Annotated in this window: 56 protein-coding genes (2 of these 56 cut by a window edge); 29 read left to right on the top strand and 27 right to left on the bottom strand. The window is 65.6% G+C overall.

All coding sequences use genetic code 11. The features are described from left to right. Positions 1-809, bottom strand: the 5' portion of a protein-coding gene (gene ribA, locus KUV65_RS18225) for a GTP cyclohydrolase II (protein WP_222191829.1). It extends 283 nt beyond the left edge of the window; only the first 809 of its 1,092 coding nucleotides appear in the window; the start codon lies at positions 807-809; the stop codon falls past the left edge of the window. A 165-nt stretch (positions 810-974) separates the two neighbouring features. Between ribA and KUV65_RS16485 the strand changes: the two genes are divergently transcribed. The 5 genes from KUV65_RS16485 to KUV65_RS16505 all read left to right on the top strand — a co-directional run bounded on the left by KUV65_RS16485 (position 975) and on the right by KUV65_RS16505 (position 4,503). Beyond that, positions 975-1,661 (top strand): response regulator transcription factor, encoded by a 687-nt coding sequence (locus tag KUV65_RS16485; RefSeq protein WP_222191830.1) that lies wholly within the window; start codon positions 975-977, stop codon positions 1,659-1,661. Positions 1,662-1,857: 196 nt separating this feature from the next. Next, positions 1,858-2,646, top strand: coding sequence for an exodeoxyribonuclease III (locus tag KUV65_RS16490; protein ID WP_222191831.1), 789 nt, complete (start codon positions 1,858-1,860; stop codon positions 2,644-2,646). Positions 2,647-2,713: 67 nt separating this feature from the next. After that, a complete protein-coding gene (gene trxA / locus KUV65_RS16495; protein WP_222191832.1) occupies positions 2,714-3,622 on the top strand; it encodes a thioredoxin in 909 nt (302 codons plus the stop codon). Positions 3,623-3,649: 27 nt separating this feature from the next. Then, positions 3,650-4,294, top strand: a complete 645-nt coding sequence (locus KUV65_RS16500; RefSeq protein WP_222191833.1) for an LON peptidase substrate-binding domain-containing protein — start codon at positions 3,650-3,652, stop codon at positions 4,292-4,294. Beyond that, positions 4,291-4,503, top strand: coding sequence for a Trm112 family protein (locus tag KUV65_RS16505; RefSeq protein ID WP_222191834.1), 213 nt, complete (start codon positions 4,291-4,293; stop codon positions 4,501-4,503). The genes KUV65_RS16500 and KUV65_RS16505 overlap by 4 nt, the downstream gene beginning before the upstream one ends. Positions 4,504-4,518: 15 nt before the next feature. On the opposite strand, the gene KUV65_RS16510 is transcribed toward KUV65_RS16505, so the two are convergent. Next, positions 4,519-5,745: an FAD-dependent monooxygenase gene (locus KUV65_RS16510; RefSeq protein WP_222191835.1), complete on the bottom strand. Its 1,227-nt coding sequence runs from the start codon at positions 5,743-5,745 to the stop codon at positions 4,519-4,521. 93 nt (positions 5,746-5,838) lie between these two features. Between KUV65_RS16510 and KUV65_RS16515 the strand changes: the two genes are divergently transcribed. The 4 genes from KUV65_RS16515 (at position 5,839) to KUV65_RS16530 (ending at position 12,046) form a co-directional block, all read left to right on the top strand. Further along, complete coding sequence (locus tag KUV65_RS16515) at positions 5,839-7,182, top strand: amidase (RefSeq protein ID WP_222191836.1); 1,344 nt, start codon at positions 5,839-5,841, stop codon at positions 7,180-7,182. 108 nt (positions 7,183-7,290) lie between these two features. Next, positions 7,291-8,472, top strand: coding sequence for an aminotransferase class I/II-fold pyridoxal phosphate-dependent enzyme (locus tag KUV65_RS16520; RefSeq protein ID WP_222191837.1), 1,182 nt, complete (start codon positions 7,291-7,293; stop codon positions 8,470-8,472). A 12-nt stretch (positions 8,473-8,484) separates the two neighbouring features. Continuing rightward, entirely contained in the window at positions 8,485-11,373 is a 2,889-nt protein-coding gene (locus tag KUV65_RS16525; RefSeq protein ID WP_261331849.1) for a DNA translocase FtsK, read from the top strand. Positions 11,374-11,449: 76 nt separating this feature from the next. Then, entirely contained in the window at positions 11,450-12,046 is a 597-nt protein-coding gene (locus KUV65_RS16530) for a LolA family protein (RefSeq protein WP_222191838.1), read from the top strand. A 6-nt stretch (positions 12,047-12,052) separates the two neighbouring features. On the opposite strand, the gene KUV65_RS16535 is transcribed toward KUV65_RS16530, so the two are convergent. Continuing rightward, positions 12,053-12,631, bottom strand: coding sequence for a transglycosylase SLT domain-containing protein (locus KUV65_RS16535; protein WP_222191839.1), 579 nt, complete (start codon positions 12,629-12,631; stop codon positions 12,053-12,055). Positions 12,632-12,725: 94 nt separating this feature from the next. Next, complete coding sequence (locus tag KUV65_RS16540) at positions 12,726-13,607, bottom strand: AEC family transporter (RefSeq protein WP_222191840.1); 882 nt, start codon at positions 13,605-13,607, stop codon at positions 12,726-12,728. Positions 13,608-13,689: 82 nt separating this feature from the next. Between KUV65_RS16540 and hspQ the strand changes: the two genes are divergently transcribed. Continuing rightward, complete coding sequence (hspQ, locus tag KUV65_RS16545; RefSeq protein WP_222191841.1) at positions 13,690-14,016, top strand: heat shock protein HspQ; 327 nt, start codon at positions 13,690-13,692, stop codon at positions 14,014-14,016. A 36-nt stretch (positions 14,017-14,052) separates the two neighbouring features. Here the strand turns inward: hspQ and KUV65_RS16550 are convergent, their stop codons facing one another. From KUV65_RS16550 to KUV65_RS16560, 3 genes are all read right to left on the bottom strand, one after another. Then, positions 14,053-15,636 carry a gamma-glutamyltransferase family protein gene (locus KUV65_RS16550; RefSeq protein WP_222191842.1) on the bottom strand — a complete coding sequence of 528 codons (1,584 nt, stop codon included), beginning with the start codon at positions 15,634-15,636 and terminating at the stop codon, positions 14,053-14,055. A 256-nt stretch (positions 15,637-15,892) separates the two neighbouring features. After that, positions 15,893-16,417, bottom strand: coding sequence for an ATP-binding protein (locus KUV65_RS16555; protein WP_222191843.1), 525 nt, complete (start codon positions 16,415-16,417; stop codon positions 15,893-15,895). Further along, on the bottom strand, positions 16,368-16,715 hold the full coding sequence (locus KUV65_RS16560) for an STAS domain-containing protein (RefSeq protein ID WP_222191844.1): 348 nt from the start codon (positions 16,713-16,715) through the stop codon (positions 16,368-16,370). The genes KUV65_RS16555 and KUV65_RS16560 overlap by 50 nt, the downstream gene beginning before the upstream one ends. Positions 16,716-16,794: 79 nt before the next feature. On the opposite strand from KUV65_RS16560, the gene KUV65_RS16565 reads away from it, so the two are divergent. Continuing rightward, positions 16,795-17,973 carry a thiolase family protein gene (locus KUV65_RS16565; RefSeq protein ID WP_222191845.1) on the top strand — a complete coding sequence of 393 codons (1,179 nt, stop codon included), beginning with the start codon at positions 16,795-16,797 and terminating at the stop codon, positions 17,971-17,973. Between the two features lie 81 nt (positions 17,974-18,054). Next, the gene (locus KUV65_RS16570; RefSeq protein ID WP_222191846.1) at positions 18,055-18,510 is read left to right on the top strand and encodes a GAF domain-containing protein; all 456 of its coding nucleotides are present in this window, start codon (positions 18,055-18,057) and stop codon (positions 18,508-18,510) included. A gap of 35 nt (positions 18,511-18,545) precedes the next feature. Here KUV65_RS16570 and KUV65_RS16575 read toward each other — a convergent pair whose 3' ends face one another. The 9 genes from KUV65_RS16575 to KUV65_RS16615 form a co-directional block, all read right to left on the bottom strand. Continuing rightward, positions 18,546-19,877 (bottom strand): DNA recombination protein RmuC, encoded by a 1,332-nt coding sequence (locus KUV65_RS16575; RefSeq protein WP_222191847.1) that lies wholly within the window; start codon positions 19,875-19,877, stop codon positions 18,546-18,548. Next, a complete protein-coding gene (gene mutL / locus KUV65_RS16580; protein ID WP_222191848.1) occupies positions 19,874-21,742 on the bottom strand; it encodes a DNA mismatch repair endonuclease MutL in 1,869 nt (622 codons plus the stop codon). Before mutL ends, KUV65_RS16575 begins: the two co-directional genes overlap by 4 nt. Before the next feature lie 66 nt (positions 21,743-21,808). After that, positions 21,809-23,131, bottom strand: a complete 1,323-nt coding sequence (locus KUV65_RS16585; RefSeq protein ID WP_222191849.1) for a M16 family metallopeptidase — start codon at positions 23,129-23,131, stop codon at positions 21,809-21,811. Beyond that, a complete protein-coding gene (locus tag KUV65_RS16590) occupies positions 23,128-24,480 on the bottom strand; it encodes a M16 family metallopeptidase (RefSeq protein WP_222191850.1) in 1,353 nt (450 codons plus the stop codon). Before KUV65_RS16590 ends, KUV65_RS16585 begins: the two co-directional genes overlap by 4 nt. A 105-nt stretch (positions 24,481-24,585) precedes the next feature. Beyond that, the gene (locus tag KUV65_RS16595) at positions 24,586-25,092 is read right to left on the bottom strand and encodes a DUF3035 domain-containing protein (RefSeq protein WP_222191851.1); all 507 of its coding nucleotides are present in this window, start codon (positions 25,090-25,092) and stop codon (positions 24,586-24,588) included. A 49-nt stretch (positions 25,093-25,141) separates the two neighbouring features. Continuing rightward, positions 25,142-25,615 carry a signal peptidase II gene (gene lspA / locus KUV65_RS16600; protein WP_222191852.1) on the bottom strand — a complete coding sequence of 158 codons (474 nt, stop codon included), beginning with the start codon at positions 25,613-25,615 and terminating at the stop codon, positions 25,142-25,144. A gap of 24 nt (positions 25,616-25,639) precedes the next feature. Further along, positions 25,640-27,226 carry a bifunctional phosphoribosylaminoimidazolecarboxamide formyltransferase/IMP cyclohydrolase gene (gene purH, locus KUV65_RS16605; RefSeq protein ID WP_222191853.1) on the bottom strand — a complete coding sequence of 529 codons (1,587 nt, stop codon included), beginning with the start codon at positions 27,224-27,226 and terminating at the stop codon, positions 25,640-25,642. A 38-nt stretch (positions 27,227-27,264) separates the two neighbouring features. Next, positions 27,265-29,031, bottom strand: a complete 1,767-nt coding sequence (locus KUV65_RS16610) for a heparinase II/III family protein (RefSeq protein WP_222191854.1) — start codon at positions 29,029-29,031, stop codon at positions 27,265-27,267. 62 nt (positions 29,032-29,093) lie between these two features. Then, positions 29,094-30,464 carry an RsmB/NOP family class I SAM-dependent RNA methyltransferase gene (locus tag KUV65_RS16615; protein ID WP_222191855.1) on the bottom strand — a complete coding sequence of 457 codons (1,371 nt, stop codon included), beginning with the start codon at positions 30,462-30,464 and terminating at the stop codon, positions 29,094-29,096. A gap of 77 nt (positions 30,465-30,541) precedes the next feature. Here KUV65_RS16615 and KUV65_RS16620 point away from each other — a divergent pair, with 77 nt between their 5' ends. Then, positions 30,542-30,727 (top strand): DUF1674 domain-containing protein, encoded by a 186-nt coding sequence (locus KUV65_RS16620; RefSeq protein WP_222191856.1) that lies wholly within the window; start codon positions 30,542-30,544, stop codon positions 30,725-30,727. A gap of 7 nt (positions 30,728-30,734) precedes the next feature. On the opposite strand, the gene KUV65_RS16625 is transcribed toward KUV65_RS16620, so the two are convergent. Together KUV65_RS16625 and dapB are read right to left on the bottom strand one after the other, a co-directional pair. Further along, complete coding sequence (locus KUV65_RS16625) at positions 30,735-31,115, bottom strand: hypothetical protein (protein ID WP_222191857.1); 381 nt, start codon at positions 31,113-31,115, stop codon at positions 30,735-30,737. A 63-nt stretch (positions 31,116-31,178) separates the two neighbouring features. Continuing rightward, positions 31,179-31,991: a 4-hydroxy-tetrahydrodipicolinate reductase gene (gene dapB, locus KUV65_RS16630; protein ID WP_222191858.1), complete on the bottom strand. Its 813-nt coding sequence runs from the start codon at positions 31,989-31,991 to the stop codon at positions 31,179-31,181. Between the two features lie 109 nt (positions 31,992-32,100). On the opposite strand from dapB, the gene rbfA reads away from it, so the two are divergent. Genes rbfA through KUV65_RS16655 form a run of 5 tightly spaced genes read left to right on the top strand, consistent with a single transcriptional unit; the run spans position 32,101 to position 35,685 of the window. Further along, complete coding sequence (rbfA, locus tag KUV65_RS16635; RefSeq protein ID WP_222191859.1) at positions 32,101-32,532, top strand: 30S ribosome-binding factor RbfA; 432 nt, start codon at positions 32,101-32,103, stop codon at positions 32,530-32,532. After that, on the top strand, positions 32,529-33,284 hold the full coding sequence (locus KUV65_RS16640; RefSeq protein WP_222191860.1) for a phosphodiester glycosidase family protein: 756 nt from the start codon (positions 32,529-32,531) through the stop codon (positions 33,282-33,284). Before rbfA ends, KUV65_RS16640 begins: the two co-directional genes overlap by 4 nt. A gap of 36 nt (positions 33,285-33,320) precedes the next feature. After that, entirely contained in the window at positions 33,321-34,226 is a 906-nt protein-coding gene (truB, locus tag KUV65_RS16645; protein WP_222191861.1) for a tRNA pseudouridine(55) synthase TruB, read from the top strand. Positions 34,227-34,274: 48 nt separating this feature from the next. Then, on the top strand, positions 34,275-34,799 hold the full coding sequence (locus tag KUV65_RS16650) for a DUF1643 domain-containing protein (RefSeq protein WP_222191862.1): 525 nt from the start codon (positions 34,275-34,277) through the stop codon (positions 34,797-34,799). Next, positions 34,789-35,685 carry an alpha/beta fold hydrolase gene (locus tag KUV65_RS16655; RefSeq protein ID WP_222191863.1) on the top strand — a complete coding sequence of 299 codons (897 nt, stop codon included), beginning with the start codon at positions 34,789-34,791 and terminating at the stop codon, positions 35,683-35,685. Before KUV65_RS16650 ends, KUV65_RS16655 begins: the two co-directional genes overlap by 11 nt. On the opposite strand, the gene KUV65_RS16660 is transcribed toward KUV65_RS16655, so the two are convergent. Continuing rightward, the gene (locus KUV65_RS16660; protein ID WP_222191864.1) at positions 35,682-37,226 is read right to left on the bottom strand and encodes a calcium-binding protein; all 1,545 of its coding nucleotides are present in this window, start codon (positions 37,224-37,226) and stop codon (positions 35,682-35,684) included. The two genes, KUV65_RS16655 and KUV65_RS16660, sit on opposite strands and share 4 nt — an antisense overlap. Before the next feature lie 392 nt (positions 37,227-37,618). On the opposite strand from KUV65_RS16660, the gene rpsO reads away from it, so the two are divergent. The 4 genes from rpsO (at position 37,619) to KUV65_RS16680 (ending at position 42,242) form a co-directional block, all read left to right on the top strand. Then, positions 37,619-37,888 carry a 30S ribosomal protein S15 gene (gene rpsO, locus KUV65_RS16665; protein WP_222191865.1) on the top strand — a complete coding sequence of 90 codons (270 nt, stop codon included), beginning with the start codon at positions 37,619-37,621 and terminating at the stop codon, positions 37,886-37,888. A 117-nt stretch (positions 37,889-38,005) separates the two neighbouring features. After that, positions 38,006-38,980, top strand: a complete 975-nt coding sequence (locus KUV65_RS16670; RefSeq protein ID WP_222191866.1) for an NAD(P)H-binding protein — start codon at positions 38,006-38,008, stop codon at positions 38,978-38,980. Between the two features lie 183 nt (positions 38,981-39,163). Beyond that, the gene (gene pnp, locus KUV65_RS16675) at positions 39,164-41,299 is read left to right on the top strand and encodes a polyribonucleotide nucleotidyltransferase (RefSeq protein WP_222191867.1); all 2,136 of its coding nucleotides are present in this window, start codon (positions 39,164-39,166) and stop codon (positions 41,297-41,299) included. Positions 41,300-41,615: 316 nt separating this feature from the next. Continuing rightward, entirely contained in the window at positions 41,616-42,242 is a 627-nt protein-coding gene (locus KUV65_RS16680) for a L,D-transpeptidase (protein ID WP_259553386.1), read from the top strand. A 69-nt stretch (positions 42,243-42,311) separates the two neighbouring features. Here the strand turns inward: KUV65_RS16680 and KUV65_RS16685 are convergent, their stop codons facing one another. Next, positions 42,312-42,965 (bottom strand): peroxiredoxin, encoded by a 654-nt coding sequence (locus KUV65_RS16685; protein WP_222191868.1) that lies wholly within the window; start codon positions 42,963-42,965, stop codon positions 42,312-42,314. Between the two features lie 236 nt (positions 42,966-43,201). On the opposite strand from KUV65_RS16685, the gene KUV65_RS16690 reads away from it, so the two are divergent. Further along, positions 43,202-44,635 (top strand): aldehyde dehydrogenase family protein, encoded by a 1,434-nt coding sequence (locus KUV65_RS16690; RefSeq protein ID WP_222191869.1) that lies wholly within the window; start codon positions 43,202-43,204, stop codon positions 44,633-44,635. Positions 44,636-44,704: 69 nt separating this feature from the next. Here the strand turns inward: KUV65_RS16690 and KUV65_RS16695 are convergent, their stop codons facing one another. The 5 genes from KUV65_RS16695 to KUV65_RS16715 form a co-directional block, all read right to left on the bottom strand. After that, on the bottom strand, positions 44,705-45,355 hold the full coding sequence (locus tag KUV65_RS16695; RefSeq protein WP_222191870.1) for an RluA family pseudouridine synthase: 651 nt from the start codon (positions 45,353-45,355) through the stop codon (positions 44,705-44,707). A gap of 81 nt (positions 45,356-45,436) precedes the next feature. Beyond that, the gene (locus KUV65_RS16700) at positions 45,437-45,724 is read right to left on the bottom strand and encodes a hypothetical protein (protein ID WP_222191871.1); all 288 of its coding nucleotides are present in this window, start codon (positions 45,722-45,724) and stop codon (positions 45,437-45,439) included. A gap of 10 nt (positions 45,725-45,734) precedes the next feature. Further along, complete coding sequence (locus KUV65_RS16705; RefSeq protein ID WP_222191872.1) at positions 45,735-45,938, bottom strand: hypothetical protein; 204 nt, start codon at positions 45,936-45,938, stop codon at positions 45,735-45,737. Next, complete coding sequence (locus tag KUV65_RS16710; RefSeq protein WP_222191873.1) at positions 45,935-46,462, bottom strand: DinB family protein; 528 nt, start codon at positions 46,460-46,462, stop codon at positions 45,935-45,937. Before KUV65_RS16710 ends, KUV65_RS16705 begins: the two co-directional genes overlap by 4 nt. 97 nt (positions 46,463-46,559) lie before the next feature. Further along, positions 46,560-47,414 (bottom strand): MBL fold metallo-hydrolase, encoded by an 855-nt coding sequence (locus KUV65_RS16715; protein WP_222191919.1) that lies wholly within the window; start codon positions 47,412-47,414, stop codon positions 46,560-46,562. 169 nt (positions 47,415-47,583) lie between these two features. Between KUV65_RS16715 and KUV65_RS16720 the strand changes: the two genes are divergently transcribed. Genes KUV65_RS16720 through KUV65_RS16730 form a run of 3 tightly spaced genes read left to right on the top strand, consistent with a single transcriptional unit; the run spans position 47,584 to position 50,502 of the window. Beyond that, positions 47,584-48,645: a pyridoxal-phosphate dependent enzyme gene (locus tag KUV65_RS16720; RefSeq protein ID WP_222191874.1), complete on the top strand. Its 1,062-nt coding sequence runs from the start codon at positions 47,584-47,586 to the stop codon at positions 48,643-48,645. Next, positions 48,638-49,765, top strand: a complete 1,128-nt coding sequence (locus tag KUV65_RS16725; RefSeq protein WP_222191875.1) for a M24 family metallopeptidase — start codon at positions 48,638-48,640, stop codon at positions 49,763-49,765. Before KUV65_RS16720 ends, KUV65_RS16725 begins: the two co-directional genes overlap by 8 nt. Then, positions 49,762-50,502, top strand: a complete 741-nt coding sequence (locus KUV65_RS16730; protein ID WP_222191876.1) for a maleate cis-trans isomerase family protein — start codon at positions 49,762-49,764, stop codon at positions 50,500-50,502. Before KUV65_RS16725 ends, KUV65_RS16730 begins: the two co-directional genes overlap by 4 nt. Before the next feature lie 6 nt (positions 50,503-50,508). Here the strand turns inward: KUV65_RS16730 and KUV65_RS16735 are convergent, their stop codons facing one another. Both KUV65_RS16735 and KUV65_RS16740 read right to left on the bottom strand, forming a co-directional pair. Beyond that, positions 50,509-51,156, bottom strand: coding sequence for a ChrR family anti-sigma-E factor (locus tag KUV65_RS16735; protein ID WP_222191877.1), 648 nt, complete (start codon positions 51,154-51,156; stop codon positions 50,509-50,511). Between the two features lie 6 nt (positions 51,157-51,162). Further along, positions 51,163-51,696, bottom strand: coding sequence for a sigma-70 family RNA polymerase sigma factor (locus KUV65_RS16740; RefSeq protein WP_308124710.1), 534 nt, complete (start codon positions 51,694-51,696; stop codon positions 51,163-51,165). A 293-nt stretch (positions 51,697-51,989) separates the two neighbouring features. On the opposite strand from KUV65_RS16740, the gene KUV65_RS16745 reads away from it, so the two are divergent. The 3 genes in view from KUV65_RS16745 to KUV65_RS16755 are tightly spaced (each overlapping or abutting the next) and all read left to right on the top strand, a layout consistent with a single transcriptional unit that may run on beyond the window. Continuing rightward, positions 51,990-53,282 carry an NAD(P)/FAD-dependent oxidoreductase gene (locus tag KUV65_RS16745; protein WP_222191879.1) on the top strand — a complete coding sequence of 431 codons (1,293 nt, stop codon included), beginning with the start codon at positions 51,990-51,992 and terminating at the stop codon, positions 53,280-53,282. Beyond that, a complete protein-coding gene (locus tag KUV65_RS16750; protein ID WP_222191880.1) occupies positions 53,279-54,040 on the top strand; it encodes a DUF1365 domain-containing protein in 762 nt (253 codons plus the stop codon). Before KUV65_RS16745 ends, KUV65_RS16750 begins: the two co-directional genes overlap by 4 nt. Further along, on the top strand, positions 54,037-55,129 hold the 5' portion of the coding sequence (locus tag KUV65_RS16755) for an MFS transporter (RefSeq protein WP_222191881.1). It continues 152 nt past the right edge of the window; only the first 1,093 of its 1,245 coding nucleotides appear in the window; its start codon is at positions 54,037-54,039; the stop codon falls past the right edge of the window. Before KUV65_RS16750 ends, KUV65_RS16755 begins: the two co-directional genes overlap by 4 nt.

Raw genomic sequence — 55,129 nt, forward strand, 5'->3', positions numbered from 1 at the left:
TTGTTCGCCAGGCCGATGCCGCGCCCTTCCTGGTTGAGATAGAGCAGCACGCCTGCGCCTTGCCGCCCCATCTCGGCCAGCGCTGTGCGGAGTTGCGGGCCGCAATCGCATTTCAAGCTGCCCAGCACGTCGCCGGTGAAGCAGGCGGAGTGCAACCGGGCGAGAACGGGCGCATCGCGGTCGGGTTGCCCGATCTCGATCGCGTAATGCTCGACCCCGCCGTTGTCGGGGCGAAAAATGTGCAGGCGCCCGGCCTCGCTTGCCTCCATCGGCAGGCGCGCGGCGGCGACCGGCAAAAGCGGGTGGTGCCGCGCCAGGTCCTCGGCGGCCATTTCAGCGGTCAGACGGGTCAGGTCATGGGCGGCGGCGAAGCCCGCGGGGTCGGCAATCGGGGCCGTGACCACGGCGGGCAGAAGCTGCGCCGATTTCGCCAGCAATATGGCGAGGCGATAGGGGCCCGCGTCGCCTTCGCGCTCGGTCATCAGCGGGCCTTTCATCGGCGCGATCAGGTCGCGGGCCGGGTCGGCCAGGTCGCGCAGCCAGTGCGCGTCGGCCTCGGTCGGCATGATGACGCGGGCAAGATCACCGTCATAGGCGCGCGCCCTGAGGGTCGCGGCGCGGCGTTCGGTGATGGCCACGGTGATGCGGTCGGACAGCTCGCGCAGGGCGGCGAGGCGATCGGCACGCGCGGTTTCGGCGGCCAGCACCAGCAGCCCGCCTTGCCCCTCTCCCAAAACGATAGGCAGGCCCACGCGCAGGTCAGAGCGTGCGCGCGCCATCCGTTCGGCCTGGGTGGGGATCAGGGTCATGGTTTCGCCGGTTGTTGCCCGTCTCACTTAGCGCGGCGTGACAGGATTTGAAACATTCCCCCGTTTCCCGACACGCCTGCGTGAGATTTGATTGCGATTTCTTGTCTTTGGCGCGAGCGCTACGCATTTCGGCTGGCAAGACAAGCAAATACGGGAGGTGCCAAGATGGCCACGTTGCGAAAGATCCTGCTGGTCGACGACGATGACGACCTGCGCGAGGCCTTGTCCGAACAGCTGGTGATGACCGAGGATTTCGACGTGTTCGAGGCCGACTCGGGCAGTTCGGCGATGGAAAAGGCCAAGGAGGGTATCTACGACCTCGTGATCCTCGACGTGGGTCTGCCGGATACCGATGGCCGTGAATTGTGCCGCCTGATGCGCAAGCAGGGCGTGAAATGCCCGATCCTGATGCTGACGGGCCATGACAGCGACGCCGATACGATCCTCGGGCTGGATGCCGGCGCGAACGACTATGTCACCAAGCCGTTCCGCTTCCCGGTTCTCCTGGCCCGCATCCGCGCGCAACTGCGTCAGCACGAGCAGTCGGAAGATGCCGTCTTCCAGCTGGGGCCATACACGTTCAAGCCTGCGATGAAGATGCTGGAGACCGAGGACAACAGGAAGGTTCGCCTGACCGAGAAAGAGACGAACATCCTGAAATTCCTGTACCGCGCGCAGTCCGGCGTGGTGCCCCGTGACGTGCTGCTGCACGAGGTCTGGGGCTACAACGCCGGTGTGACCACGCACACGCTGGAGACCCACATTTACCGTCTGCGCCAGAAGATCGAGCCCGATCCGTCGAACGCGCGCCTGCTGGTGACGGAATCGGGGGGCTATCGCCTCGTGGCATGAATGCCCGCGAAACGGGTTTGATCTGGGTCAACGTGCAACCTTGGGTTGTGGCTTAGATTCATTCCATTACCTCCCTGTTGGACTTGGCCCGGACATCGCGTTCGGGCCTTTCTTTTTTTCCATGCCGCCCGTGTTGAGGATGGCACGGCGCGCGGATAGGGTCGCGCCCTGATCCAGACGCCATCGGAGCCTGCCCATGCCCTTCACCCTTGCCACGTGGAACATCAACTCGGTCCGGCTGCGGGCCGATCTCGTGTGCAAGCTCCTGCGCGAGGAAGGGCCGGACGTGCTGTGCCTGCAGGAATGCAAAAGCCCGGTGGACAAGATCCCCGCCGAGGTGTTCGCCGCGCAGGGCTACACCCACATGGTTGCGCGCGGGCAGAAGGGATATAACGGCGTGGCGATCCTGTCGCGCTTGCCGCTTGAGGATGTGGGCCATCGCGATTTCGTCGGCAAGGGCGACGCGCGGCACGTGGCGGCGCGGCTGGAAAACGGCGTGACCATCCATAATTTCTACGTGCCCGCGGGCGGTGACGTCGCCGACCGCGAGGTGAACGAGAAATTTGGCCACAAGCTGGATTTCCTGACCGAGATGCGGGACTGGTTCGGCGAAGACCGGCCCGAGAAGGCGATCTTGGTGGGGGATCTGAACATCGCCCCGCGCGAGGATGACGTGTGGTCGCACAAGCAGTTGCTGAAGGTGGTCAGCCACACCCCCATCGAGGTCGAGCACATGGCCGAGGTGCAGGAGGCCGCCAACTGGGTCGACGTCACACGCCAAGACATTCCCGAGGGGCTGCTCTATAGCTGGTGGTCCTACCGGGCGCGCGATTGGGATGCGGCGGACAAGGGGCGTCGGCTGGATCACGTCTGGGCTACGCCCGATATTTCGAATGCGGCGCATTCCAGCCGCGTGTTGCGCGAGGCGCGCGGATGGGAGAAACCCAGCGACCACGCCCCGGTTTTCGCGACATTCGACCTGTAACCAACCCTTGGCGCGGGCGCTGCCCGGACGCATATAAGGGCAAACGCATATTTGACGGAGACAAGCGATGATCGAGCTTGGGCAATCCAACCCGCAACCCGCCGCCGGTGACCTGGTCAAGGACGGCACCGACCAGACCTTCATGGCCGACGTGGTCGAAGCCTCGAAAGAGGTGCCGGTGATCGTCGATTTCTGGGCGCCGTGGTGCGGCCCCTGCAAGACGCTGGGACCGCAGCTTGAGGCCGCGGTGCAGGCCGCGGGCGGCAAGGTGCGCATGGTCAAGGTCAATGTCGACGAGAACCAGGCGGTCGCCGGCCAGTTGCGGGTGCAGTCGATCCCGACGGTCTATGCCTTCTGGCAGGGCCAGCCGGTCGACGGGTTCCAGGGCGCCGTGCCGCAAAGCCAGATCACCGAATTCGTGACCAAGCTGGCCGCGATGGCCGGGGACGGGGGCCTGTCCGAAGCGCTGGAGGCCGCCGAAGAAATGCTGGGCCAAGGTGCCGTGGCGGATGCCGCGCAGACCTTTGCCGCGATCCTGGGCGAAGACCCGGCCAATGCCGCTGCGATGGGCGGACTGGCTCGCGCGCATATCGCCATGGGTCAACTGGACCAGGCCGAGGCGCTGCTGAACAACGCCCCCGCCGAGATCGCCAAAGCCCCCGAGATCGAGGCCGCGCGCGCCCAACTCGATCTGGCGCATCAGGCCGAGAACGCAGGCCCGCTGACGGAACTGGCTGCCGCGGTCGAGGCCAACCCGGACGATCACCAGGCGCGGTTCGACTACGCCAAGGCGCTCCATGCGGCAGGCGAGGTCGAACAGGCGGTCGAGCAGTTGCTGGAGCTGTTCCGGCGTGATCGCGAGTGGAATGACGGGGCCGCGAAGACGCAGCTCTTCACCATTTTCGACGCGCTCAAGCCGCAGGATCCGATCGCGCTGCATGGCCGTCGCAAATTGAGCTCGATGATATTTGCCTGAGGCCCGCAAAAGGCTAGGTGGCGCGGTATGATCAAACCCGCCGATCTGCCCCAGACCATTCCGGTCTTTCCCCTGCCCGGTGCGCTGCTTCTGCCGCGCACCCGGTTGCCCTTGCATATCTTCGAGCCGCGATACCTCGCGATGCTGGATGATACGCTGAAAACCTCGCACCGGCTGATCGGCATGGTACAGCCGCGCGAGGTGCCGGGCAGCACGGAAAAGCGCCTGCATTCGATTGGCTGCGCCGGGCGTGTGACGCAATTCTCGGAAACCGAGGATGGGCGCTACATGATCACGCTGGCGGGAATGTCGCGGTTCCGTGTCAACGAAGAGGTCGCGGGATTCACGCCCTATCGCCGCTGTGACGTATCCTGGGACGGGTTCGACGCCGATCTCGGCCCGACCGAGCATGATCCGAACTTCCAGCGCGAGGCCTTCCTCGACCTGCTGGGCCGGTATTTCGACGCGATGAACCTGTCGACCGATTGGGACAGCCTGAAAGAGGCCGAGGACGAGTTGCTGATCAATTCGCTGTCGATGCTGTGCCCCTTCGACCCCGAGGAAAAGCAGGCGCTGTTGGAGGCGCCATCGCTGTCCACGCGTCGCGAAACGCTGGTGACCTTGATCGAGTTCGCCCTGCGCGGCGGCTCGGACGAGGAGACGATGCAATGAGGGACACGGAGCCGAACGATCAGGGCCAAAAGGCCGACACGCCGCTGGATCGCCGGATGCTGGAGGCGCTGGTCTGCCCGTTGACCCATGCCACGCTCAGCTACGATGCCGAACGCAACGAGTTGGTGTCGAAGGCGGCGCATCTGGCCTACCCGATCCGCGGCGGCATCCCGATCATGCTGGAAGAAGAAGCGCGCAAGCTGGACTGACCTGCGCCCGCCATGTCAGAGCGGGCGGCCCTGCAACAGGCGCGGCACGTCGCCGGTCAGGCCGGCGGCCTCGCGGATAAAGCGGCGGCGCAGGCCCGGCATGGATTGCACGGCCCCCATCCCGATATCGCGCGCAACCCGCAGGATCGGATTGTCGTTCGAGAACAGCTTGTTGAACGCATCGGTCGCCACGGCCATCGCCGCCGTGTCGAAGCGCCGCCAGGATTGGTAGCGTTCCAGCACGTCCAGGCGCGCGAAATCCTCGCCCCGGCGCTTGGCGTCGGCCAGCACCTCGGCCAGTGCGCCCACGTCGCGCAGCCCGAGGTTCAGGCCCTGCCCGGCGATGGGGTGTACCCCGTGCGCGGCATCCCCAATCAGGGCGAGGCGCTCGGCCACGAAGGCGTTGGCGATGGTCAGGTTCAGCGGGTAGGTGAAGCGCTTGCCGGCAAGGTGGATATCTCCAAGGAAATCGCCGAAGCGGGGGCGCAGCACGTCGAGATAGGCCGCGTCATCCAGCGCCTGGATCTCGGCCGCGCGGGCGTGGGTTTCCGACCAGACGATGGAACAGCGATTGCCGGGCAGGGGCAGGATGGCCAGCGGCCCGGCCGGCATGAAGAACTGATGCGCGATGCCGTTGTGGGGCAGCTCGTGCCCGATGGCGCAGACCAGCGCGGTTTGCCCGTAATCCCAGCCGGTGCGCTTGATGCCCGCGCGTTCGGCGGTGCCGCTGCGCCGCCCGTCCGCGCCGACGATGATCTGGCCGGACAGGGCGCGGCCATCGGCCAGCGTCAGGCGCGCGCCGGTCGTGTCGACCTCTTGCGCGGTGACCATGCTGTCCGGCATGTGGGTGATCTGCGGGTTGGCGTCCATCGCCCCGAGAAGCGCGCGGCGCAGGTAGCGATCCTCTATCATGTGGCCCATCGGGCCTTCCTCGATCTCGGCATGGTCGAAATGCAGGAAGAAGGGCGCAGGCCCTTCGCCGGGGCGTCCGTCGCTGGCCTTGATCTCGAGGATGGGTTGGGCGTGATCCTCCAACCCGTCCCACAGCCCCAATGCGGAGAGCATCCGGACCGAGGCCAGGGCAAGCGCGTAGGACCGCCCGTCGAACGTGTCGCTTTCGCGGGTATCCTCGGGCAGGGCATCGATCACCGCCGAGGAGATCCCGGCAGTGGCGAGGGAAAGGGCAAGCGCCGGGCCGTTCAGCCCGCCGCCGACGATCAGGACATCGGCATCATGGGTCATGCGCCTGACTATGGCGCGGCGCCGGGGATTGTCCATGCCGCGCGCGGTCGCTAGCGTCGCCCGCGACAACGTGGCGGGGCCGGAGGGTGAGACATGGACGAGTGGCGATGGATGAGCGCCTGTGACCTGGGGCGCGGGATCGGGGCGGGTCAGATCGACCCGGTGGAGTTGACCGAGGTCTATCTCGCGGCCTGCGACGGGCATGAGTTTACCGACCGGATCTATACCGTCCTGACGCCGGAGCGCGCCCGGGCCGAGGCCGCGGCGGCGGGTGAACGTGCGAAGAATGGCGTGCGGCGCGGGATGCTGGATGGCGTGCCGATCAGCTGGAAGGACCTGTTCGACAGCGCAGGCGTGGTGACCGAGGCGGGCTCGGCCCTGTTGGAGGGGCGCGTGCCCGAGGCCGATGCCGAGGTTCTGGCGCGGGCGACGCGCGAGGGTCTGGTCTGCCTGGGCAAGACTCATATGTCCGAACTGGCGTTCTCAGGGCTGGGCCTGAACCCGGCCTATCGCGGCAGCGTCGAGGCGGGCACGCCGCCCAACGTGAACGATCCGGCACTGATCCCGGGGGGGTCGTCCTCGGGCGCGGCGACCTCGGTCGGCTATGGATTGGCGGCGGCGGGGATCGGGTCTGACACGGGCGGATCGGTGCGGGTGCCTGCGGCGTGGAATGACCTCGTGGGGCTCAAGACCACCTCGGGGCGGCTGTCGCTGAAGGGCGTGGTGCCGCTGGCTGCTCGGTTCGACACGGTCGGCCCGCTCTGCCGCACGGTCGAAGATTGCGCGCAACTGCTGGCGGTGATGGAGGGCGGAAAGGCCCCCGATCTGCGGGGCGCAACGCTGGAGGGGCGGCGGTTCCTTGTGCTGGAGCCCTACACCTCCGATGTGCGCGAGGCACCGGGCCAAGGGTTTGCCTCGGCTCTTGAGCGGTTGGCCAAGGCCGGCGCGCGGATCGAGACGGGCACGGTCGACGGCATCGAAGAGGCGATGGACCTTGCCGGGGTTCTGTTCGCGCCCGAGGCCTACGGGACGTGGAAGGATGTGATCGAAGCCGCGCCCGACAAGATGTTCGCCCGCATCCTCGAACGGTTCCGGGGTGGGGCCGAGGTGTCGGCCCCCGATTTCGTCGCCGCATGGCAACGGCTGGAGGCGATCCGCGAAAGCTGGCTGGCGCAAACGGCATTCTATGACGCCGTGTTGTTGCCGACGGTACCGAACCTGCCGCCCGACACGCGGCGGCTGATGACGGACACCGAATATTACGTCACCGAGAACTTGCTGACCTTGCGCAACACCCGCGTCGGCAACCTGATGGGCCTGTGTGGCCTGACTTTGCCGACGGGTGTGCCCTCGACCGGGGTGATGATGCTGTGCCCGCCGATGGCCGAGGAACGCCTGCTGCGCCTTGGTGCGGCCGCCGAAGCCGCACTGGCCTGAGGGCCACATCCCGCCGCAAACGCAGTCCTTTTTCTGGACAGATGCGGCGGGGCCAAGGTAGATTGCCTTGAAACCGGGGCGCAATGATCCCGGATCTTTGAGGCAGACATGGTGTTTCCCGAGCGGTTTTCGAACCTGCCAGATTACGCGTTTCCGCGTTTGCGGAAGCTTCTCGACGTCCATCAGCCGGGCGACGAGCCGATCCTGATGACCATTGGCGAGCCGCGCCACGGCTTTCCCGAATGGGTCGGTGACGTCATCGCCGACAGCCTTGAGGGGTTCGGACGCTACCCGCCGAATGACGGCACGCCCGCGTTGCAGTCGGCCATCGCGTGCTGGATCGCGCGGCGCTATGGCGTCAGCGTTGCCGCGGATCGCCAGATCCTGCCGCTGAATGGCACGCGCGAGGGGCTATTCAATGCCTGCCTTGCGCTGTGCCCGGAAACCAAGGGTGGCAAACAGCCCGTCGTGGCGATGCCGAACCCGTTCTACCAGGTCTACGCCGTGGCGGCCCTCGCGGTGGGGGCCGAGCCGGTCTATGTGCCGGCGACGGATGAAACCGGGAACCTGCCCGATTTCGCAGGGCTGCCCACGGATGTGCTGGACCGCATGGCGGTGGCCTATATCTGCTCGCCCGCGAACCCGCAGGGGGCCGTGGCGGACCGGGCCTATTGGACGGACCTTCTGGTGCTGGCCGAAAAGCACGATTTCCGCATTTTCGCCGACGAGTGCTATTCCGAGATCTACCGCGATACGCCGCCTGTCGGTGCATTGCAGGTCGCAGGCGACACCGGCGCCGACCCCGAGCGCGTGGTAATTTTCCACTCGCTGTCCAAGCGGTCGAACATGCCCGGTCTACGCTCCGGCTTTGCCGCCGGGGGCGAGGAAAGCATCGCGCGGCTGAAGCAGCTTCGGAATTATGCGGGCGCGCCGCTGCCCCTGCCGCTGCAGGCGGTGGCCGAGCGTGCGTGGAGCGACGAGGCCCATGTCGAGGTGAACCGCGCCCTCTACCAGGAGAAATACGCCATCGCCGACGAGGTGCTGGAGGGCGTCCCCGGTTACCGTGGCCCCGCGGCGGGGTTCTTCCTGTGGCTGCCGGTGGACGATGCCGAGGCGGCGACGCTGCGCTTGTGGCGCGAGACCGGGGTGCGCGTGCTGCCCGGCCATTACCTTGCGCGCGAAGTCGAGGGGATCACCCCCGGCGCGGACCGGATCCGCGTCGCGATGGTGGCGGAAAAAGAAGAAATGCGTCGCGGCCTGATCCGGCTGCGCAAGACGCTGTACGATTGAGGAACGACAGAGATGGCTTACCAGACAAGACAGCGCGATCCCCTGCTGGATGACGAGATGCAGGCCGCCCTCGTGCGACGCGGGCAGGAGATGATCGGCTTTGTTCTGGTGGCCCTCGGGATCGCGCTGAGCGCGATGTTGATTTCCTATACGCCGGAAGATCCCAACTGGATGGCGGCGACCGACGCCCCGCCACAAAACCTGATGGGGCGGACCGGGGCCTCGATCGCGGCGATCCTGATGATGATCGTGGGCTATGGCGCGCTTGCCCTGCCCATTGGCTGTTTCGCCTGGGGGTTGCGGTTCTTGCTGCATACCGGCTCCGAGCGCGCCCTGGCCCGTATCCTGTTCCTGCCGATCGCGCTGGCGCTGGCCTCGATCTACGCGGCCAGCCACGTGCCGCCCGAGGGGTGGACGCATAGTTTCGGCCTTGGCGGTCTGTTCGGCGACACGGTTCTGGGCGCTGTTCTGAATGCGCTGCCGATGGGGCCGCAGGCGGGGCTGAAGCTGGTGGCGGCACTGGCCTTCGTCGCGGGACTTGGCCTGATGCTCTATGTGGTCGGCACCAGCCGGGGCGAGATGCGCCTTGGCCTGCGCTTTTTGCTGATCGGCTTGTTCACCTCGGGCGCGATGGTGACGGCGGCGCTGCGCGGGTTGGGCCGTGGGGCCGGTCAGGCCGCCGGGCAATTGCGCGATGCGCGGGCCGCGCGGATGGCGGAGCGGGGTGTGGCCTACGAGGATGACGGGTATGACGAGGCAGACGGCGACGTTGCACCGTCGCGTGGTTTCTCGCTGCGCCGTGCGCCGCGCGACGAGGACCCGGCCCTTTACGAGGACGAACCGCCCCTGCGCCGGGGCGGTGGCCTGTTGTCCCGCGTGCCGCTGTTGCGCCCCCGCGAGCCTCAGCCCGAGATGCTGGAGCCGGAACTGCCCGAGCGCAGCTTCCGTGCCCCGGACGACATCGAAGCCCCGGACGAGGACCGTATCCGCGCCAAGATCTCGGACGTGATCCGCAATCGTGTGCGCCGGCCCAGCCCGGTGGCGGCTGCGGCGCAGCGCCGGTTGCAGGCGGGCCCGCTTCCGTCAGCGGCGCCGTCGCGCGTTGTGCAGTCCCCCGCGCTGCGGGCCGAGCCGCCGCTGACCGCCGCGCATGTGCCCCAGGGCGCCCAGGACGTGGTGGACGATACCGGGCTCGATGACGAGAACCTGTTTGCCGAGGACGGGACCGAGCCGGTTGCCCCGGCCGCCCCTGCGCCCCGCGCCGCCGGAGGGACCGAGTTGCAGCGCCGCGTCGTGCAGCACGCGATGAAGCGCCAGACGGCCCCGTCGCGTCGCGCGGTGGCCGAGGCGCAGCCGTCCTTGCCGTTGCAGCCGCAGGCCGAGGTCTTCGAGTTCCCGCCGCTGACCCTGCTGACCAACCCCGACACGATTCAGCGCCATCACCTGAGCGACGAGGCGTTGGAGGAAAACGCCCGGATGCTGGAAAACGTGCTGGATGACTACGGCGTGAAGGGCGAGATCGTCAGCGTCCGGCCCGGCCCCGTCGTGACCATGTACGAGTTGGAACCGGCCCCGGGCCTGAAGGCGAGCCGCGTGATCGGTCTGGCCGACGATATCGCGCGCTCCATGTCGGCGCTGTCGGCACGTGTTTCCACCGTGCCGGGGCGCTCGGTCATCGGGATCGAATTGCCGAACCAGCACCGCGAAAAAGTTGTCCTGCGCGAGATCCTGTCGAGCCGCGAATTCGGCGACGGGACGCAGAAACTGCCGTTAGCCTTGGGCAAGGATATCGGCGGCGAGCCGATCGTCGCGAACCTAGCCAAGATGCCCCACCTCCTGATCGCGGGGACGACTGGTTCGGGTAAATCCGTGGCGATCAACACCATGATCCTCAGCCTGCTGTACAAGCTGCCGCCCGAGGATTGCCGGATGATCATGATCGACCCTAAGATGCTGGAACTCAGCGTCTATGACGGCATTCCGCATCTTCTGTCGCCGGTCGTGACCGACCCGAAAAAGGCGGTCGTCGCCCTGAAATGGGTCGTGGCCGAGATGGAAGAACGCTATCGCAAGATGTCGAAGATGGGGGTGCGCAACATCGACGGCTACAATGGCCGCGTCGCCGATGCGCTGGCCAAGGGCGAGATGTTCAGCCGCACGGTGCAGACCGGGTTCGACGACGAAACCGGCGATCCCGTCTTCGAGACTGAGGAATTCGCGCCCGAGAAGATGCCCTATATCGTCGTGATCGTCGACGAGATGGCCGACCTGATGATGGTCGCCGGCAAGGAGATCGAGGCCTGCATCCAGCGCCTTGCGCAAATGGCGCGGGCCTCGGGCATCCACCTTGTCATGGCGACGCAGCGCCCGTCGGTCGATGTCATCACCGGCACGATCAAGGCGAACTTCCCGACGCGGATCAGTTTCCACGTCACCTCCAAGGTCGACAGCCGCACCATCCTGGGCGAGCAGGGGGCCGAGCAACTGCTGGGCATGGGCGACATGCTTTACATGGCGGGCGGCTCCAAGATCACACGCGTGCATGGTCCCTTCGTCAGCGACGAGGAGGTGGAGGAAATCGTCCGCCACCTCAAGAGCTTCGGCCCGCCGGATTATGCCGCCAGCGTTCTGGACGGCCCCGACGAGGACAAGGAAAGCGATATCGACGCGGTCCTGGGCCTGAACACGGGGGGCAATACCACGGGCGAGGATGCACTCTACGACCAGGCTGTCGCCATCGTGGTGAAGGATCGCAAATGCTCGACCTCCTACATCCAGCGCAAGCTGGGGATCGGCTATAACAAGGCCGCGCGGCTGGTCGAACAGATGGAAGAGCAGGGGCTTGTGTCCGCGGCCAACCATGTCGGCAAACGCGAGATCCTCGTCCCCGAGCAGGAGTGAGCGGCCCAATGACAAAGCCGCGAGCGGAGAGTGCAGGGACTTGGCCCGCGTGGCACGGCGTTCCTAGATAGGTGTCATGAAACAGGTCCTCCTTGCCCTCGTGCTTGCCTCGACCGCCGCTGTTCCGGCGCTGGCCGACGCCATTCCGCTGAACGCGATCTCCCGCTACCTGAACGGGATCGAAACCGCCGAGGCCGATTTCACGCAGATCAACGATGACGGGACGGTCTCGACCGGGCATCTCTATCTGCGCCGGCCCGGCAACATGCGGTTCGAGTATGCGGGCGACGATCTGCTGGTGATGGCGGGCGGTCAGCAAGTGGCCATTTTCGACGGGCGGTCCAACACGCGGCCCGATCAATACCCGCTGCGCGAAACACCGCTGTCGATCATTCTGGACGAACAGGTCGATCTGAGCCGGTCGAACATGGTGGTGCGGCACGAGTTCGACGGGACTTCGACGCGCGTGGTCGCGCAAGACCCGGACCGTCCCGAGATCGGGTCGCTGACCATGGTCTTCACGCCTGACCCGATCGAACTGCGTCAATGGATCGTGCGCGACGAGACCGGGGCGGAAACCACCGTCGTTCTGGGCGCGCTGGAGGAAGGCGGGAGCATCCCGCTGACCCGGTTCAGCATCACCCAGGAAATTCAGCGCCGACGCGGCGACTGACCTGGCTTAACGGCAGGTCGCCAGCTGCGCCTCGTAGATCGCGGCCCGTTCCGCGACCCGGTCGGCCACGCGCATCAGCCACGGCTTGCTGCGGTAGCTGCCGCGGCGATAGCCTGCGTGCCCTTCGTGATAGGCGAGATACTGGTTGCGCGCGTCGTCCAGCGGGATGCCGTTCCGCTCGAGGCTGAGGTTCATGTACCAGCCCATGAAATCGGTGGCATCGCGGATGTCGTCGCGGCGGGCGCGGCGATTGCGCGTGTCGGCGAGGTATTCTTGCCACGTCCCATCAAGCGCCTGGCTGTAGCCAAAGGCCGAGGACATGCGGCCCATCGGGATGATCTCCAGCGCGTAGACATGGGGGGGGCGGGCATCGCCGACAAAGCGGCTTTCCTGGTGAAAGGTGGCCATCTGGACGTGAACGGGAACACCCCATTCGCGTTCCGTGCGCTGCATGGCGCGGAAATACTGCGGCCGCTCTTCGGCAAGGGCGCACGCATTGTCGAGGTTGCGCGGCGCGGAAAATTCGCGCGAACCGCAACCGGCCAAGACGCCCAGCACGCAAAGCGCAAGAAGGGTTCTTTTCATGGATCCTGCTCGGGTTTTTGTGCCCATTCGGGCTTTGTTGCGTGGAATCATACGCGAGATGGGCCCTCATGGGAACCACGGCGCTGCCGCAACGTCAGAGAAGAAACGACAATGTGATCGGCAGGGCAACAACGGCCATGAGCGTCGAGACGACGACAAGGCCCGCCACGGCCTCGGCATCGACCTTGTAGCGTTCCGCCAGAAGGTAGGACGTGACAGCGACCGGCGTGACCATTTGCAGGGTCAGCACCGCGAAGGGCACCGGATCGAGGTCGAAAAGGTGGCCCGCCGCGATGCCCGCCGCAAGACAGATCGCGAATTTGACGGCGGAGAGAACAACGGCCTGCCCGATCCGCCCCGGTTGCAGCCGCGCGACCGCGACGCCGAGGGTGATCAGCATCAGCGGAATGGCGATCTGTCCGACCAGTTCCAGCGTATTGGTCAGCCAGACGGGCGTTTGCCAGCCCTGCCACAGGAACAGCGCCCCCAGGATCGTGCCCCAGAGGATCGGCTCGCGCAGGACACGGGCCGGGCGCGCGGCGCCAGCAACCATCCAGAGGCCGATCGTGAAGGTCAGAAGCGCCATGGCGGCGAAGACGACCACCGCAAGGTCCAGCCCGATCTCGCCAAAGGCGAACAGGGCCAGCGGCAGGCCGATATTCCCGGTGTTGCCGAAGACGAGCGGGGCCAGCAGGCTGGCGCGATCCATCCCCAGGGCGGCGATGATGCCCCAGGTCACGACGATCACGGCGGCATAAGCAGCCAGCGCGGCAAGGCTGAGGGCGGTCAGGGCGGCGGGATCGACCTCGGTCTGCATCAGCGCGGTGAAGATCAGGCAAGGCACGGCCAGCGTCATCACGAGGCGCGTCACGAACTCGGTCGGGTAGTCGTAGCCGGCGCGCCGCCACCCGTAACCGATACTGGCCAGGATGAAGACCGGCGCCGTGATCCGAATCACTGTCAGGGCGAGTTCCACAGTCTGTTTCCGCGCGAATCGGCCCGCCCGCATGGACAAGCCCCCCGCCTCTTGGTTAGGGAAGTATCAGGGGGCTTATGCCATGCTGAAGACTCACGCCAAGTACAATATCGGTCAGGTCGTCCGGCACCGGAAACATCCGTTCCGCGGTGTCGTGTTCGATATCGACCCGGAATTCGCCAATACCGAGGAATGGTATGACGCGATCCCGGAAGAGGTACGCCCTGCGAAAGAGCAACCCTTCTATCACCTGCTGGCCGAGAACGATCACACCTATTACGTCGCCTATGTCTCGGAACAGAACCTGGTTCCGGATGAGACCGGAGAGCCGGTAGACCACCCCGACCTGCCCGACCTGTTCGGGGAATTCCAGGAAGGCCGCTACCCGCTGGAATACCAGCTGAACTGACCGGCGCGCACGGGACGCGCGCGCCGGCCTGCCGTTTCAATAGCCCAGGGCGATGCCATCCTTGCGCGGATCGGACCCGCCTTCGAGCACGCCGAGGTCGTGGTCGATGCGGATCGCCTGAGCCCCGCCGATGCCCACGGGCGGGGTCGACACCTTGTGCCCCAGATCCGCAAGCTCTTGCCGCACCGTGTCGGAATAGCCCGTCTCGACCTTCATGTCGCCGTATTCGCTGAAGCAGCGGGGGGCGTCGATCATCTCCTGCGGGCCGAGGCCGTAGTCGACCATGTTGGTCACCATCCGGGCGTGACCGGTGGATTGATACTGACCCCCCATCACCCCGAACGGCATGATCACGCGCCCGTTCTGCCGCAGCATGGCGGGGATGATCGTGTGCATCGGGCGTTTGCCTCCATTGGCCTCGTTCGGGTGGCCTTCTTCGAGGGTGAAGCCCGCGCCGCGGTTCTGGAACAGGATGCCGAACTTGTCAGACGCGATGCCCGATCCGAAGTCCTTGAACACCGAATAGATCAGCGACACGGCCATGCGGTCGCGGTCGACCACGGTCAGGTAGATCGTTTCCTTGTGCACGGCTTCGGTCAGCGGCTTGGCGCTGGCCATGGCGCGGGACGGATCGATCAGCGCGGCCAGCTTTTTCGCCGTTGCCGGGTCCAGCATGTGGGCCAGACGGGTCATGTGATCCATGTCCGACAGGAACCGGTCGCGCGCATCATAGGCCAGTTTCGTGGCCTCGGCCTCGATATGGGCGCGCAGCGTGCCGAAGGGATCCATCGACGGCAGGTCGAATTCGGCAAGGATGTTGGCCAGCAGGATCGCGGTCGCGCCTTGCCCGTTTGGCGGATGCTCGACCAGTTCGATACCCTTGTACGTGCCGCTGATCGGGGTGGTGTAGTCGCAGCGCGTCTTCGCGAAATCATCAAGCGTGTGCACGCCGCCCAGGGCGCGCAGCGATGCGACCATGTCCTCGGCAACCTCGCCCTCGTAGAACGCCTCGCGTCCCTGGGCGGCGATGCGGCGGAGAACCTCGCCGTGCTTCGGGTGGCGGAAGATCTGGCCGGGGCGCGGCGCGACGCCGTCCACCAGGTAGAAGTCCCTCGCCGCGCCGGTCAGGTTGTCGTGATACCCGGCCCAGTCGAAGGCCGCACGCGGGGCCACCGGAACGCCGTGATCGGAATAGTGGATCGCGGGCGCGAGAATATCGGCCAGCCCCAGTTTCCCGTGATCGGCGGACAGGGTGCAGAACGCATCGATCGCGCCCGGCACGGTGACCGAGGCCGGGTTTCCGAAAACCGGCATCGCGCTGTGCCCGGCCTCGCGCAGGGCGGCGCCGCTCAGGGCCGCGGGCGCCCGGCCCGACCCGTTCAGGGCGATGATGTCCTCGCTGCCGGCCGGTTTGACCAGCACGAAACAATCCCCGCCAATCCCCGTCATCGCCGGTTCGCACAGGCCCAAAAGCACCGCGCCCGCGATCGCGGCATCGACCGCGTTGCCGCCCTGCTGAAGGATCGACACGGCGGTCTGCGCGGCCAGCGGGTGCGACGTTGCGCATATGCCGTTCTCGGCGAAAACGGCTGACCGGCCCGGTGTGTGAAAGTCTCGCATCCCTGTCTCCCGTGCGATGAAGTCCCGCGCGAACCCTAAGCCGTCGACAGGCAGGGGCAAGATGCTTGAGTTGGAGATTTTCAGGAAGGAGCCGCAGAAGACCTCGACGCCGCACACTGGGTGGGGGCTTGATACGCGCGACGCCGAGGGAAGCCTCTGCAGCTACAACTCTGTTATCGCGGTCATTCGGGGCATCGATACGATTGGATTAGGGCAATCCGGTGGCAAATAGCCGGATATCGGGGCATCTCGCCGCTCAGCCCAGGCGCAGGCGCATGGTCAGGCGATTCTCGTCCTCGACCCGGCAATAGCGCAGCCCCGTGGTCAATTGCCGGATCAGCACCCATCCGAAGCCGCCTTCGGGAAGATCCTGCACCGCGGTGGCCGCGATGGCGGGCAGGGCGGCCCCGGGAAGCGGCCCTTCCGACATGGGGGTCCCGGAATCGCGAATGGCGCAATCGATGTGGTGTTCGGTTCTGGAAATCTCGACCCGGATGCGCCCGCCTGCATCCGTTGGATAGGCGTGTTCCACGACGTTGTTCAGCGCCTCGGCCAGCACGATCTGCGTGTCGGTCTGCTGGCTTTTCGACAGGCCCCAGGTTTTCAACCGATCCCCGATATCCAATAGGGCCGCGCGCACCGCGTCAGGGCTCGCTTCAAGGTCCAGGCGCAGGCGAGCGGGCGCGATGGGGCATTTTCCCGGGACGGTGATCGGCGTGTTGTCCATCACGCTAATCTGACGCTCGGTCCCGCTGCCGGACCGCCGCGTCAAGGGTGTCATGGATCGGGAAGACGGTGTTCATCCGCGTCAGTTGCATGACCCTGTCCACCGCCGGTTGCAGCGCCGCCAGTTCAAGGCCCCGCCCCGCCGGCAGGAGCTTGCGCGCCGCGACCACCGCGCCGAGGCCGCTGGAATCGATGAATTCGACCTGGTCGAGGTCGAGGATCACATCGCCCGGTGCATCCCGTGTCACCTCGCGAAAGCGGTCCTTGAACCGGATCGCGACACTGGCGTCGATCCTTGGATGTTCGACATGCACGATCCCGACGCCCTGCCGAGTTTCGAAACTGAGATTCATCGGTGCACTCCTGTCCTTGGCTCTGGTAAGAGCCTAGGTCGAAAGTCTTGCCAAATCGTATCCAGCAGGGGGGAAACCGATGGACGAGGTCGTGATCGCAGGCGCAGCCCGCACGCCGATGGGGGGATTCCAGGGGGCGCTCTCGGGGGTTGCTGCCGCCGAATTGGGGGGCGTTGCCATCAAGGCCGCGCTCGAGGGCGGCGGGGTCGACCCCGGCCAGGTGGACGAACTGCTGATGGGCTGCGTTCTGCCGGCCGGCCAGGGCCAGGCCCCGGCGCGACAGGCGGGCTTCAAGGCGGGTCTGGGCGAAGAAGTGCCGGCAACCACGCTTAACAAGATGTGCGGATCGGGCATGAAAGCCGCGATGATGGCATGGGACAGGCTGGCCCTCGGCCAGGCCGACATCATGGTCGCAGGTGGCATGGAGAGCATGACGAATGCGCCCTACCTCTTGCCCGCCATGCGCGCCGGGGCCCGGATCGGCCATCAGAAAACCTATGACCACATGTTCCTCGATGGGCTGGAAGACGCCTATGACAAGGGGCGCCTGATGGGGACCTTCGCCGAGGATTGCGCCGAGGCGTTCCAGTTCACCCGCGAAGCGCAGGATGATTACGCGCTGGGGTCGCTGTCGAATGCGCTGACGGCGATCGAAACCGGTGCCTTTGCGCGCGAAGTCGCGCCGGTCACCGTCCGGTCGCGCAAGGGCGACACCACCGTTTCGGTCGACGAACAGCCCGGCAATGCGCGCCCCGAGAAGATCCCCCAGCTCAAGCCCGCCTTCCGCGACGGGGGCACGGTGACCCCGGCGAATAGCTCCTCGATCTCGGATGGCGCGGCCGCCCTCGTCCTGGCGCGTGCCGACGTGGCCGAGGCCAAGGGATTGACCGTTCGCGCCCGGATCCTCGGGCATGCCAGCCATGCCCAGGCCCCCTCGCAATTCCCCACGGCGCCCGTCCCTGCGGCGCGCAAGCTGTTGGAGCGCCTCGGGTGGGGCATCGACGATGTCGACCTGTGGGAGGTCAACGAAGCCTTCGCCGTGGTCCCGATGGCGTTCATGCGTGAGCTTGGCGTGCCGCGCGACAAGGTGAACGTGAATGGCGGGGCCTGTGCCCTCGGCCACCCCATCGGTGCGTCCGGCGCCCGGATCATGGTCACCCTTCTGAACGCCCTTGAGGCGCGCGGCCTGAAACGCGGTGTCGCCGCGATCTGCATCGGAGGTGGCGAAGGCACCGCCATCGCGATCGAGCGCGTCTGACCCCTTCATCTTGGCCCGAAAACTCCCGGGGGCGCGGGGGCAGGCAGCCCCCGCATCCCTGCCAGACGAAAGCGCGTCCCCATGCACGTTGACTACACCGATCTCGAGAAGACCATCGCAAGCCTGACCCATGGCGAAACCGATGAGGTCGCCCTGATGGCCACGCTCGCCTGCGAGATCCACCATGCTGACGACCGGTTCGACTGGACCGGCTTCTACCGGGTCACCGAACCCGGCCTGCTCAAGATCGGACCCTATCAGGGCGGACACGGCTGCCTGCTGATTCCCTTCGACAAGGGCGTGTGCGGGGCTGCTGCACGCACCGGCGAAACGCAGCTCGTTCCGGACGTTGACGCCTTCCCCGGCCATATCGCCTGCGCGTCCTCGACGCGGTCGGAACTGGTCATCCCGGTGCGAAACGGCAAAGGAGCGGTCATCGCCGTTCTGGATATCGACAGCGATCAACCGGATGCCTTCACCGAAACCGACGCGTCACGCCTTGACGCGATCCTGCAGAAGGTCTTCGGCGCGCTCTGATCCGGGCCGAAAAATCTTTTAGAAGATTTTTCGGCTCAACGGCGCGGCAGGTTCACGATCCCGGCGGTGTCGCCGCTTTCGGGCGCGAGTTCCTCAAAGTCGAAATTATCGAGGCGTTCTGCCCGCTTTCCGGCGCGCGCGGTAGCGGTCAGGATACCCGAGACATCGTCGCCCGCCTGACGCAGATGTGTTTCCAGCTTGCCTGCGCGTTCCTCGATGATCTCCACGTCCCGGTGCAGGTTCTTCAGCGCCTTGCGGATCTCGCCGGCTTGTTCCCGCATCCGGGCGTCTTTCATCACCGCGCGCATCGTGTTGAGGGTCGCCATGCAGGTGGTGGGCGACACGATCCAGACGCGGTTGTCGAAGCCTTCGCGCACGACCTCGGGCAGGCGGGCATGCAGCTCGGCATAGATCGCCTCGGAGGGCAGGAACATCAGCGCGCCATCCGCCGTCTCGCCCTCGAGGATGTATTTCGAGGCGATGGCCTTGATATGGACCCGCACAGCGGCGGCGAGGTCGCGAAGGGCCCTGCGCTGCGCCTCCTGCCCCTCGGCGACCATCAGCGCCTCGTAGGCCTCCAGCGGAAACTTGGCGTCGATCACGATGGGGCCGGGCGGGTTCGGCAAAAGGATCATGCAGTCGGCGCGCTTGCCGTTCGACAGTGTTGTCTGGAAGGCGTAGCTGTCCGAGGGCAGCGCGTTCGCCACGATATCGTTAAGCTGGATTTCCCCGAACATGCCCCTGCGCTGCTTGTTCGACAGGATATCCTGCAGCCCCAGAACGTCCGAGGACAGTTTCTCGATATTCGTCTGGGCCTTGTCGATGATGGCCAGCCGTTCCTGAAGTTTCGCCAGCGACTCGGTCGTTTTCTCGGACGATCCGGCCAGCGTCTTGTCGATCCGCTCGTTCAACTGCGCCAACACCTGCGCCTGTTTCAGCGCGTTCTGGGCCATCTGCTCGTTCATGCGCTCCTGCAGATCCGACAGCGCGTTGCCCTGTTTCAGCGCGTTGACGTGCAACTGCTCGTTCAGGCGTTCCTGAAGTGCGGCAAGGTTCTGCGATTGGCGGCTGGCGGCCTCGTGCATGCGCTCGGCCATGGCGGTCTGCACTTCGGACAGCCGCACCTCCATCGTCTGCATGATCTGGAGATTGGCCTGCGCCTGCCCGTCCGAGGTGGCCTGCACCCGTTCGGCCAGCCGCTCCTGCCCGCGGGCAAGGTGCTCGACCACCTCCATCGACCGGCGCGTGCGCGAGGCCGAGGTGACCAGAAGCCAAAGGATCAGCCCAAGGATCGCGGCCCCGGCCAGGAGCGGCCAGAGGGTGGCGGGATCGGACAGGTCGAGGGTGATGTCACCGATCTGGATCATGTGCGCCCGAAAAGCCGTTCGATATCGGCCAGTTTGAGTTCGACATAGGTGGGTCGGCCATGGTTGCACTGACCCGAATGGGGCGTCGCCTCCATCTCGCGCAGGAGCGCGTTCATCTCGTCGGCACTCATCCTGCGTCCCGACCGGACAGACCCGTGGCAGGCGACGCGGCTGAGGATCGCTTCAATCCGGGATTGGAGCATCGTGCTGTCGCCGAGGTCGTCCAACTCGTCGAGGATGTCGCGCAGCAAGGCCTCGGCATTCACCTCGCCGAGGATGGCAGGGGTTTCGCGCACGGCAACCGTGCCCGGCCCGAAGGCTTCGATGATCAGGCCCAGCTTTTCCAACTCTCCGGCACGGTCGAGAAGGCGGTCCGCATCACCGCCGAGATTGACGATCTCGGGGATCAGCAGGGCCTGCCGGGCGATGCCGTGTTCGGCCATCTGGCGTTTCAGGCGTTCATAGACCAGCCGTTCATGCGCGGCGTGCTGATCGACCAGCACCATGCCGTCGCGGGTCTGGGCGAGGATGTAGTTCTCGTGCAGTTGCGCGCGCGCGGCCCCGAGCGGTTTGTCTTGCAGATGGGCGACGGTGTCGGGCTGTGGCGGCTCGACCCGAGCCGACGGGGAAGCTTCCCACAGGGGTGCATCTTCGGCGAACCCGTCTTGTTCGGCCGGGGCCTGCCAGTCGCGCGCGGCGGCAACCGCGGACGGGCTGGGCCGGTCCCAGCCGCGGCGGTCCATCTGGTAGATCCGGGGCTGGTCGGTCGGCTCCGGGCGGAACGCCCCGAGGGTGGCCCCGGCCACGGTGGTCGAGGCGCGATGCCCGGCCTCGGCCAGGGCATGGCGCAGGGCCGAGACGATCAGGCCGCGGGCAACGCCCGGTTCGCGGAAGCGGACCTCGGATTTCGCGGGGTGCACGTTCACGTCCACGCGTTCGGGCGGGCAATCGATGAAAAGGGCGGCGGCGGGGTGCCGGTCGCGGCTGAGGAAATCCATGTAGGCGGCGCGCAACGCGCCCACCAGAAGCTTGTCGCGGACAGGGCGGCCATTCACGAACAGGTACTGCGCCACGGCAGAGCCGCGCGAATAGGTGGGCAGGGCGGCGTAGCCGGTCAGGCGCAGGCCTTCGCGGTCGGCGTCGATGGCCAAGGCGTTCTCGGCGAACTCACGCCCGAGGATCGCGGCAAGGCGCGATTGCAGCGCCGCGAACAACTCGCCCTGTTCGGCATCGACCCGGAAGGTGACGCGCTCGGCCTCGGTCACGTCCTTGAGGGTGAAGCCGATGGCGGGTTCGGCCATGGCCAGACGTTTCACCACATCGGAGATCGCCTGCATCTCGGCCCGGTCGGAGCGCAGGAATTTCAACCGTGCGGGCGTGGCGTAGAACAGGTCGCGCAACTCGACCACGGTCCCCCGCGACAGGGCGGCGGGTTTGACCCGGCCCATCTCTCCGCCCGAGACCCGCAATTCGTGGGCGCTATCGCCCTGGCTCCGGCTGGTGAGGGTCAACCGCCCGACGGCGCCGAGCGAGGGCAGCGCCTCGCCGCGAAAGCCGAAGCTGCGGATATTCAGAAGGTCGCTGCCGTCGATCTTGGAGGTCGCATGGCGGCTCAGCGCCAGCGGCAGGTCCCCGGGTCCCATGCCGCAGCCATCATCGGTGACGCGGATCAGCGATTTGCCGCCATGGGCCACCTCGATGGTCACGCGCCGCGCGCCCGCGTCGATGGCGTTCTCGACCAGTTCCTTGACCGCGCTTGCGGGGCGTTCGACCACCTCGCCCGCCGCGATGCGATTGATCGCGGCATCGTCGAGTTGACGAATAACCGGGCGTGTGTCGCTTATATTGGGGTCACCGAGGGGCATGCCACGATACCTAGCATGCCCCGGCGGGATTCGGAAAGGCTCGGCTGTGCCCCCCCGCCGCTTTGCCTAGCCGTCGCTTTGCAGGCCCTCGGGGCGCCCGACCACCACGAAATGCAGGTCCTCGGGGCGCAGGATGCGCGCGGCCACGCGGCGAAGATCCTCGATCGTGACGGCATTCACGCGGTCATTGCGCGTCGCGATGTAGTCCAGTGGCATGTCATCGGCCTGCATCGACGCAAGGATGCCGGCGATGCGGCCATTCCCATCGAACCGCAGCGGGTAGGCCCCGGTCAGGTAGCGCTGTGCGGCTGCGAGTTCTTCTTCGGTGATCGCGTTCTCGGCGATGTCGGCCCATTGCGCACGGATCACCTCGATGGCGTCGGCGACGAGGTCGTTCGAGGACGAAAACTGGCCCACGACGCGTGGCCCGTAATCGGCAAGCGAAAGATAGGACGAGATGCCGTAGGTCAGCCCGCGCTCGACGCGCACTTCCTGCATCAGGCGCGAGCGGAAGCCACCGCCGCCCAGAACCTCGTTCAGCACGAATGCCGGGAAGAAATCGGGGTCATCGCGGGCGATGCCCTCGTGGCCGAACACGGCGACCGATTGCGGCGAGGGGAAATCGATGACCGTTTCACCGCCCGAGAGGCCCCACTCGGCCTGTGTCGGCATCGGCGCACCCTCCGCCGGCAGGTCGCCGAGGATGCGGTCGATGAGAAGGCCAAGCTCCTCTGCCGTGATGTCGCCCGCCGCCCCGACCACCACGCGGTCGCGCGCCAGGGTCGCGTCATGGGCTGCGACGAGGTCATCGCGGGTCAGGGCCGAGACGCTTTCGACCGTCCCTTCGAGGGCGGAACCATATGGGTGGTCGCCATATCCAAGCGCATTGAAGGTGCTGGAGGCGATGTCATCGGGGTCGCGGCTATTACCTTCGATGATCGAGATGACCTGACCGCGCACGCGCTCGATCGAGTCCTCGTCAAAGCGCGGCTCGACAAGGGCGGCGCGCAAGAGGTCGGCCGCCGCATCCCGGTTCTCGGTCAGCATCTGGGCGCTAACCGTCACCGCATCACGATAGGCACCGAAGCTGAAACTGGCGGCCATCCCCTCGGCGGCCTGGGCGAAGGCGGTCGAATCCATGTCGCCCGCGCCTTCTTCAAGAAGGCCGGTCATCAGGTGGATCGCGCCGCGCTTGCCCTCGGCATCCAGCGAAGCGCCCCCGACGAACCAGATCTCGATAGCGACGAACGGGTTGCTGTGATCCTCGACCAGCCAGGCGTCGATACCGCCGGGCGAGGTGATGTCCTGCACGTCGATCTCGGTCGCCGAAAGCGGGGTCGAGACGAGCAGGGTCAGGGCCGTGAACAGCCCGGTCAAACGGGGGATCATTGGGTCATCTCCTCGGTTGCGGGCTCTTCGGGTCGGGTCAGGTACCCGGTGACAGAGGTCGTTTCGGTGAACAGGCGCTGCGCGGCCGCCATCACGTCGTCGATGGTGGTTTCGGCCAGAACATCCGGCCACGCCTGCACGTCGGCGACGGTCAGGCCGCTGGTCAGGGCCGTCCCGTAGCGGCGGGCCAGACCTTGGGTGTCGTCGGCGGAATAGATGGCGTCCGCCTGGATCTGGAACTGGATACGGTCGAACTGGTCAGGGTCCACACCCTCTTCGAGGAAGGCGGCGATGGCCGCGTCGAGGTCGGCTTCGGCCTCTTCCAGCGACAGGCCGGGCAGCGGAACGTTGACCACCGAAAAGGTCGAGGGGTCGAGGCTGGTCGCGTCGTAATAGGCCGAGGTGAAAATCGAGCGGGGGTTTTCAAGCTCCAGCCGTTGCGACAGTTCCGATGTGGTGCCGGACCCGCCGAGGATTGCCGCCAAGAGGGTCAGGGCCGCGGCCTCCTGCTGATCGCCGGGGCGTCGCACCGGCGCGAGGTAGTTGCGCGCGACATAGGGGTTCGCGACGCGCTCGTCCGCAAGGACAAAGCGGCGGTCCGCGATGTGCGGCGGTTCGCTTGGGCGCGCGCGCTCGACGATCTCGGGGTTGGCGGGGATCGGGCCGTAATGTTCCTCGGCCAGTGCCAGCACCTCGTCGGGGGTGACGCCGCCTGCGACGACCAGGATGGCGTTGTTCGGCGCATAATGCGCGTCATAGAAGGCGCGCGCGTCCCCGATATCCAGCTCTTCCATCTCGTGGCGCCAGCCGATGATCGGGACGCCGTAGGGGTGGTTCAGGAAAAGTGCCGCGCGCATCTGTTCGTTGAACAGGCCGCCGGGGCTCGAGTCCGTGCGTTGCGCACGTTCTTCGAGGATCACGCTGCGTTCGGTCGTGATCTCGTCCTCGATGAACTGGAGGTCCACCATGCGGTCGGCTTCCATCTGCATCATCAGGCCGAGGCGGTCCGCGGCGACGCGCTGGAAATAGCCGGTGTAATCCCAACTGGTGAAGGCATTGTCAGAGCCGCCGTTCTCTTCGACGATGCGGCTGAATTCGCCTGTTTCAAGCTCGTCGGTCGCCTTGAACATGAGGTGTTCGACGAAATGCGCGATCCCGGACACGCCGGGCGGTTCGTCTGCCGCCCCGACCCTGTACCAGACCATGTGCACCACGGCCGGGGAATTCGGGTCTTCGATCACCACGACATCCATGCCGTTTTCGAGCGTGAATTCGCTTACGGTTTCGTCCGCCAGCACGAGGGCGGGCGACAGGGCAAGACCGAGCCCGAGAATCAAGCGACGCAACATGCGCATCCTCCGCATTGACCACATGACAGAATAAATATGGGGCTGCGGCCCGGCATCAACGGATGTTGACGCAAGCGTGACGCGATCGGGGCGTGACCCGTTGCGTCACTGGGCTGGCGGAGCCGTGGGCGTGCGGACGCCCGCGCGTCGCAGACGTTCCAGCTCGGCATACTGGTCCAGCGACATGCTGCGATAGGCGCGGAAGTACACTGTCGTGCCGAACATGCGTTCCAGCAACCGGCCATCATTGCGGCGGCGGAATTCCTCGTCTTCGGCGGCAAGGGTGGGCCGGATGTTGGGGCTGACACCGAACCGGGTGGCGTGCTGGATCAGGCCAGCCGATCCGCGCGCGGCGCGCGTCGGGTTGCCGCCAAGGGCCGCGATTGCGTCCCCCTCGGGGTCGGGATCGGCAAGGTTGCGCGCGCCCGGCGTCGGCGCGGGCAATTCGCGCAGGTTGTCGGGCATTTGCAGCGGTTCGTTCGGGACAACGGAAAACTCGTCTGGCCCGGCCTCACGGTTGGTCAGGTTCATGAGCGTCGGCGTCCCGCCGCTACAGGCCGCAAGGGCCAGCAAGGCGACACCGAGAATCGCAGATGTTGTCAGACGCGTCATGCGGCCCTCCTTTACGCGGCCACGGGTCTAGCGCAAACGCAGTGATCCGTCACGGGGTCATCTTGGAGGTATCGGCAAAGATCAGCAAGCCGATGGCCCCGCCGACGATTCCGACATCCGCGATGTTGAAGGCAAAGGGGTTGTCGATCCCGCAGCAGGACATGTTGAGAAAGTCGATGACCGCCCCTTGCGTCACCCGGTCGAGCGTGTTGGCCAGCGCACCGCCGATGACGGCCCCGGCAGACAGGAACGAGATTCGGCGGTGCATGCCGTTCTTGGCCCACCACAAGAGCCAGGCCGAGATCACGAGGGCGATTCCGATCAGCAGGTAGCGCGTGGTCTCGGGCCCGCCTGCAAACAGGCCGAAATTGATGCCCGTGTTGTAGCCGAGATGGAACACGAGATAGGGCGGAAACACCTCGATCACGCCCTGCTCGACCAGACCGGCCCAATGCAGGACGAGATACTTGCTGATCTGGTCGAGGGCGAACCAGACGATGGCCGAGATGTAGAGTAGCCGCATCGCTTTACCTGTCGCTTGCTCCGGTCAGTGGCGGAAGTGGCGCATGCCGGTGAAGAGCATGGCAAGGCCGGCCTCGTCGGCGGCCTCGATCACCTCGGCGTCGCGCATCGATCCGCCGGGCTGGATCACAGCCGTCGCGCCCGCCGCCGCAGCGGCCAGCAGACCGTCAGGGAAGGGGAAGAACGCGTCCGAAGCCACGACCGACCCCTTGGCGAGGCTTTCGGGCAGGCCGCAGTCGCGGGCCATGCGCTCGGCCTTCAACGCCGCGATGGTCGAGCTGTCCACCCGGCTCATCTGGCCCGCCCCGATGCCGACCGTTGCCCCGTCGCGGACATAGACGATGGCGTTGGATTTGACGTGCTTGGCGACCGACCAGGCAAAGACCATGTCGGACATCTCTGCCGCCGACGGGCGCCGCTTGGTCACAGGCTTGAGGTCTTCCTCGTCGATGCGGCCGGTGTCCTTGTCCTGCACAAGCAGACCGCCCGACACCTGCCGAACGGTCAGGGGCGTGTGGCCGGGGTTCGGCAGCCCGCCGGTCGTCAGCAGCCGCAGGTTCTTCTTTGCGGCGAAAACGGCCTTGGCCTCGTCGGTCGCTTCGGGGGCGATGACGACCTCGGTGAAGATCTCGACGATTTTCTCGGCGGTCGCGGCATCCAGCGTCTGGTTCAGCGCGACGATCCCGCCGAAGGCACTGGTGCGGTCACAGTCGAAGGCGCGCATATAGGCCTCGGTCAGCGTCTTGCCGCGCGCGACGCCGCAAGGGTTGGCGTGCTTGATGATCGCGCAGACCGGGCCATCCTCGGGGTTGAACTCGGCCACCAGTTCAAAGGCCGCGTCGGTGTCGTTGATGTTGTTGTACGACAGCTCCTTGCCCTGGTGCTGCACGGCGGTGGCGACACCGGGGCGCGAGGCATCCTCGACATAGAACGCCGCCTTCTGGTGCGGGTTCTCGCCATAGCGCAGGGTCGAAGACAGCGTGCCCGCAAAGGCGCGACGACGCGGCGCGAATTCGTTGGTGGCCCCGGCCATCCAGTTGGACACGGCGGCGTCATAGGCGGCGGTCCGGGCATAGGCCGTCTGGGCGAGGCGTTGACGCAGCGCATAGCCGAGCGCGCCGTCGTTTTCCCCCATCTCCGACAGGATCGCGGCGTAGTCCTCGGTATCGACGACAACGGCGACATGGGCGTGGTTCTTGGCCGCGGCGCGGATCATGGCAGGGCCGCCGATATCGATATTCTCGATGCAGGTGTCGTAGTCGGCGCCCTTCGCGACCGTTTCCTCGAACGGGTAGAGGTTCACGACCAGCATATCGATGCCGCCGATCCCGTGTTCTTCCATCGCGGCGACGTGCTCGGGGTTGTCGCGCAGTGCCAGAAGGCCGCCATGCACCTTGGGATGCAGCGTCTTGACCCGGCCATCCATCATCTCGGGGAAGCCGGTGACCTCGGCCACGTCGATCACGGTCAACCCGGCGTCACGCAGGGTGCGGGCCGTGCCACCCGTCGACAAAAGCTCCACCCCGCGACCGGCCAGCGCGGTGGCGAAGTCGACCAGGCCGGTCTTGTCGGAAACGGAAAGGAGGGCGCGGCGCACGGGCACGAGTGTCATCAAAGGGGTTCCTTAAGCTTGGTCGCGGCTTTGTCGCCTCAGGCGCGGGAAAAGCCAACCGGCGCGGGCAGGAAGGCGGTGGGGCGCGCAAGGCTCCAACTGATGGCGTTGCCATAGCCTTTCATGCGGGCGGTGAGAACGATTTGTTTTGTCGCGCGCGGCTTCAGGCGGGCGCTGTCGAGGTAAACCGAGGGCTGCAGGCTGAGTTCGGCGGAACTGGTGTGACGGAAAACCCATGTCTCGCCCGAGGCCAGTGTCAGCGACACGGCGGTGCCGCCAAGGTCCATCTCGGCCTCGACATCGGGGTGAAGGTGGAAGCGGAGGGTATACTTGAGACCAAGGCCGCGCGGCAGGCGCCTATAGACCCGGTCGAGGCGCAACCGATCCGCGCTGGTCATCGCGGCCAGCGCATCTTCGCCCCGCAGGAGCGAACCGTTGTCTTCCAGCGTGAGGCTGCGCAGATGGATCAGCCCGTGTGTCTTGCGCCAGCCGTCATGCGACAGGGCAATGCCCGCGGCGCTTTTCATCGAAGATTCCTGCACCGCCACGTCGCTTGGACCATCGGCGAAAGGCTGCTTCTCGGGGGCGATGCCCGATGCCTTCGGGGCCAGTCGCGAGGACGAGTACCCTTCGAGGCAAAGTGTCGAATGGCTGACCGTGGCACGCCCCGCGCGTCGCCAGTCGGCACTGAACCGAGCGCCCGATCCACAACTGACGATCAGCGGCTCGGACCCGCTGGTCAGCTCGAAAGCCAGCGTACTGGCATGGGCATTGGCGCTGCGCGGCCCCTGCATCGGCAAGGCCGCGTCGATGATAACGGAGACGTTGTCGGTCGCCAGCCGGGCAAAGCCCATGGCTAGCCCCCTGGTGTTGGACGGGCGCACGCGGCTTTGCACGAGCGCGCTGACCAGCCGCCCCGGTGCGCCGCGCCCGCCACCATGGGCGCGCACGAGGCCGCCATCGACATGGCGCAGGCTGCGCAGCGTCGGGGCAATCCGGGCGATGGCCGTGTTCACCGCCGGGTCCGGCTCCTTCCCGGTATCTGACAGGATCTGCATCACCCAGGTGAGCAGGATGAACACCTCTAGCAATTCTTCCGGGTTTCGCGTGACGATGCCGCCGGATGCGTCGATTTCCTGCGCGCATTCCTGCGCCAGCGCGCGCAGTGCGGGGTCGAGTTCGGGTTCCATCCCGATCAGCGTGCAGGCCGAATAGATCAGCCCGGTCAGCGCCTCGAACCGCGGCAGGCCCGGAGAGGCCTTGCGCCAGCGCCGTTCAAGGAACCGGGCTTGCCTTCCGAGGGTCGTGATGAACCGGCGGGTATCTGCCGATTCCATGCCGTTCATCAGGAAAAGGGCGTGGCTGATCCACCGAATCTGGCGCCGTCCGGTCAGATCGGGGGTCCAGCCCGGACCCGCGCCGCGCCCATAGCGCCGCATCCAGTCGATAAGCCAGCTTTGAGCGGTGGCACGGCCATCGTCATTCGGGATCGCGGCGAGATCGTCCAGCCAGTCGAACCCGTGCAGCGACTCCTCGAATAGGTCGTTGGGGGGCGCGATATCCCACGGGCTTTGCCCGGGCGCTTCGATCAGGGCGCCCCCCATGCGGTAATTTCCCGCCATCAACTGGCGTCCGCGGGCCGCCGAGCCGGGAAAGCGGGGCTCTGGCCGCCAGTAAAAGCCGCGCACGCGACCGCTGAACCCGGCGCTCAGCGCGGCAAGCCGATTGGCCACGCGGCCGCCGGTGCCGGGCCGTGGGCGGGGCGCCGCAGACGGTGAAGGATCGCTGAGATGCGTGTCGGACATGTGGCCCGGTTTCTGCTCGGGATTATGATTGGCGCCAAGACTACCGTGCCCCCGCGTGGGAGTCACGCAGCAGCCGCGTCCTTCACGAGGCAGGCCATGTAGAACCCGTCGATCCCGCCGCGGTCCGGCCAGAAATCGGGCCGCAAGCGCAAGCCGCCTTCGGCGCTGGCCCACTTCGGATCGCCGCCAAGCGTGGCGGGGTCGGCGGGCAGGACGGACAGGCCGGGGTGGCGCTTGACCGCTGCGGTGACCTGATGCTCGCCCTCGACCGGCAGCAGGGAGCAGGTGCAATAGACCAGCCTGCCGCCCGGTTTCAGAAGGGTCAGCGCGTGGTCGATCATCCGCATCTGAAGGCGCGTCAACTCTTCGACCTCGTGCCATTTCTTGACGAAGGGCAGGTCGGGATGGCGGCGGATCGTGCCGCTGGCGGTGCAGGGCGCGTCCAGCAGGATGCAGTCATAGGGCCCGCCTGCATGGTCGAAGGCATCGCCGACGACGATTTCAGCGCCGAGGCCGGTCCGCAGGAGGTTCTGGCGCAACTTGTCGAGGCGGGTATCGGACAGGTCCAGCGCCGTGACCTGCGCCCCGGCGGCGGCCAGTTGCAGGGTCTTGCCGCCCGGAGCTGCGCAAAGGTCGAGGACGCTTTTCCCCGATACGTCGCCCAGCAGGCGCACAGGCAGGGCGGCGGCGGCATCCTGCACCCACCAGTCGCCCTCGGCGTAGCCGGGCAGGGCGCTGATCTGGCCAGGCTCGACCATCCGCAGGCTGCCGGTCGGCACGCGCTCGGCTCCCGGCAGGTCGGTATCGGTATGCTTGGGCGTGATGTCGACTGGCGCCCCCTTTTCATGCGCGGCTTCGATCGCGCGAAGCACCTCGGCCCCCCAGCGTTTCTTGACGGGGCCACCGATCCACCCGGGAAGGCGTTGCGGTGTATGATCCTGCCACATCTCCGCGCCGGCCTCGGCAATGCGGCGCAGGACAGCGTTGACCAATCCCGCCGCGCGTTCGGTGCGTCGGCTTCCGCGCGCGATGGTGACCATCGCGTTGACCGTGCCGTGGGCTTCTTCCTGCGCGATCAGCAACTCCGCCGCCCCAAGGCGCAGAAGGGCAAGGGTGGCCGGTTGCGGCTTGCGCTCGACGAATTGCGCGATCACCGCGTCCAGCGGTTCGACATGGCGCAAGACCATCATCACAAGGCGCATTGCGCGCGCGGCCTCGGGCGGGGCAAGACCGGCGGCTTGCGGCAGGTGGGCCAGCATCCGTTTCTGGCGCAGCACCTGGTCGAGGGCCGAAAGCGCCGCTTGCCGCGCGACCAGACTGCGGTCCGGCGATTGCGGTGCGCGTCCGGCCATGCGACGCCCTGAGGGGCGGCGTTTACCTCGCCCGCCGGTTTGCGTGTTGCCGCTGCCCTTGCCGCGCCCTTCGGTCGCCATGCTTGCCCAAGTCCTTGTCTGAAAACCCCAGCGGCGTATATCAGGGCCAGCTTGCGCACAAGCCGGAGACGACTTTCATGGCCGACACCACCGATACCCCGCAGGATCTGCCGCCCGCTGCACAGCGCGCGCTGGCCGAAGCCGAGGAGCGCCGCAAGAAGGCCAAGGAATTGGACCTGCCCGTCGAACTTGGCGGCCGCGACGGGCCCGAGCCGGTGCGCTACGGCGATTGGGAAAAGAAGGGCATCGCCATCGATTTCTGACGTCTGCTCAGCGCAGGGTCAGATCGGCGAATTCACCTGCGCCCTGGTCCGACGTGAAGCGCAGGGTTTCACCCGACACTTCGACCACCTGGCAATTGAAGCCCAGATCCTCGGACCCGAAGTAGAGGTCGCGGCAGAAATAGCCTTCGTTCCAGTTCCACGCCCCCGTCACCCGCGTGCCGAACGCGCGGCCGACGATCTGACCGTCCGGCGTCACCGTCAAGCGGATGCCAAAGCGGCTAAGTTCACGTCCTTCGACAAGGCGCACGAAACTGTCCCGCGTGGTGAGCGTCGAGAATTCCTCGGCCATCGCCGTGTTGGCGGTGCCTGTCATGCCCAGCAGCACTCCGGCGCAAAAGGCGGCCGGACCCGTCAAATGGCGCAGCATGGTCCATTCTCCCTGTTCGGTTGTCGCGTTCCGAAGCGGGAGATAGCGGGTGGACGCAGGCGATCAAGCGAGGCCGAGAACGCTTGCCATAGAGTAGTGGCCGGGGCCTTTCCCTTGCCCCCAAAGCGCGGCTTTCAACGCACCGCGTGCAAAGATGGCGCGGTCGGTGGCAACGTGGCGCAGGATGATCCGCTCGCCCGCGCCTGCGAAGATCACGTCATGTTCGCCGACGATATCACCCCCGCGAATGGCCGAGAAACCGATATGCCCGGCCTCGCGTTCGCCGGTGATGCCGTCGCGGCCCCGGTCCGAGACATCGTTCAGCGCCACGTTGCGCCCGGCGGCGGCGGCCTCGCCCAGCATCAGCGCGGTCCCCGAGGGGGCATCGACCTTGTGCTTGTGATGGGCCTCGACGATTTCGATGTCGAAATCCTCGTCCAGCGCGGCGGCAACCTGTTGCGTCAGGCGGGTCAAAAGGTTCACGCCAAGGCTCATGTTGCCGGCGCGCACGATGGTCGCGTGGCGGGCGGCGGCGTCGAGCTTGGCGATATCCTCGTCCGTCAGGCCGGTGGTGCCGATCACGTGGACCGTCCGCGCCTGCGCGGTCAGCTCGGCATGGGCCAGGGTCGCAGCAGGGGTCGTGAAATCGATGACCGCTTGCGCCTTGACGATCAGGTCCAGCGGATCGCCGTAAACCGGCACCCCCATGCTGGGACGCCCAAGGCAGTCGCCCAGATCGCGACCGATCCAGTCATGCCCCGGCCGTTCCGACACGCCGACAAGGGTGGCCCTGTCGCTTTGCGTGACCACATCGACCAGCATGCGCCCCATGCGGCCCGAGGCGCCCATCACCGCTATTTTGACCTGATCGCTCATCTGTGACTCCTTCTTTGGCATTTTTCCTAGCGGAACGGCGGGATGGCGGAAAGGCGTCGCTTGCGACGGGCCTGTCGATGCCATACCTGCTGCAAGTAAGGAGGCCGACATGGGCAAGAACAGGCATCACGAAGGAAGCGGCCCCTCGCAGCGACAGTTGCGGGTTGGGGAGCTTATTCGCCGGACGCTATCGGACGTGCTGGCGCGCGGTGACGTGCATGATCCGGAGTTGAACCGTATGTCGATCACGGTGGGCGAAGTGCGCACCTCGCCTGACCTGAAGATCGCGACGGTTTATGTCATGCCCCTTGGTGGCGGGGAACGCGCCGAGGCGATCGACGCGCTCAAGCGCAACCGCGGTGAATTGCGGCGCGCGCTGATGCGGGACATGACGCTGAAATACGCCCCGGACCTGCGGTTCCTGATCGACGAAACCTTCGACCAGATGGATGCGACGCGCCGCCTGTTTCAGGATGAAAAGGTGCGTCGGGACATCGAGGCGCCGGACGCGGAGGATGCCTCCCCGGAGGACAAGGCATGATCCGCGAAGTCCTGTTGTCGACCTTTCTGGCGGCCATCCCGGTTGCCGGGCAGGCCTGCGAGACGGTCGAGTTCGACAATGCGCCCTTCACCTTCTGCGAGATCGACCTGAGCGAGACCGAACTGCGCCTGTTCCTTCGTGATCGGCAGGGCGCGATTCTGGGCACCTTCGCGCGGGTCGAGGCCGCGTTGGGTGAGGGGGAGCGGCTTGGCGTTGCGATGAACGCCGGCATGTTCCATGACGACCGGTCGCCGGTCGGCCTGTACATCGAGGATGGCGAGCAGGAGATGCGGATCGTCACCTCGGACGGCCCGGGAAATTTCGGCCTGCTGCCGAACGGCGTGCTGTGCCTGAACGATCATGAGGCCGACGTGATCGAAAGCCGCCGGTTCGCCGAAAATCCGCCCGAGTGCCAGTACGCGACCCAATCCGGCCCGATGCTGGTGATCGACGGCGACTTGCATCCGCGCTTTCTGGCCAGCGGCACCAGCCTGAATATCCGCAACGGCGTGGGCATCAGCGCGGATGGCGAACGCCTGTTCCTCGCGATCTCGGACGAGCCGGTGAATTTCCACCATTTCGGGCGCTTCTTCCGCGATTATCTCGAAACGCCGAACGCGCTCTATTTCGACGGGCGCGTGTCGCGCCTGCATGCGCCGGGGATCGGACGGTCGGATCTCGGCTTTCCGGTGGGGCCGATCATCGGGGTTGTCATGGACGACACCGTTGACGGCGCAGAACCTGCGGAGTAGCAGACCGCCCTTCCACGAGAACCTCGGAGGGCTGTGATGGCACGCAAGCGCAAAGGACGGGACATTTCCGGCTGGGTCCTGATCGACAAACCGGCGGGCATGACCTCGACCGCCGTGGTCGGAAAGGTGCGCTGGGCGTTCGAGGCGAAAAAGGCCGGCCATGCCGGCACGCTCGACCCCGATGCCACCGGCCTGCTGCCCATCGCGCTGGGCGAAGCGACCAAGACCATCCCCTATCTGGGCGATGCGCTGAAAGCCTATGATTTCCTGGTGAAGTTCGGTGCGTCAACCACGACAGACGATGCCGAGGGCGAGGTTCTGGAAACATCCGATGCACGCCCAAGCGATGCCGAAATCGAAGCGGCGCTTCCGTCTTTCGTTGGCGATATCCGGCAGGTTCCGCCGCAGTTTTCCGCCGTCAAGGTCGATGGCGCGCGGGCCTATGACCTCGCCCGGGAGGGAGAGGCCCTGGAGCTTGAGGCGCGCGATCTGTACGTGGACGAGCTGACGCTGACCGAACGCCCCGACCCGGATCATGCGCAGCTGCATTTCGTGTGCGGATCGGGCGGCTATGTCCGCTCGATCGCGAGGGACCTCGGCCAGCAGCTTGGCTGTTTCGCCCATGTCGTGAATCTGCGGCGCACCTGGGTCGGGCCGTTCGACATCGAGGACGCGGTCACGCTGGACAAGATCGTCGAGTTGGAACGCACCCCCGAGATCGACAGCCTTCTGGCGCCGGTTTCGCTCGCCCTCGATGGTTTGCCGGAGTTGAAGCTGACCGAACAGGGGGCGATCCGGTTGAAGAACGGCAATCCGGGGCAGGTCCTGCCGGGGAACGTGGAATATGGCGATCTCGCCTGGGCGTCGTTTGACGGCAAGCCCGTGGCGGTCGGTCGTTTCCGCGCCGGAGAGTTGCACCCGGAGCGGGTGTTCAACCTTTGACACCGGGGCCCCTTTTCCCGGGGTCTCAAGCCGATTACCAGTTTGGCCATGATCCTGCGTGAACATCAAAAGGGCGACGCGGCCTCGGTCGCGGCCTATTCTGATTGCGAGCGGTATCGGTATTCGCTGACCCGGGTCTGGGACGCGGATGGCCGCCGCGCCCTGTTCATCATGCTGAACCCGTCGACGGCGACCGAGGTTCAGAACGATCCCACCGTCGAACGCTGCGAGCGCCGCGCCCGGGCGCTGGGGTTCGGGGCCTTCCGCGTGCTCAACATCTTTGCGTGGCGCGCCACCGACCCGCGCGACATGCGCAAGGCGGAAGACCCGGTCGGGTTGGCCAATGACGCCGCGATCCTCGACAGCCTCGACTGGGCCGACCAGGTGATTTGCGCCTGGGGCACCCATGGCGCGCATCTGGATCGCGGGGCGAAGGTCGAACGGCTGTTGCGCGATGCCGGGGCCGAGTTGTTCCATCTCGGATTGTCCAAGGCCGGTCATCCGAAGCATCCGCTCTATATCGGCTACCACGTGCAGCCGACGCCGTGGGAGGGCTCAGCAAATGGCGATTGAAGGGTTCACGCAGTCGCGCATCGAAACCAACGGGATCGAGGTGAGCGTGCATCAGGCCGGACGGGGCGAGCCCCTGATCCTGCTGCATGGCTATCCGCAAAACCACATGTGCTGGGCCAAGATCGCGCCGCGTCTGGCCGAGCGGTTCCACGTGATCGTGCCGGATTTGCGCGGCTATGGGGCCAGTGATGCGCCGCAGACCGATCCCGAGAACCGCACCTATTCCAAGCGCGAGATGGCGAAGGACATCGTGGGCCTGATGGATGCGCTGTCTATCGAACGCGCGCATGTGTTGGGCCATGATCGCGGCGCGCGCGTGACCTATCGGCTGGCGCTGGATCACCCGCAGCGGATCGCGCGGATCGGTATCATCGAGATCGTGCCAACCGGCGATTTCTGGGCCGCGTGGAACGCGGAGTTGGCGATGAAGGCCTATCATTGGACCTTCCTCGCGCAGCCCAGCCCGCTGCCCGAACGCATGATCCTGTCGGATGGGCCGGGCTATATCGACTGGACGCTGGCAAGTTGGACCGTGGCGTGTGACCTTGCACCCTTCGCGCCGGATGCTTTGGACAGCTACCGGGCGCAGGGCGGCGACCCGGTGCGCGTCGCCGCGATGTGCAATGACTATCGCGCCGGGGCGACGATCGACCGGGCGATCGACGACGAAGACCGCGCCGCAGGCCGGCAGATCGCAGCCCCGCTGCATTTCGTGTGGTCGGATCATGGGTTTCCATCGCGCACGGGCAACCCGTTGGACCTGTGGCGATCCTGGGCGCCGCATGTGACGGGAAGCGAGATCGCCGACTGCGGGCATTTCGCCATGGAAGAGGCGCCCGATGCCGTGCTCTCGGCCGTGTTGCCGCATTTCACGGCGGCTGGTTAGGCGGGTTCCAGCTCCATCTCGGTCAGTTCGACCAGGGCCGGGTCCAGGCCTTGCGCGCCCACGACATGCAGGATGACCTCGCCGTTGAGCAGGATATCCGCGCCGTTTCCATCCGCGAAATCGACGATGGTGATGTCCGGGTTTGGGGTCAGGTCGGGGTCGTAAAGTACCTCGATGACATCCTCTGCCGGGTCGAAATCGGTCACGGTGCCCGCGTCGTCCCCCTCGGCGATATAGCCGCCCGAAGCGAATGTGTCGCTGCCGTCGCCGCCGGTCGCCAAATCCCCGGCGCCAAGGACAAGGATATCGTCGCCGTCCCCGCCGGAGAGCGTGTCGGCATCGTCTTCATCCGTTGGGCCGAACGCGCCATCGCCGCTTGAGAACGTGCCGTCGATCCTGTCATCGCCGCCCCCGCCCGAGAGACTGTCCGCGCCGAACCCGCCTTGCAGGAAGTCGTCGCCGTCGCCGCCATCCATGGTGTCGTCGCCACCCCCGCCGAACAGAAGGTCGCCATCCGCGCCGCCGCTCACGCTGTCATTGCCGTCGCCACCGACGAGGAAGTCGTTGCCGTCCCCACCGGACAGCGTGTCGTCGCCCTCGTCCCCGTAGGCTTCGTCATTTCCGGTCTGGCCGGAGATCTGGTCATTGCCCTCGTTGCCGAAGAGGGCGTCATTTTCGCTGCCGCCATCGAGAACGTCATCGCCACTGCCGCCCGTGATCGCGTCTTCGCCGCCTTCACCGAACAGGCTGTCGATCCCTTCGCGGCCGCGCAGCACGTCGTCGCCCGTGCCGCCATTCAGCAGGTCGTCGCCGGCATAGCCATCGATGGTGTCGTCCCCGTCGCCGCCCGAGATCGTGTCGTCGCCGGGGGTGCCGTCCAGAACCTCGCCCTCCGCGTCGGGCGGGGCGAGCATGACCACTTCGATGGCCTCCAGATTGCCGAGGGTGACGCCATCGAGGAAGGTCACGGGCACGCCATTCGCCATGACCAAGGTGCCATCGGGATTGGTGTCGGTGTCGAGCGTGATGTCGGGGGCGTCGGCATCCTCTCCGATGAAATCGAGGATCAGGCGGTCGGTGGCCGGGTCGAAATCGGTCACGCTGGCCGCCACGGTGCCATCGGGCAGATCGACCGTTGCAAGCACCTCGAAAATGTCCGCCCCGTCGCCGCCGCTGGCCATGTCATCGGCACCGAGGATCAGGTGGTCGTCTCCGGCTCCGCCCTCCAGCGTGTCGGCGCCATCGCCCCCGTCGAGGGTATCGTCGCCCGCGCCGCCGTTCAGAACGTCGTCACCGCCGAGCCCCGTAATCTCGTCGTCGGCGTCGGTGCCGGTCAATTCGTCCGGGTCATCCGACCCGAACAGGAGATCCGCAAGGCCATTGCCACCGCCGTCCTCGCCCGTGTCGGAAGCGGAGCCAATGTCGTCCTCTGGCGTGGGGTCGTCCGTGTCGCTGTCACCGGCTTCGTCGCCCGAACCGATCAGGCCGGTCGCGGCAAAGCCCATGAACAGCAAGGCAAGAAATCCTCCGGCGGCAAGCATTTTTCAGGTCCTCGTTTGGTGAGACATGGCTATGAGTGGCTGCATGCCCTTCTGACTATGCTCACCGGGTCTGTCCGGTCGTGCCGCCGATCATGCGACCCCGTCCGATGCCGGTCTGGGTTCGGATTTTCAACGCCAAGTGTTTCATAATTCCTAACCGGGGTCGCCAATGCGGCGGCAGTTTGTCCGAAAATTGCCGGGCTTTGGACGTTGTGGTCAACGCGCAACGCCAAAGTTGGTTAATGCAGCCAACTGGGCGAAGCAGGGGGGCTAGGCAAACCGGGACAAATGCAGTATCCGCCCCCATCCGGTCGCGCCACGCGTCCGAATCCCTCCACGGGCCTTGCTGGACGACATCCCGGCTTGTGCCATGATCCTGAAAGGAGACCCCGATGTCGATTACTGCGGAAGAAAAGACCCGCCTGATGAAGGAATACGCCACCAAGGACGGCGACACCGGTTCGCCCGAAGTGCAGGTGGCCATCCTGACCAGCCGTATTTCCACGCTGACCGAGCACTTCAAGACCCACAAGAAGGACAACCATTCGCGTCGTGGCCTTCTGAAGCTGGTCGCTCAGCGCCGTAAGCTGCTGGATTACCTGAAGGGCAAGGACGAGGGCCGCTACCAGGACCTCATCAAGCGCCTTGGTATCCGTCGCTGATCCCATCCCGCATGGGAAGATCTGGAAAGGCCGTCCGTTTCGGGCGGCCTTTTTGCGTCGCGCGGGCGCGACCCATTTGCCGATTGCGCCGCCCTGACGGGCGCTTAGGCTGCCGCCATGGAAGATACGCAGACACGTCAGGGAAAACGGGTGCTGCTGGTCGGTGGGACCGGCAGCATCGGGCGCGCCACCGCGGCGGCGCTCATCGCAGACGGTCATGAGGTGACCGCGCTGGTTCGACCGGGGGCAGATACATCGGCCCTGCAGGCCTGCACCCTTGTATCGGGCGCGGCCACCGATGCATCCGACAGGCGTGCCGCGCTGACCGGAGGGTTTGACGCGGTCGTCTCCTGCCTCGCGTCGCGGACCGGTGCGCCGAAGGATTCCTGGGCCATCGACTATCAGGCCCATTCCGACCTGCTGAAAGACGCGCAGGAGGCTGGCGTCGGCCGGTTCGTCCTGCTTTCGGCAATCTGCGTGCAAAAGCCGCTTCTGGCCTTTCAGCAGGCCAAGCTGGCCTTCGAAGAGGAATTGCAGGCCTCCGGTCTGACATTCTCGATCGTTCGCCCCACGGCGTTTTTCAAATCGCTGTCGGGCCAGATCGACCGGCTGAAGGCGGGCAAACCTTTCCTTGTCTTCGGGAACGGAGAGCTGACCGCCTGCAAGCCGATCAGCGATGCCGATCTCGGCACCTATATCGCACGCTGCCTGGTCGACCCCGGCTTGCAGAACCGTGTCTTGCCGATTGGCGGCCCGGGTCCGGCGATCACCCCGCTGGATCAGGCAGAAATGTTGTTCGATCTGCTGGGGCAGGAGCCGAAAATCCGCCATGTCACACCTCGCCTGCTGGATGCGATCATCGGGGCGCTGTCGCTGGCGGGGCGTGTGTCGCGCAAGGCAGCCGAGAAGGCGGAACTGGCGCGTATCGGGCGGTACTATGCCACCGAGTCCATGCTGGTGCTCGACCCCGCCACGGGACGTTACGACGCGGACGCCACCCCGGAATTCGGCGAGGACACGCTGCGCGAGCATTACCGCAAACTCCTGCAAGGGGAGATTGCGGATGATCGTGGCGCGCACGCGGTCTTCTGAGACGTGCCTCAACTGGACAAGGCCCTTTCAAACGTGGCCTATCTCCTGTATGGCCCCCCACATCTGAGACGTGACGCTCTGACCCCGGCGCATGGAATGATGAGGGGGTCGGCGGCAATGGGGCCGCCATGAAAACGGGAGACCCGACAGGGGTTGGGAGTGCTCCCCGATAGGAAACGATTGATGTTCAATATCTCGAAGAAAAGCATGCAGTGGGGGGAAGAGACCCTCACGCTCGAAACGGGCAAGATTGCCCGTCAGGCCGACGGTACCGTTATCGCCACACTGGGCGAGACCTCGGTCATGGCGAACGTGACGTTCGCCAAGGAACCCAAGCCGGGGCAGGATTTCTTTCCCCTGACGGTTCACTACCAGGAGAAATACTACGCCGCGGGCAAGGTGCCCGGTGGCTTCTTCAAGCGCGAGGCGCGTCCGACCGAAAAAGAGACGCTGACCGCGCGCCTGATCGACCGCCCGATCCGCCCGCTCTTCGTGCCGGGCTTCAAGAACGAAGTCCTCGTTATGTGCACCGTGCTGTCGCATGACCTGGTCAACGACCCCGATATCGTCGCGATGATCGCGGCCTCGGCGGCGCTGACCATTTCGGGCGCTCCGTTCCGTGGCCCGATCGCGGGCTGCCGCGTCGGTTTCGAGGATGGCGAATACATCCTGAACCCGACGGTCGACGACATGCACGACCTGCGCAACAACCCCGACCAGCGTCTGGACCTTGTTGTCGCCGGCACCAAGAACGCCGTCATGATGGTCGAGTCGGAAGCCTACGAGTTGTCCGAGGCCGAGATGCTGGGCGCGGTGAATTTCGCGCACGAGCAGATCCAGCCGGTGATCGACCTGATCATCTCGCTGGCCGAAGAAGCCGCGAAAGAGCCGTTCAACTTCACCCCGCCCGATTACTCGGACCTCTACGAGGCCGTGAAAGCCGCGGGCGAAGCCAAGATGCGCGACGCTTACGCGATCCTCGACAAGCAGGAACGCCAGTCGGCCGTGTCCGCCGCCAAGGAAGAGATCATCGCAGGTCTTTCCGAGGAGCAGCAGGAAGATCCGAACCTCGGTTCCGCACTGAAAAAGCTGGAATCGACGGTCTTGCGCTCGGACGTGGTCAAGAACGGCCGCCGCATCGACGGTCGCGCACTGGATGAGGTTCGCCCGATCGTCTGCGAAACCGGCCTTCTGCCCCGGACGCATGGCTCGGCCCTGTTCACCCGCGGGGAAACGCAAGGCCTGGTCGTCACCACGCTGGGCACCGGCGATGACGAGCAGATGATCGACGCGCTGCAAGGCACCTATCGGTCGAACTTCCTGCTGCACTACAACTTCCCGCCCTACTCGGTCGGTGAAGTGGGTCGTGTCGGCTCGCCCGGTCGTCGTGAAATCGGCCACGGCAAGTTGGCATGGCGCGCGCTGCAGGCTGTTCTGCCGGCGCCGACCGATTTCCCCTACACGATCCGCGTCGTGTCCGAGATCACCGAGTCGAACGGTTCGTCCTCGATGGCGTCGGTCTGCGGCGGCTCTCTGTCGATGATGGATGCGGGCGTGCCGCTGAAGGCGCCGGTCGCTGGTGTGGCCATGGGCCTCGTCCTCGAAGAAGACGGCTCCTACGGGATCCTGACCGATATTCTTGGCGACGAGGATCACCTCGGCGACATGGACTTCAAGGTCGCGGGCACCGAGAACGGCATCACCTCGCTCCAGATGGACATCAAGGTGGCCGGCATCACGCCCGAGATCATGGAGAAGGCCCTGGCCCAGGCCAAGGCCGGCCGGATGCACATCCTTGGCGAGATGGCCAAGGCGCTGACCGAAGCGTCCGAGTTCTCGGTCCACGCCCCGCGCATCGAAACGATGCAGGTGCCCACCGACAAGATCCGTGAAGTGATCGGTTCTGGCGGCAAGGTCATCCGCGAGATCGTGGAAGTCTCGGGTGCCAAGGTCGACATCAACGATGACGGCATCATCAAGATCGCCAGCCCCAACGGCGAAGCCATCGAAAAGGCCCGCGAGATGATCCATTCGATCGTCGCCGAGCCGGAAGAAGGCAAAATCTACAAGGGCAAGGTCGTGAAGATCGTCGATTTCGGCGCCTTCGTAAACTTCTTCGGCAAGCGTGACGGCCTCGTGCATGTCAGCCAGATCGAGAACCGCCGCCTGAACCATCCGTCTGACGTTCTGAAGGAAGGTCAGGAAGTGTGGGTCAAGCTGCTTGGTTTCGACGATCGCGGCAAGGTCCGTCTCGCCATGAAGATGGTCGACCAGGAGACCGGCAAAGAGATCGCGAAAGAAGACGCGGCGGCAGACTGACGCCACGCTATCCGCGTTTTGACACTGTTACGGGCGCGTCCAGACCGGGCGTGCCCGTTTCCTTTGACGGTGAAATCCTGCGATGCATAGCGCGCGTTGACTCGCGCAAACGCGGGGTATGACGCCGTCGCCTGAAGGGGGCCTGTCTCGACCGGGAAGAGTCTTGCCGACGGGTGGCAAGATTCGGCAGGAGCGAATCTGCGCGCAACACTGACCGAAAAGTGAGAGTGTTGGGACTTGTCCACAGGAACTTGAGGCCGCAAAAGGGGTTTGCTTTGCAGAGCGATTCCGAAGTTTGACCAGAGGAGGTGAGCCAATGCTGACTCGCCGTCATTTCATCATCACGTCCGCGGCCCTGTTTTCGGGGCCGATTGCCATGCCGGCCTTTGGTCAGGACGCGGTCGATTTCGACTTCGACCAAACCGTCGAGCGGCCTGATCCGCAGGGCGATAACCCGTGGGGGCTGCATCCGCGCTTCATGCCGACACGCGTGGCGCACCGCGCTGGCCTGCGCCCGGGCGACATCCATGTCGATCCGGTCCCGAAATACCTCTACCACATCGGCGATGACGGCACCGCGATGCGCTACGGCGTGGCGGTGGGGCGCTCCGGTCTTCAAAGCCCAGGCACCTACACCATCAATCGCAAGGTCGAATGGCCGAGCTGGACGCCCACGGCCAACATGATCGCCCGCGAGCCCGAGGTTTACGCGCAGTTCGCCGGTGGCGTGCCGGGCGGTCCCGAGAACCCGTTGGGGGCCCGCGCGCTGTACCTCTATCGCGGCGGGGCCGACAGCTACCTGCGCATCCACGGCACGCCGCAGCCCTGGTCGATCGGCACCTCGGCAAGCTCTGGCTGTGTCCGCCTCGTCAATGACCACGTCATCCAGCTCTACGAGAACGTAGAAATGGGAACGCGTGTCACGCTGCATTCGCCGCGCTGACGGCGGCCGTTTCCAAAAGGAAAGGCCCCCGATAATTCGGGGGCCTTTTTCTAGGGCTCTGTGCCTGGATCAGGCAGGCATCTTGGTCGTGCGGAGATAGGGCAGCTTGACGTCGATCTCGCCGAATTTCTCTTTGGCGGCGGCATCGTCCAGCGACAGGGCCACGATGACATCCTGGCCATGCACCCAGTTCGCGGGCGTCGCGATCGGCACGTTGTAGCACGCTTGCAGGGCGTCGAGCGCGCGCAGCACTTCGGCAAAGTTGCGGCCGACCGACATCGGGTAGGACATCATCAACTGCACCTTCTTGTCGGGCGAGACGATGAACACGACGCGCACGCTGGCCGAGTCGGCGGCGGTGCGGCCATCGGGCAGGTAGGCCTCCGACGGCAGCATGTCGAGCGCCTTGGACACTTCAAGCGACTCGTCGGCGATGATCGGGAAGGCGGCCTCGGCGCCGGCAAAGCTTTCGATGTCGGACTTCCACTGCTTGTGCTCTTCGACGGCATCGACGGACAGGCCGATCACCTTCGTGTTGCGCTTGGCCCATTCGTCGGCCAACTGCGCCACGGCGCCGAACTCGGTCGTGCAAACCGGGGTGAAATCCTTGGGGTGTGAGAACAGGATCATCCACGAGTCACCGATGTAGTCATGCATCGAGATCGTGCCCTGGTCGGTTTCGACGGTCAGGTTCGGAAAGGTATCGTTAATGCGCAGAGCCACGGCGGGCCTCCTGTGTTGGTTACCATTGTCAAATGAGAGTATAGGTAAGTGCTGTGACGGTTTCACGGGTGCAAGTCTGGAATCATTCCAGAAAAGGATGTGCATAATGCCGCACCTGCAAAATCGGCACATGTATCCTTCATCGCCTAGCTCAGCGAAACGCCTGTTTGATGCCTGCGCGGCTTGCGGCTGGCCTGTCGTGGTGACAGGCTCGGGCCAGCGAAAGGGAGGCAAAGATGCCCAACAGCACCGATTTCTACATCAATGGCAAATGGGTCGCGCCGATCCGGCCCAAGGATTTCCCGGTCATCAACCCGGCCACTGAAGAGGTCTGCGCCACGATCAGCCTTGGCGAGGAGGAGGACACGAACGCCGCCGTCGCCGCCGCCTCGGCCGCCTTTGACGGCTGGTCCATGACCGACCCGGCCGAGCGTATCGCCGCGGTCGAACGCTTGCTTGAAATCTACAATCGCCGTGCCGACGAGATGGCCGAAGCGATCAGCCTTGAAATGGGCGCACCCATCGATTTCGCCCGGCAGCAACAGGTCGGCGCGGGCTCGTGGCATCTGGAGGGGTTCATCCAGGCCGCCAAGGCGTTCGAATGGGACCGCCCCTTGGGCGACTGGGCCCCGGGCGAGCGCGTTTTTCACGAACCGATCGGCGTCTGCGCGCTGATCACGCCGTGGAACTGGCCGATGAACCAGATCACGCTGAAGGTGGCGCCGGCGCTTCTGGCCGGGTGCACCATGGTTCTGAAACCATCGGAAATCGCGCCGCTGTCCGGCCTGCTCTTCGCTGAGATGATCGACGAGGCCGGTCTGCCCGCTGGCGTGTTCAATCTCGTGAACGGGGATGGTCCGGGTGTTGGCAGTACCCTGTCCGCGCATCCCGAGGTCGACATGGTCAGCTTTACCGGCTCGACCCGGGCGGGTCGCCTGATCTCCATCGCAGCGGCCGACACGATCAAGCGCGTCAGCCTCGAACTCGGCGGCAAGGGCGCGAACATCATCTTCGCCGATGCCGGCGAAAAGGCGGTCAAGCAGGGCGTCATTCGCTGCTTCAACAACACCGGCCAAAGCTGCAACGCGCCGACGCGCATGCTGGTCGAACGCTCGCGCTATGACGAGGCCGTGGAACAGGCCGCAGCGGCCGCGCAATCCATCACCGTCGGTGCGTCCAGCGAACCGGGTCGCCATATCGGCCCCGCCGTCAGCGAGGTGCAGTTCAACAAGATCCAGGACCTGATCCAGACGGGGATCGACGAAGGCGCGCGCCTGGTTGCCGGTGGCACCGGTCGCCCCGAGCACCTGAACCGCGGCTATTTCATCCGCCCGACCGTCTTTGCCGATGTCACCCCGGACATGACGATCTACCGCGAGGAAATCTTCGGCCCGGTCCTGTCGATCCTGCCATTCGACTCGGAAGAGGATGCCGTTCGGATCGCGAATGACACTGATTACGGCCTGACGAACTATGTCCAGACGACCGACAAGGACAAACTGCGCCGGGTCGCCCGGCGTCTGCGCTCGGGCATGGTTGAATGCAACGGCAAGGGCCTCGGCAAGGGTAGCCCGTTCGGCGGGTTCAAGCAGTCCGGTAACGGACGCGAAGGCGGCGCCTTCGGCTTGCACGAATTCCTCGAGGTCAAGACCGTCACCGATTGGGACTGAAGTCAGGACGTCACATTCACGGAAACGGCCCCAATCGGGGCCGTTTTTCATTTGCGATCCACCAATCTGTCAGAACGGGACTTTTGCGCTGAAACTCATTCCCATTCCGCCGTCCGGATGCCGCAGTTTCAGGCTTTCGGCATGAAGCATGAGGCGGGGGAAATCGCGCGCCGGCCCCTCGGCATAGAACGGGTCGCCAAGGATAGGGTGACCGATTTCCTTCATGTGAACCCGGAGCTGATGCGACCGCCCCGTCAGAGGGAACAGGCGGATGCGGGTCGTGCCGGCCTCGTGCCGGACCACGCGCCAGTCGGTCTTGGCAGGTTTGCCGTTCTCGAAATCGACATGCTGCTTGGGCCGGTTGGGCCAATCCACAATCAGCGGCAGGTCCACGGTGCCGGTCTTGTCCTGCACCTCGCCCCAAAGGCGCGCGTGGTAGACCTTCTTCATGTGGCGCCGCTCGAACTGCAGGCCAAGATGCCGCTGCGCCGCCGGGGTCCGGGCAAAGACCATGACGCCCGACGTGTCCATGTCCAACCGGTGCACCAGCAACGCCTCGGGGAAAGCGCCCTGAAGGCGCGACATGAGGCAATCGGCCAGGTGCTCGCCCCGACCCGGCACGGACAAAAGCCCGGCCGGTTTGTTCACGAGGATGATCGACGCATCCTCGTGGAGGATATCCAGCGGCGTGTCGGGTGGGGCGTAAACGAAATCTGTCATCGCGCCCCTATGTGGCCCCTCCCGCGAGGGTTGCCAAGGCGCGGTGTCGGGGATGTCGCGTGATGGGATCGTCGTCGCTGCCTAGTCGATGCCTCCTGCGGCCTCGTTTCCGGCGACCATCGCCTGGATCGCCGCCATCGCGATCAGAACCGCCGTCAGGAAGAACAGGGTCTGGCGGTCCTTCCGGTCCGCGGGGTTCTTCAGCCAGAACCCCAGTTGCCGGATGAAGCCCCCGGTCGAGGGGATACCCGCGCCCGAGCGTTCCACTTCGCGCTCGCGGAACAGGAACAGCGTGCGGAACATCAGCCCGGCCCACGCCAGAAAGACGAGGGCCATCGTTACCAGCCGAATGATTAGTCCCGTGTTCATGATTTTCTCCTTACTTTTTGCCCGATCTGCGTAACTTGATCAGGCTGGAAATGGCCGAGCCGCCGAAAAACGCCGCCGCGATCAGGCCGATTTCCAGCGACGCGATGCCGGAAATGCCGTTCAACCCGTAGGCGGCGGCCAACAGGGCAAGCCCGCCGAGGCTGATGGCAAGGCGCAATTTCAACTCGCCGCGACTGGGTCCGAACCGGCTCATGCGTGATAGGGGTGCGCGCTGGGGTGGCGGTCATAGGCGAGATGGAACTCGTCCAGTTGCGGCGGCGCGACCCCGAGCGATTGCAGCTGCACATGCGCCTGTCCCCGGTGGTGGATCTGGTGCTGAAAGAGATGCAGCAAGAGGGCATCCACCCGTTCTTCGAATGCCCCGTCGCGGCGAATGGTCTGGCGGTGTTCGGCCAGCTGGTCTGGCGTCAGGTCGTGGCAGAACCTGGCAAGGCGCAGATCGGCTGCGCTTTGCAACCCCGCAAGCGCCTTTGGGTCGGTGACGGGATCGCGGTCATAGACGGCGCGTCCCAACCCACCCGCTTCGAGCGCGTCGATATAGAAAAGGTCCACCTCGTAGATATGGTTGAGCGTGTCGCAGAGCGTGGAGAAGAAACCCGGCGCCGGGGCGGTGAAGGCGCCGTCCGGCAATCCCTCCAAGGCATGATGGAAACGGGCGTTCGCCCAGGCATTGTTGAGCGCCATCAGGGCGTAGGGATGCGCGGCTTTCGTCGTCATGGCGGCCCTTTCGGTCGGGGTCGATGCGGGCAGTGTAGCGTGTCGCGGTGCCTTTACCTTGATCTGGAGCGGTTTTGGCGCGACTTGTGCGACCCGCTCAGCGCTTTGGCCTGATCTCCATCCCGTCACGCCCGATGATGACCTCGCCGCCGAAATGACCGTCCATGGCAGCGCGCCAATCCGCCTCGGAAATGCCGGGGTCGTCGGCCGGGACAAGGTGGTGCAGGGCGAGGGTCCGCACCGCCGCCATCTCGGCGATCCGGGCGGCATCGCGGGCCTCGGTATGGCTGCGCACGATGTGTTCCTTTAGCCGCGCGCCATTGCCCGTGCGTGCCACGAGCCGGTCGACGCCTGCCTCGAGCATGGCCTCGTGAACCAGAATGTCCGAGCCGCGCGCGAACTCGGCCAGCGGCGGGAAATAGGCGGTGTCGGACGAAAAGGTCACCGACCAGTCCGCGCTGTCGAAGCGCAGGGCGAAGCAGTCTGTGACGGGCGGGTGGTCGACGCGCATCGCGCGCACGGACAGGCCATCAATCTCCAACGGCCCGTCCTCGATATCCCGCACCTGCACGAGATCCCGGATGTCGGGGCGGCCTTCATCCTCGATCCGCAGGTCGATGTCGTAGGAGAGGGAGGCGCAAAACCCCTCCCATACGCCCCTTGTGCCCTTGGGTCCGTAGATCGTGACGGGCGTGGCAAGGCCGGTGGTCCATGCCGTGTGCAACAACGGTCCAAGCTCCAGCACATGGTCCGAATGCAGATGCGTGATGAAGATCAGGTCGAGATCCTTGAGCGAGAGGCCCGCCTCGACCAACCCCTTGCTGACGCCCAATCCGCAATCCACGACGCAGATGCGACCCCCGATGCAGAGCAAGGACGCGGTCGGCATCGGCCCGCCTGGGCGGATCGCGGGCCCGCCTTTCGTTCCCAAGAGAACGAGCCTGTCTGAAATCGCTTTGCCCATCGGCGCCTCTCCATCCACTGTGGTGCCGGCAAGGTCGGCCGGACGCCCCGCATTGTCCAGAGGCGACCGACAAAGGGGTGCCCGCCCGGGCAAGGCAACGCTTGCAATCATGCGAGGCGAAGTCAGGATAGCCCGACGGCTGTCTAAGAGGGGCACGATGAAATTCCTGCAAAACCCATGGCGTCACGCGCCTTTGCCCGACGGGCTGTCCGCGATCCCCGGCGACGTGGCCGAGGATGCCGCCCCGGTCGAGGCGCTGCTGGCGCAGTGCCCGAAGCATCGCGAAACGCCGCTGGTCTCGGTGCCGGAGCTGGCCGCGGAACTTGGAGTGTCCGCCATCCACGTGAAGGATGAGCGCAACCGCATGGGGCTTGGCAGTTTCAAGGCGCTTGGCGCGTCGCATGTGATCGCGCGCGATGCCGTTGAGGTCATGGGCGATGATCCGGCCAAGGCGCTGGCGGGTCGGACCTATGTCGCGGCGTCGGCGGGCAACCATGGACTGTCCGTCGCCGCCGGAGCGGGCGTGTTTGGCGCGCGGGCGGTCATCTACCTGTCGGAAACCGTGCCGGCCGCCTTTGCCGATCTCCTCCGGCAAAAGGGGGCCGAGGTCGTGGTGGAGGGCGCGGATTACGAGGCCTCGATGGCCGCCGCCGAGGCCCGCGCCGCCGCCGAGGGATGGACGCTTCTGTCGGATTCCACTTGGGATGGCTACGACATCGGCAAGGGCGTGATGGAAGGCTATCTTGCGATGGCCGCCGAAGCCGCGCGCCAGATCCACGAGGCCCCCACGCACATCTTTCTGCAGGCCGGTGTGGGCGGCCTTGCCGCTGCCTGTGCCGCTTATGCCCGGCGTGCGTGGGGCGATGGACCCATCATCACCGTCGTCGAACCGGACGCGGCCGAAACCCTTATGGCGTCGATCAAGGCAGGCCGCCCGACCCATGCCGCGGGGCCGGTCAGCACGATGGGGCGGCTTGACTGCAAGGACCCGTCCCATATCGCGCTCAAGTCTCTCGCCCAAACGGCAGACACTTTCCTGAGCATCAGCGACGCGGAATGCGACGACGCCATCTCGCGCCTGCCCGCGCACGGCTTGGCGACCTCTCCATCCGGCGGGGCGGGGTTTGCCGGATTGCTCCACGCCCCCCGCAAGGAGCTGCGCCTCGGCCCGGACGCGCGCGTCTTGCTCTACCTGTCGGAAGGTCCGGTGGATGCCTGATTTCCCCGCCGAAGAATACGCGGCCCGGACGGCAAAGGCGCTGGAGGGCATGGCGCGGCAGGGCATCGACGCGATGTTCCTGACCACCGAGGCCGAGTTCCGATATTTCTCCGGCTTTCGAACCGCGTTCTGGCAGAGCCCGACACGGCCGTGGTTCCTGATCCTGCCACGTCGCGGCAGCCCCATCGCCATCATCCCGCAGATCGGCGCGGAGTTGATGGAGACCACCTGGGTCGACGACATCCGGCCCTTCGACTCCCCCGCGACGGATGCACCGCATCTGCACCTGCTGCAAAAGGCGCTGTCAGACGTCAGCACCATCGCCACGCCGATGGGCGAGGAAGCGTCACTACGCATGCCCTTGGCGGAGTTCGATCGCCTGCGGCGCGGCCTGTCCGCGACGTGGGTCGACGCGACCCCGCTCATCAAGGCGTTGCGGATGGTGAAATCGCCCGCCGAACAGCAGAAGATCCGAGAGATCTGCCGGATCGGCAGTGCCGCCTTCGCGCGGGCGGAGGATTTGTTCCACCCCGGTCAGCCTCTGGACGAGGTGTTCCGCAGCTTCCGCATCGCATTGTTGCAGGAGGGCGCCGAAGAGGTGCCCTATCTCGTTGGTGCCGCCGCAGCGGACGGCTACAGCGACGTGATCTCTCCGCCCGGGTCGCGCCCGCTGGCGGATGGCGATGTCCTGATGCTGGACACAGGGGCCAGCTTGGGGGGCTATTTTTGCGATTTCGACCGCAACTGGGCGATTGGGTACGCCTCGGATGCGGCGGCGTCGGCGCATCGACACTTGCACGCGGCGACGGAGGCGGCGCTTGCCGCGATCAGGCCTGGCATGACGGCGGCCCAGCTATGCGAGGTGATGGCCCAGGCCTTGGGGCAGGGGTCGGGCATCGGGCGGCTGGGTCACGGTCTTGGCATACAGTTGACGGAATGGCCCTCGCTCGCGCCCCATGACCAGACCGTGCTGGAACCCGGCATGGTGCTGACGCTGGAGCCGAGCCTGCAAATCGCACCGGGAAAGATGATGGTGCACGAAGAGAACATCCTGTTGACCGAAACCGGGGTAGAGCTGTTGACGGACCGCACGCCCCCCGACCTTCCGGTGCTTTTATGACCCACGCCTTGTCTTACGACACCGACGGCGGCGCAGGATCGCGTGCGCGGTTTGGGCTGATCGTGCTCAGCACCGACGAAACGCTGGAGGTCGAAGCGCGCGGGGTCATGGCTCACGATGGGATCGGCCTCTATCACGCGCGTATCCCGGCCCATGCCTTGGTGACGCCGGAAACTCTGCGTGAGATGGAGGCGCATCTGCCCGACACAGCGGGGCGGTTGCCGGCCGGTCTGGACGCGATTGGCTATGCCTGCACGTCGGCGGCGACGGTGATCGGGCCGGACCGCGTGGCGGAGCTTGTCCAATCGCGCCATCCGGACGCCCTGGTGACCAACCCCATCACGGCCGTTATCGCCGCCTTGCAGGCGCTGGATGCAAAACGCATCGCCTTGGTGACGCCCTACGTGGCCGAGGTGAATGCGCCGATCCGGGCGAAACTGGTCGAGGCCGGGATCGCCTGCGTCGATGAGAGGTCGTTCCTGCAAAAAGAGGATTGGACCGTTGCCCGGATTTCCGAAGCCTCGACACTGGACGCGCTGATCGCGGCAGGCGCCGCCGGGGCCGATGCCGTGTTTGCCTCCTGCACGAACTTGCGCAGCTTCAACGTTCTGAAAAAAGCCGAGGGCCTGATCGGGTGTCCCGTCGTGACATCCAACCAGGCCCTTTTGTGGCATATGCTCAAGCTGGCGAAGGTCGAGGCGCGCGGCTGGGGGCCTGGGCGCCTGTTCGACCTGTAGGCGGCGTCAGATGCCGATAAAGGGCTGCGCGATGCGTGGCAGCAATCTCTGAAATTTCAGGCGCGCGTCGGTGGCGACAAGGCAAATACAGTCCTCGCCATCATCGTCGGCAATCGGCGTATGGTGCGTGTCGTTGTCGGCAACCTCCAGATCGCCGCGCACGAAATGCCCGTCATCCGCGCTATACCCGCCCTGAAGGACAAGCGTCAGCTCCATGCCGCCGTGGCTATGCTCGGGCATGGCCTGTCCGGCGGGAATGTAGAGAAGGCGCGCGGTGCCTTCCTTGTCGGCATGCAAGACCGCCTGCTTGGCCCCCAAGCCAACGCTGCGCCATTTCACGCTGTCGGTGTCGCCGCCGAGCAGCGCGCGCAACGGTCCGGGAAACACACCAGCCTTGGGCTGTGCGGTGACCGTGCGATCGGTGTCCTCGCCGATCCGCGCCAAGGTTTGTTCAAGGCTGTCGGGGGCGATCTCTGCTTCTTCGAGGTCTTCGAGAACGGCGCCGCCCAGGGCTTCGAATCCGGCCAGACGGGACCGCACGTCATCGCTCATCGAGACATGGGTCGCGATGACCAGGTCGAACGCCTGCGGCAATGCACCCGTGGCATAGCCCATCAGCAGGTCATCCGGAATTTGATGCTGTACGTCGGTCATCGGTCTTCAACTCATCGAATGGCGTAGCCTTTCGAGAGCCAACCTAATCCGGGACTTGATCGTGCCAAGGGGCAGTCCCGTTTCGGCGGCGATCTCGGAATGGGTGAGATCGCCGAAATAGGCTCGTTCGATCAGGCGGCGCTGTTTCTCGGGCAGCTGGCGGATTGCATCCGTCAGCCTTGCGCTATCCTGTTGAAGTGCGAGCACGTCTGCCTGGTCGGGCTGTTCCTCGGGGCCCCAGGGAAGGTCCTCGGGCTCGGGGCGGGCATTCTTCCTAATCAGGTCGATCTTGCGGTTCCGCGCGATCGTGAAAATCCACGTCGCCACGGAGGCGCGTGCCGCGTCATACATGTGCGCTTTTTGCCAGAGCGTGGCCATCACGTCCTGCATGCATTCCTCGGCGAGGCTTTCATCCGCCCCGGACTTGATCAGGAACGCCTTTACCCGGGGTGCAAAATGCCGGAACACCTCGGCAAAGGCCGATTTGTCCTCGTCTTTTGCAATCGCCGTGATGCGGGCGACCCAATGTGCTTCGGTCACTTCGTTTGCCGCCACCGTCTGGTCACATCTTTCCCGGCAGCGCCGCACCACAGCATCCGCATCGCGGACGGCTGAAGCTTGGCTGCCTGTCTGATCGACATGGTCATTCGGCACCAACATACGACTTATACGGCGCTTTTCCTAATCTGGATCACACAAACTTTTCATGCGAAACAGATTTTTTCGTAGCGTCCATCCATTTGGCAATCTTGGATTTTTCTTTGATCCATCTGGCGCGCGGGGCCGTAAAGCTGTCAACATCTGAAAAAATCTTCAAGGATCGGGGAAAGTCAGTGCCATTCGAAACATCGAACGCAGCACCCAAGCGCATTGCGGTCATCGGGGCGGGTATTTCGGGCATGGGGGCCGCCTATCATCTGGCCACCGACCATGCCGTCACCCTGTTCGAGGCCGAGCCACGCCTTGGCGGCCATGCCCGGACCATCGTGGCGGGCAAGAATGGCGATCAACCGGTCGATACCGGGTTCATCGTGTTCAACTACGTGAACTACCCGCACCTGACCAAGCTGTTCGCCGAACTGGACGTGCCCGTTGCGAAATCGGACATGAGTTTCGCGGCGTCCATCGGCGGCGGGAAGGTCGAGTATGGCCTGCGCAACCTCTCCGCCCTGTTCGCGCAGAAGTCGAACCTGGCGCGGCCCGGGTTCCTGCGCATGATCCGTGACCTGATGCGCTTCAACGCCGAGGCAGAGCGCGTGGCGACGGACTCCTCGATCACCTTGGGCGAGTTGATGGACCAGATGGGCATGGGCCAGTGGTTCCGCGACTACTACCTGACGCCGATCTCCGGCGCGATCTGGTCGACCCCGAAAGAAGAGATCATGGATTTCCCGGCGCAGGCGCTGGTGCGGTTCTTCCGCAACCACAACCTCTTGCAGGCGTCCGGTCAGCACCAGTGGTGGACGGTGCAGGGCGGCTCCATCGAATACGTGACGCGGCTTGAGCAGGCGATGCGCCGTCGCGGGGTCGACATTCGGGTTGCAGCGCCGGTCGATGCCGTGCGCCGCCTGCCCGGCGGGATCGAGGTGATCCGGGATGGTCACCCCGAGGCCTTTGACGAGGTGGTCTTCGCGACCCATTCGGACGACACCCTGCGCCTGCTGGCCGATCCGATGGCGGCGGAGACGGCGGCCCTCGGCGCGGTGCGCTATCAGCTGAACGAGGCCGTCCTGCACGCCGATGCCCGCGCCATGCCCAACCGTCGCGCCACCTGGTCCAGCTGGAACTACACCGAGCGCCCGGGCCACGAGGGCGGCCCGATCGACCTGACCTACTGGATGAACTGCTTGCAGCCGATCCCGGAAGCCGACTCGCTCTTCGTGACGCTGAACAGCCGCGCGCCGATCCGCGACGAGTTGATCTACGACACCACGACCTTCCGTCACCCTGTTTACGACTTGGCCGCACTTGCCGCGCAGGGCACTATCCGCGAGATGAACGGGGCGAACAACACGTGGTTCTGCGGGGCTTGGATGAAGAACGGTTTTCATGAGGACGGCTATACCAGCGCCATCGACGTGGTCGAGGCAATGACCAGCCGTGACGAACGGGTCATGGCCGCATGAGCGCGGTCGATCATATCGCCGGGGAAACCTTTCACGGGCGGCGCGGGTCGGTCGAGAACGCGTTCAAATACGGCATCGACTACGTGTTGTTGGACGCGGAGGAGGCCAAGCCGTGCGCACCATGGCTTTTCGGGCGCAACCGCGCCGGGTTTCTGTCGCTTCAGGACAAGGACCATGGCGGGCCGGTGAAGCATGGGCGCGGCGCCGCATGGGCACGCGAGGTTCTGGCGGCAAACGGTCTGACGGATGTGACCGACGGGAAACTGATGCTTCTGGCACAGCCGCGGACGCTCGGGCACGTGTTCAACCCGGTCAGTTTCTGGCTGGCGCATGACCGGCCGGGGCGCCTGCGTGCCGTGATTGCCGAGGTCACCAACACGTTCGGCGATCGCCATTCCTATCTTTGCGTCCATGACGACCGGCGCCCGATCACGCGCGAGGACACCCTGACCGCGCAGAAGATCTTTCACGTCTCGCCCTTCCAGCCGATCGAGGGGGGCTACACTTTCCGCTTCGACATTCGGAATGACCGGGTTGGCGTCTGGATCGACTTCTCGACCGGAAATGAGGGGCTCTACGCCACGCTGACCGGAAAGCGACAGACCCTGACCACAGGTGCGATCCTGCGCTCGGCGCTCAGGCGGCCCCTCGGGGCGCGTCGCGTATTCGCCTTGATCCACTGGCAGGCCCTTGTGCTGTGGTGGAAGGGTGCCTCCTATCGCGACCGGCCCGAGCCGCCGGGCCACGAGGTGTCGTGACACCTCGACCCAAGCCGAACCTCGCGGGATTCGGGACCTTCGCGGCGATGCTGTCGGCAGCGGGCCTGCCGATTTATATCCACGCGCCGAAATTCTACGTCGATGAATATGGCGTCGGTCTGACCGCGCTGGCCGGAGTGCTTTTTGCCCTGCGGCTTATCGATGTGGTTCAGGATCCGGCCCTTGGCTGGTTGGCCAGTTGGGTGCGGCAATCGCGGGCGCAGGCGGTGGCCTTGGGTGTGGCGGTTCTGGCCGGGTCGATGGTGGGCCTGTTCGCGGTTGCTCCGCCGGTTGCACCGCTTTTGTGGTTCGGCCTGATGATGACGGGGCTGTTCTCGGCCTTCTCGTTCCTGACGATCTGCATGTACGCGGAAGGGGTGCAAACCGCCGCGCGCCTTGGGGAAACCGGCCACCTGCGGCTTGCGGCATGGCGCGAAACCGGGGCGCTTTTGGGGGTTTGTGCCGCCGCGGTCCTGCCCGCGGTTTTGTCCGGCTCTCCCGCGCCCTTTACCGGATTTGCCCTTGGGTTCGTTGCCCTTTGCGCGGCGGCGTTGTGGCTGATGCGCGGGGAGTGGGGGCAGGCCGCGCAGGTTGGCCGGACCGGTTTCGCCGAGGTTCTGTCCGACCCGCTGCTGCGGCGGCTTTTGTTGATCGCGCTTCTGAACGCGGCGCCGGTTGCCGTCTCTTCCACCCTGTTCCTGTTCTATGTGGAAAGCGTGCTGGGCGCACCGGGGTGGGAGGGGCCGCTTCTGGTGCTGTTCTTCCTGACGGCCGCCGCAACGACGCCGATCTGGACGCGCCTTGCCCGACGGTTTGGGGCGCGCGCCATGCTGCTTGCCGGCATGGTCCTGGCCATCGCCAGTTTCTCGACCGTCCTGACGCTCGACGCCGGCGATACCGTGGCCTTTGCCTTGGTTTGCCTGGCCTCGGGCGCGGCCATCGGGGCCGATTTCGCGCTGCTTCCCGCGCTTTTCGCCACGCGGATGGAGCAGGTCGCGCCAGAGGCTTCGGCCGGGTTCGGCCTGTGGTCTTTCGTGCAGAAAGCGACCCTCGCCTTGGCCGCGATCCTGCTCTTGCCCGCGCTTGACC

Source organism: Maritalea mobilis, from assembly GCF_019800885.1.
In the GTDB taxonomy this organism is placed as follows: Bacteria; Pseudomonadota; Alphaproteobacteria; order Rhodobacterales; family Rhodobacteraceae; genus Roseibacterium; species Roseibacterium beibuensis.

Excerpts from the sequence above, each read along its gene's own strand:
- KUV65_RS16565 (WP_222191845.1), top strand. The coding sequence starts at position 16,795 with ATGGACGAGGTCGTGATCGCAGGCGCAGCCCGCACGCCGATGGGGGGA.
- KUV65_RS16535 (WP_222191839.1), bottom strand. The coding sequence starts at position 12,631 with ATGAAAAGAACCCTTCTTGCGCTTTGCGTGCTGGGCGTCTTGGCCGGT.
- KUV65_RS16490 (WP_222191831.1), top strand. The coding sequence starts at position 1,858 with ATGCCCTTCACCCTTGCCACGTGGAACATCAACTCGGTCCGGCTGCGG.
- KUV65_RS16700 (WP_222191871.1), bottom strand. The coding sequence starts at position 45,724 with ATGAACACGGGACTAATCATTCGGCTGGTAACGATGGCCCTCGTCTTT.
- KUV65_RS16570 (WP_222191846.1), top strand. The coding sequence starts at position 18,055 with ATGCACGTTGACTACACCGATCTCGAGAAGACCATCGCAAGCCTGACC.
- KUV65_RS16725 (WP_222191875.1), top strand. The coding sequence starts at position 48,638 with ATGCCTGATTTCCCCGCCGAAGAATACGCGGCCCGGACGGCAAAGGCG.
- KUV65_RS16730 (WP_222191876.1), top strand. The coding sequence starts at position 49,762 with ATGACCCACGCCTTGTCTTACGACACCGACGGCGGCGCAGGATCGCGT.
- KUV65_RS16515 (WP_222191836.1), top strand. The coding sequence starts at position 5,839 with ATGGACGAGTGGCGATGGATGAGCGCCTGTGACCTGGGGCGCGGGATC.
- KUV65_RS16510 (WP_222191835.1), bottom strand. The coding sequence starts at position 5,745 with ATGACCCATGATGCCGATGTCCTGATCGTCGGCGGCGGGCTGAACGGC.
- KUV65_RS16735 (WP_222191877.1), bottom strand. The coding sequence starts at position 51,156 with ATGACCGACGTACAGCATCAAATTCCGGATGACCTGCTGATGGGCTAT.
- KUV65_RS16710 (WP_222191873.1), bottom strand. The coding sequence starts at position 46,462 with ATGACGACGAAAGCCGCGCATCCCTACGCCCTGATGGCGCTCAACAAT.
- mutL (WP_222191848.1), bottom strand. The coding sequence starts at position 21,742 with ATGCCCCTCGGTGACCCCAATATAAGCGACACACGCCCGGTTATTCGT.
- KUV65_RS16640 (WP_222191860.1), top strand. The coding sequence starts at position 32,529 with ATGATCCGCGAAGTCCTGTTGTCGACCTTTCTGGCGGCCATCCCGGTT.
- KUV65_RS16625 (WP_222191857.1), bottom strand. The coding sequence starts at position 31,115 with ATGCTGCGCCATTTGACGGGTCCGGCCGCCTTTTGCGCCGGAGTGCTG.
- rpsO (WP_222191865.1), top strand. The coding sequence starts at position 37,619 with ATGTCGATTACTGCGGAAGAAAAGACCCGCCTGATGAAGGAATACGCC.
- lspA (WP_222191852.1), bottom strand. The coding sequence starts at position 25,615 with ATGCGGCTACTCTACATCTCGGCCATCGTCTGGTTCGCCCTCGACCAG.
- KUV65_RS16590 (WP_222191850.1), bottom strand. The coding sequence starts at position 24,480 with ATGTTGCGTCGCTTGATTCTCGGGCTCGGTCTTGCCCTGTCGCCCGCC.
- pnp (WP_222191867.1), top strand. The coding sequence starts at position 39,164 with ATGTTCAATATCTCGAAGAAAAGCATGCAGTGGGGGGAAGAGACCCTC.
- KUV65_RS16680 (WP_259553386.1), top strand. The coding sequence starts at position 41,616 with ATGCTGACTCGCCGTCATTTCATCATCACGTCCGCGGCCCTGTTTTCG.
- KUV65_RS16520 (WP_222191837.1), top strand. The coding sequence starts at position 7,291 with ATGGTGTTTCCCGAGCGGTTTTCGAACCTGCCAGATTACGCGTTTCCG.
- rbfA (WP_222191859.1), top strand. The coding sequence starts at position 32,101 with ATGGGCAAGAACAGGCATCACGAAGGAAGCGGCCCCTCGCAGCGACAG.
- KUV65_RS16485 (WP_222191830.1), top strand. The coding sequence starts at position 975 with ATGGCCACGTTGCGAAAGATCCTGCTGGTCGACGACGATGACGACCTG.
- KUV65_RS16505 (WP_222191834.1), top strand. The coding sequence starts at position 4,291 with ATGAGGGACACGGAGCCGAACGATCAGGGCCAAAAGGCCGACACGCCG.
- KUV65_RS16560 (WP_222191844.1), bottom strand. The coding sequence starts at position 16,715 with ATGAATCTCAGTTTCGAAACTCGGCAGGGCGTCGGGATCGTGCATGTC.
- KUV65_RS16660 (WP_222191864.1), bottom strand. The coding sequence starts at position 37,226 with ATGCTTGCCGCCGGAGGATTTCTTGCCTTGCTGTTCATGGGCTTTGCC.
- KUV65_RS16695 (WP_222191870.1), bottom strand. The coding sequence starts at position 45,355 with ATGACAGATTTCGTTTACGCCCCACCCGACACGCCGCTGGATATCCTC.
- KUV65_RS16585 (WP_222191849.1), bottom strand. The coding sequence starts at position 23,131 with ATGATCCCCCGTTTGACCGGGCTGTTCACGGCCCTGACCCTGCTCGTC.
- dapB (WP_222191858.1), bottom strand. The coding sequence starts at position 31,991 with ATGAGCGATCAGGTCAAAATAGCGGTGATGGGCGCCTCGGGCCGCATG.
- purH (WP_222191853.1), bottom strand. The coding sequence starts at position 27,226 with ATGACACTCGTGCCCGTGCGCCGCGCCCTCCTTTCCGTTTCCGACAAG.
- KUV65_RS16670 (WP_222191866.1), top strand. The coding sequence starts at position 38,006 with ATGGAAGATACGCAGACACGTCAGGGAAAACGGGTGCTGCTGGTCGGT.
- KUV65_RS16705 (WP_222191872.1), bottom strand. The coding sequence starts at position 45,938 with ATGAGCCGGTTCGGACCCAGTCGCGGCGAGTTGAAATTGCGCCTTGCC.
- hspQ (WP_222191841.1), top strand. The coding sequence starts at position 13,690 with ATGCTGAAGACTCACGCCAAGTACAATATCGGTCAGGTCGTCCGGCAC.
- KUV65_RS16610 (WP_222191854.1), bottom strand. The coding sequence starts at position 29,031 with ATGTCCGACACGCATCTCAGCGATCCTTCACCGTCTGCGGCGCCCCGC.
- trxA (WP_222191832.1), top strand. The coding sequence starts at position 2,714 with ATGATCGAGCTTGGGCAATCCAACCCGCAACCCGCCGCCGGTGACCTG.
- KUV65_RS16575 (WP_222191847.1), bottom strand. The coding sequence starts at position 19,877 with ATGATCCAGATCGGTGACATCACCCTCGACCTGTCCGATCCCGCCACC.
- KUV65_RS16720 (WP_222191874.1), top strand. The coding sequence starts at position 47,584 with ATGAAATTCCTGCAAAACCCATGGCGTCACGCGCCTTTGCCCGACGGG.
- KUV65_RS16595 (WP_222191851.1), bottom strand. The coding sequence starts at position 25,092 with ATGACGCGTCTGACAACATCTGCGATTCTCGGTGTCGCCTTGCTGGCC.
- KUV65_RS16550 (WP_222191842.1), bottom strand. The coding sequence starts at position 15,636 with ATGCGAGACTTTCACACACCGGGCCGGTCAGCCGTTTTCGCCGAGAAC.
- KUV65_RS16525 (WP_261331849.1), top strand. The coding sequence starts at position 8,485 with ATGGCTTACCAGACAAGACAGCGCGATCCCCTGCTGGATGACGAGATG.
- KUV65_RS16650 (WP_222191862.1), top strand. The coding sequence starts at position 34,275 with ATGATCCTGCGTGAACATCAAAAGGGCGACGCGGCCTCGGTCGCGGCC.
- KUV65_RS16530 (WP_222191838.1), top strand. The coding sequence starts at position 11,450 with ATGAAACAGGTCCTCCTTGCCCTCGTGCTTGCCTCGACCGCCGCTGTT.
- KUV65_RS16555 (WP_222191843.1), bottom strand. The coding sequence starts at position 16,417 with ATGACACCCTTGACGCGGCGGTCCGGCAGCGGGACCGAGCGTCAGATT.
- KUV65_RS16690 (WP_222191869.1), top strand. The coding sequence starts at position 43,202 with ATGCCCAACAGCACCGATTTCTACATCAATGGCAAATGGGTCGCGCCG.
- KUV65_RS16500 (WP_222191833.1), top strand. The coding sequence starts at position 3,650 with ATGATCAAACCCGCCGATCTGCCCCAGACCATTCCGGTCTTTCCCCTG.
- truB (WP_222191861.1), top strand. The coding sequence starts at position 33,321 with ATGGCACGCAAGCGCAAAGGACGGGACATTTCCGGCTGGGTCCTGATC.
- KUV65_RS16620 (WP_222191856.1), top strand. The coding sequence starts at position 30,542 with ATGGCCGACACCACCGATACCCCGCAGGATCTGCCGCCCGCTGCACAG.
- KUV65_RS16615 (WP_222191855.1), bottom strand. The coding sequence starts at position 30,464 with ATGGCGACCGAAGGGCGCGGCAAGGGCAGCGGCAACACGCAAACCGGC.
- KUV65_RS16750 (WP_222191880.1), top strand. The coding sequence starts at position 53,279 with ATGAGCGCGGTCGATCATATCGCCGGGGAAACCTTTCACGGGCGGCGC.
- KUV65_RS16655 (WP_222191863.1), top strand. The coding sequence starts at position 34,789 with ATGGCGATTGAAGGGTTCACGCAGTCGCGCATCGAAACCAACGGGATC.